The organism is Rhodanobacter sp. B04 (genome assembly GCF_002001125.1).
In the GTDB taxonomy this organism is placed as follows: Bacteria; Pseudomonadota; Gammaproteobacteria; order Xanthomonadales; family Rhodanobacteraceae; genus Rhodanobacter.
The window spans coordinates 344819-402489 of sequence record NZ_MUNV01000006.1; the positions used below are offsets into that span (position 1 = coordinate 344819).

The following is a 57671-nucleotide window of genomic DNA, read 5'->3' on the forward strand; positions in this document are numbered from 1 at the left end:
GCCTGGCGCGGCCGCTGCTGGTGGCGGCGCTCGCGCTGTTCTATATCGGCGCGGCGTTTGCGTATTTCCTGGTGCTGCCGGCCGCGTTCCGCTTCCTCGTCGCGGTGACGCCGCAGGGCGTGGAGATGATGACCGACATCACCCAGTACCTCGACTTCGTGATGTTGATGTTCTTCGCGTTCGGACTGTGTTTCGAGGTGCCGGTGGCGGTGGTGATCCTCGCCGCGATCGGTGTGGTCGATCTGGAAAAGCTGCGCAGCGGCCGGCGCTACGCGATCGTCGGCGCGTTCGCGATTGCCGCGCTGATCACGCCGCCGGACATCACCTCGATGATGATGTTGGGCATTCCGATGTGCCTGCTCTACGAGCTGGGCGTGCTGGCGGTGCGCTGGCTGGTGAAACCGGGTTCGCTGAAGCCAGACGCGAGCTGATACGCCAGCGTCCGGCCGTGCGGCGGCCGGCGATCAGTACAGATCGATCGGATCGACGTCCAGCGACCAGCGCACCCGGCGCGCCGACGACAGCGCGGCCAGCGCCAACTGCCATGTACGCAGCATCCCATGCAGCGTGCTGCGGCTGCTGGCTTCGAGCAGCAACTGACCGCGATGACGGCCAGCGCGCAGCGGCATCGGTGCCGGCATCGGGCCGGCGATCTGCAACTGGCCATGGATGGGTAAGGCGGCGTTTGCGTCGGCGAGAAAAGCGTCGACATGCTCGCGCAGCGGTGCCTCGGCGCGCAGCAATACCTGATGGCTGTAAGGCGGCAGCTGGATCTGCCGGCGTTCCGCCAGCAGCTCGCGGGCGGCAGCGGCGTAACCCTGCGCCAGCAGACTGCGCAGCAACGGGTGTTCCGGCTGGTGCGTCTGCAGCAGCACGCGTCCCGGCTTGCGCGCGCGGCCGGCGCGGCCGGCCACTTGCACCACCAGTTGCGCCAGCCGTTCGCCGGCGCGGTAATCCACGCTGTGCAGGCCCTCGTCCACGCCCACGATCGCGACCAGGGTGAGGTTGGGCAGGTCGTGGCCCTTGGCCAGCATCTGGGTGCCGACCAGGATCGCCGGCTGGTCGTCCTTGAGCGTGGCCAGCAACTGCTCGAACGCATCGCGGCGGCGGGTGGTCTCGCGATCGACGCGCAGCACCGGCACCTGCGGGAACTGTGCGATCAGTGCCTCTTCCAGTCGCTCGGTACCCTGGCCCTGCGGTTTCAGCTCGCCGGCACCGCAGGTCGGGCAGGCGGCGGGCATGCGTGTCCGGTAATCGCAGTGATGGCAGATCAGTTGGCGACGTCCGGCATGCAGGGTCAATGGACGGTCGCAGCGTGGGCATTCGGCATGCCAGCCGCAGCTGTGGCATAGCAGCACCGGTGCGTAGCCGCGGCGATTGCGGAATACCAGCGCCTGCTCACCCCGCGCGACGGTGTCGGCAATCGCCGTCAGCAACGCCGGCGACATGCCGTGCTCCAGCCGCTGCGCGCGCATGTCGATGATCTGCACCTGCGGCGGCCGGATCGCGCCGGGACGGGCGCGCAGATGCAGGGTGCGGTAACGGCCCGCGGCGGCATTCGCCAGCGATTCCAGCGACGGCGTGCCCGAACCCAGCAGCACTGGCACACCCAGCGCGCGTGCGCGCACCAAGGCCAGGTCGCGGGCGTGATAACGGAAGCCTTCCTGCTGCTTGTAGGCGCTGTCGTGTTCCTCGTCGACGATGATCAGCCCACCCTGCGGCAGCGGGGTGAACACCGCCGAGCGGGTGCCCAGGATCACCCGCGCGCTGCCGTTGCGCGCACGCAGCCAGGCGCGCGCGCGATCGCCTTCGGACAGATTGGAGTGCAGCACCTCGACGATCACCCCGAGCCGTTCGCGCAGACGACGCACGGTCTGCGGCGCCAGGCCGATTTCCGGTACCAGCAGCAAGGCCTGCTTGCCCTGCGCCAGCACCTGCTCGATCAGCGCCAGATACACCTCGGTCTTGCCGCTGCCGGTGACGCCATCGAGCAGGAATGGCTGGTACTGGCCGAGGCTCGTGCTGACCGTGGCGACGGCCAATTGCTGCTCGTCGTTCAGTTGCGGTGCGAGCGACGCGGGCACCGGCCGGTCCAGCGGCGGCTGTTCGCTGCGTTCGAGCAACCCCGCGCCGGCCAGCCGACGGGCCGCCTCGCGCCAGCCGGGCAGGCGCTCGCTCAGCTCCTGCGCGCTCAGCGAGCCGGCGGCCAGCAAGGCCAGCAGCGCCTTGCTGCCGCCGCGACGGCTGCCGGCGTCGTGGGCGCTGCGACCGGCGCTGCTCAGCGACCAGTACTCATCGCCCAGTGCCGGCAGCGGCTTCGTTTCGCGCAGTGCCAACGGCAGCGCATTCGCATAGGCCTCGCCCGGCGCGCCGAGCCAGTAGTCGGCGGCCCAGGCCAGCGTCTGCATCAGTTCGCCGTCGAGCAGCGGCGCTTCGTCGAGCAGCCGGATCACCTGTTTCAGTCGATGGCCGCCGAGCGCGGTTTCGACCTCGACCGCTACCACCACGCCGACCTGCTTGCCACGGCCGAACGGCACCAGCACCCGGCAACCCACGCGCGCCGCCCCAGCCGTGGGCGGCAGGTAGTCGAACAGGGTCGGCAGGGGAACGGGCAGGGCAACGCGAAGGACGGCGGGCATGGCTACCTCATGACGGATCAGTGTACCTGCGCTAGCCGCGCTCCCTGGCATGCGCAGGCGAAAAGGTCGTCGCGGACCTGTCGTGGGGGGTTTGCGCGCACTTTCTGCTCGATGGTCGAGAAATCGAAGGTAAGTAGCTCACCGGAGAAGGTTTTAGTGCTTATCCACAAGTGCTGTGGATAAGTCTGTGGATGCAGCGGGGAGTGGGTGCCTCAAAGCGCGTCGCAGCGCCTTTTCCGACACGCTGGCCAAAATTTCGACATGCAAAAATGCACTTTGTTTTCAATGGCTTGAAAATATACGTCAGCGAATGTTCATACAACTGACAAATGTCGTCAGCTTGCCTTGACAGGTTGATGACGCTGTGCAAAACCCGCTGTGCGGCTTGCCGGAACGGGACTCAATGAGCCATGCCTAATGCTGCCGCGACGAACAGTGCGATCGCCAACAGCCACAGATAGCCCCAGCCGATGCACCAGAATTTCAGCACCGTCATCGTCCAGCCTTGCCGATAGATGCGTTTCTGCATGACCAGCAGGTAGGTGGGGATCCACAGGATCAGCGCAGTCTGCAACAGGCCCAGCGCATAGCCGGTCCAGGCGGCATGGGGGCGCAACCAGGTCGACAGCATGCCGGTCACGGTGATCAGCAGCAGGCCGAGGAACAGGAAGGCATGGCTGTGCAGGGCGACGATCAGGTGCTCCATGTACAGCCGCCGGCGGAAGACGTAGAACAGCTTGAGCAGGGTCGCGAACACCGGAATCAGCACGAACATGGTCGGCGGCAGTACGCCGAAGATGCCGTTGATCATCCGTTGCTTCGCTTCAGCGCTGGCCACGGGATCGCCATGCATGAAGGTTTGCCAGTTTCTGTGGATCTGCTGGCCAATCTCGGTCAGACGGGCATTGGCCACGTCCGGCAACCATGTGATCTGGACGGGGCGCGGTGCTTGTTCGGCGACCGGGGGGCGTAGCCTGCCCGGCGCGGCGTCGCTGGTTTTCGCCGGGCCGTGATACTGCACTGGCATGGCAGAAAGCGGCGCGGCGATGGAGGCAGCCGACATCGGGGCTGCACCGAGTTCGACTAGGCGCCGACTGGCTTTTCGGCGCAGCTGCAGCGTGTCGGCATGGATCTGGTCCACTATGTTCTGCGGCAGCACACCCGCGGCGCTGGTTCGAGGCAGGCCATCCAGTTCGTCCTGCAGCGCCTCGCGCACTTCGGCCGGGGTGGTGGCGTCCTCGATCGATCCGGTGTTCACCGTTATCAATGGATGGCCATTCGCGGGAATCTTGTCGGCGATCTGGTCGATCGCCAGATGGAACACGAAGAACGACAGCAGACACAGCACGAACATCAGCCGGAACGGTGCGATGTAGCGCACGCGCCGGCCACTGAAGTACTCCAGCGTGAGGAAACCGGGCTTCAGCAGTAGCGGTGGCAACGTATGCACAATGCGGCCATCGATGTGCAGTACGGTCTCCAGCGTCTCCTCGGCCATTGCGTGCACCGGCTTGAGCACGCTGTGAATCGACTGGCCACACGCGTGACAGAACTCGCCCTGCACGGCTGTGCCGCAGTTGGCGCAGTGCAACCCTTCGTAAGTGGTCAGCTGCTTCATCGTGGTCCCCGTCCGGTGCAGCGGGCGATCTTCGCACACCGACGTGCCGGTGCGGTCGTGACCGATGGCTCAGGTAGAATGCCCGGCCCTGGAGTCTGCTGTGTCGATGAAACCTTTCCGCCCCGAGCGCACCCGCCTGTTGCATGAGGCACGCGCGACCGTGCGCCTGGCGTTGCCCCTGATCTGCGCCCAGCTGGCGGCGATCGGCAGCAACGTGATCGATACGGTGCTGGCCGGACATGTCAGCGCACATGTGCTGGGTGCGGTGGCGGTGGGCGCGAACATCTGGTCGCTGGCAATCGTCAGCGGCATCGGCATGATGATGGCGTTGCCGCCATCGGTGGCGCAGCTGGACGGTGCCGGCCGCCGGCACGAGGTCGGCACGGTGTTCCACCAGGCGCTGTGGCTGGCGCTGGGGATGGGCGTGCTGTTGTGGTTTGCCGTGCGCCATGCGGCCCCGCTGATCGAGCTTATCGGGGTGGCGCCGGGCCTGCGCGATGGCGTGCAGAGCTTCCTGCTGGCGATCAGCTGGGGCGCGCCGGCGCTGACCTGCTATTTCGCGCTGCGTGGGCTGTCCGAGGGACTGTCGCTGACCCGGCCTTCGATGTACTTCAGCCTCGGTGGGCTGGTGCTGCTGGTGCCGCTCGGTTACGTGCTGATGTTCGGCAAGCTGGGCATCCGGCCGCAGGGTGCGCATGGCTGCGGCATCGCCACCGCCACGGTGCTGTGGCTGGAACTGCTGGCGTTCGGCACCTATGTGATGTGTCGTAGCAACTATCGCGGATTGGGCTTGTTTGATCGCTTCGAGTGGCCGGATCTGCGCCGGATCGGCGAGCTGGTGCATATCGGCCTGCCGATGGCGGTGACCTTGCTGGCCGAGGCGGGTCTGTTCGTGGCCACCGCGCTGATCATCGCCACCTTGGGCGAGGATGTGATCGCCAGCCACCAGGTGGCGATCAACATCGCCTCGCTGTTCTTCATGATCCCGCTGGGGCTGGCGATGGCGATCACGGTGCGGGTCGGCAACGCAGTGGGCCGCGGCGACGAGCGTGGCGTGCGCTACGCCGGCTTCTGCGGCATCGGCCTGACCCTGGTTACCCAGTTGTTCTCGGCCGGCTTCATGCTGGGCCTGCCGCATTTCATCGCCACGCTGTACACGCAGGACCCGAAGGTGATCGCGCTGGCCGCGCGGCTGATCATGCTGGCCGGACTGTTCCAGTTCTCCGACGGCATCCAGGTGGCCGCCAACGGCGCCCTGCGCGGTCTCAAGGATACCCGCGTGCCGATGGCGATCACCCTGTTCGCGTACTGGGTCATCGGCATGCCGGTGGGCTGGTGGCTGGCGTTTCATCACGGCATGGGCGCCCGCGGCATGTGGATGGGCCTGATCGCCGGCCTCACCGTGGCGGCCGCGCTGTTGTTCACCCGCTTCTGGCGCAGTGCATGGAGGCAGCGCTGGCGCCGTGCCGCCAACGCTATGTCGGCAACCACCTGAGCGGCTACGCTAGCCGCTGTTCCTTTGGAAGATCACGCATGACCCCACCGCTCCCGCCGCCCCGCCGCCACGGTTTCTGGGCTTTCCTGTGCACGCTTGGGCGCGGCATCAACGTGGTCAGGCTGCTGATCATCAACGTGGTGTTTTTCAGCCTGCTGGGCGTGTTGCTGCTGTTGCTGACCGCCGGCGTGGCCGGCAGCCGGATGGAGCGCACGCTGCAGGACGACAGCGTGCTGGTGATCAGGCCGCAAGGCCAACTGGTCGAGCAGTACAGCATCGATCCGCTGCAGCGTGCGTTGAGCGGCCTGTCGGGCGACGCGCCGAAACAGGTGCAGTTGCGCGATCTGGTCGGCGCAATCGACGCGGCGGCGAAGGACAAGCGCATCAGCCGCATCTTGCTGCTGCCGGATGAGCTGCAGGGTGGCGGTTTTGCCGCCTTGCACGAGGTCGGCGCGGCGCTCGATCGCTTCCGTGCCGCGGGCAAGCCGGTGATTGCATGGGCGGCCAACCTGGATCAGGGGCAGTATTACCTGGCGGCGCATGCCGACCGGCTGCTGGTCGATCCGCAGGGCGGCGTGATGATCACCGGGCTGGCGAACTACCGCCTGTTCTACAAGGATCTGCTCGACAAGCTGGGTGTCGATGTGCACCTGTTCCGTGTCGGCGAGTTCAAGAGCGCGGCCGAGCCGTACATTCTCGAGCACGCCTCGCCGGCGGCCAAACAGGCCGACAGCTACTGGATGGGCGGCCTGTGGGACAGCTATATCGGCGAGGTGGCCACGCTGCGGAAACTCGATCCGGCGGCATTGCGCGCCGACATCGACAACCTGCCGCAGACCATCGCCAGTACCCAGGGCGACCTGGCCCAGCTGGCCTTGAACGAACATCTGGTCGATGGCCTGGCCACCCGCGCCGATCTCATCGCGATGCTGCGCAAGCAGGGTGTGCCTGCCGACGACAAAGGCCACAGTTTCCGCCAGGTGGATCTGGCCCGTTATGCCGCAGGTATCCCCAATGACGGCAAATTGTTCGCGCCGGGCGTTGCGATCGTGGTGGCCGAAGGCGAGATCGCCGGCGGCAAACAGTCGCCCGGCTCGATCGGTGGTGAATCCACCGCGGCGCTGATCCGCGCCGCGCGCGAGGACCGCAAGACCAAGGCGTTGGTGTTGCGGGTCAACTCCCCCGGTGGCGAAGTGTATGCGGCCGAGCAGATCCGTCGCGAGGTGGCGCTGACCCGCGAGGCCGGTATTCCGGTGGTGGTATCGATGGGCGACGTGGCGGCCAGCGGCGGCTACTGGATCTCGATGAACGCCGACCGCATTTTTGCCGAACCGAACACCATCACCGGCTCGATCGGCATCTTCGGCATGTACTACTCGGTGCCGACCACGCTGGCCAAGCTCGGCATCCAGAGCGACGGCGTGGCTACCGGGCCGATGGCGGGCGCGTTCGATATCAGTCGCCCGCTGGATCCGAAGGTGGGTGCGGTGATCCAGGCGATCATCAACAAGGGCTATCACGACTTCGTCGGCAACGTGGCCAAGGCGCGTGGCAAGAGCTACGAGGCGATCGACGCGATCGCGCAGGGCCGGGTGTGGACCGGGCAGCAGGCACTCGATCGCGGTCTGGTCGACCAGCTTGGTGGCTTGCGCGACGCGGTCGCCGATGCGGCTGGCCTGGCCAAGCTGGGCAAGGACTATCCGGTGCGTTACCAGGAGGCTCCGTTGGGTGGCTTCGAGCGCTTCCTGATCGGCCTCAACCAGAGTGCCAGCGTGCGCGTGATGCAGTCCTGGGGCATCCGCATGCCGAACTGGGTCGCCCAGTTGCCCGCGCTGGCGCCGGAACTGCAGCTGCTGCGCAACGCGAAGGCCGGCACGCCCAACATTTATGCGGATTGCCTGTGCCGTCCGCGTTGAGCGGCTGACTTTTCCTTCCGGGCTGCGTTCGGGCGATGCGGCCTGGGTGGGTCAGTGGTCCTGGGCGTCGATCTGCTTGCGCTGCTCCTCGGCCTGCTTGTCGACGACTTTCTGCACGTCCTTGGCGCGCTGCTCGTCCGCCTTCATGGCGTCCCATGGAGTGGCGACCTGGGCTGGTTTGGCCTGGGGTTCCGGTGGCTTGCTGGAGCAGGCGCCGAGAGCCAGTGCGCAGAACAGGAGCGGCAGCGTTTTCATGAGTGTTCCTGTGCGTGGCTGAGGTGCCCAGTGTCACGCCGGACGCAGGTACAGGCAAGGATCGCCCGGACCTCCCTAGGCGCGCCGGAACCGACGTTTTAAGCTGCACGGATGAATAGCCGCATCGATGCCTGGCAACTGCAAGGCCATACCGCCCTGATCACCGGCGCCAGCAAGGGCATCGGTTACGCCACTGCACGCGAACTGGCCGGTCTGGGCGCCGACCTGCTGCTGGTGGCGCGCGACGAGGATTATCTCGAACAAGTGCGCGTCGATCTGGCGGACGAGTTTTCCGGGGTCGAGGTATTGGCTTTCGGCGCAGACCTGACCGAGGCGGAGGAACGCCTGGCGGTGTTCGACTGGATCGCCGATCTGGGCGCGCCGCTGTCGCTGCTGGTCAACAATGCCGGCGGCAACCTGCCGAAGGCCACGCTGGACTATCGCGACGACGAATACCGCAAGGTGTTCGAGCAGAACCTGTTCTCGGCGTTCGAGATGTGCCGGCTGGCGCATCCGCAGCTGGTGCAGCATGCCAATGCCGCGATCGTGAACGTGGGCTCCGTCTCCGGCATCACCCACGTGCGCACCGGTTCGCCGTACGGCATGAGCAAGGCGGCCTTGCACCAGCTCACCCGGAACCTGGCGACGGAATGGGCGGTGGACGGCATCCGCGTCAATGCGGTGGCGCCGTGGTACATCCGCACCCAGCGTTCGGAACCGGCGCTGGCCGATGCCGACTACCTGGACGAGGTGCTCGATCACACGCCGCTGCGGCGGATCGGCGAACCCGAGGAAGTGGCGGCCGCGATAGCCTTCTTGTGCCTGCCGGCCGCCAGCTACATCACCGGCCAGGTGCTGGCGGTGGATGGCGGGTTCCTTCAATACGGGTTCTGACGGGGCGCAGCTCCTGAAAGGTTCGCGGCCAGCCGCGATGCCACCCTGGCAAGCCTGCCACCAGCCGTTGCTGGCGATGGCAGGCAACAACAGTGACCACCGGAACCCATCAGAATTCGGCGACGTGTTCCTCGGCGGCAAAGCCCAGCGTCACCGCGCCTTCGCCCACATTGACCATGCCGGTGATGCTCATCGGCGCCTCCATCAACTCGACGCCGGCTTCCGCACAGGCCGCGCGCAGTTCGGCATAGCCGGGCAGGTTCGAAAGCACCGCCAAGTCGCCGCCATAGCTGACGCATACCACCGGCACCAGCAGGCCGGCGCGTACCCGTTGCGTGGCGTAGCCGAACAGCACTTCGGCGCCATGGTCAAAACCGCGGACCTTGCCGACCGGGCCGGTTTCGCCGCGATAGCAGCGCAGCAGCGGCTTGATGTCCAGGGCGGTGCCTACCATCGCGCTGAACAGGCTGACGCTGCGATCGCCACGCTTCTTGATGCGGTTGCGCAGGTGGATCAGGTCGCGCGGCAGCATGTAGCCGTAACTGTTGTTGGCGATATGGGTGAGGCGCTCGCGGATCGTCGCTGGCGGCTCATCGGCGGCGATCAGGCGTGCCGCCTCGTAAATGGCCGGCACGGTCCCGGCAAAGACATTGCGGGTGTCGACGACACGCATCATGAACGGGCCCGGGATGCCGGCCTGTTCGCGCACCTGCCGATAGTTCTTCAGAATCGCGAAGCTGGCACGGTTCACATGCTCGTTGATCGGGCTGCGCGTGGCGGTGATGGTCAGGCAGAACACACAGTCCTGCTCCAGCACCAGCTTTTCGAGGAACATCTTCTGCACCTCTTCCACCGGGCACGGTTCGGTTTCCGCCGAATGGCTGCGGCTGCCGAGCCGGCGGTCGATGAAGCGCTGCAGCTCTTCCGGCCGGCGATCATCCATGAAGGTCTCGCGATCCACCTTCACGGTGATCGGCATGATCGCGACGTTGTATTTCTGCAGGAACGCCTGCGACAGGTCGCAGGAAGCATCAATGGCCAAGCCCATCCGCATCACGTGTCCCCCCGTCATGAATGGCAAACCGAACATAGCACGCAACATGGGACTGCGGCGTCAACCGAAAGTTGCCCGGAGCGGGCCGTTTTGCCGGTCAAGCGGCCACCCCGGAGCGCGCGAACAGCCTTTAAGATGGATCGACTGTCTCTGGCACCTTGCCGGCGTGGCGTCGCCGGTAACGCATCACGAGTACCACTCACATATGAAAAGCAAGCAGGAAATCGTCACCAACTGGCTGCCGCGTTACACCGGCACGGCACTGGAAAACTTCGGTGAGCACATCCTCCTGACCAATTTCGGTCACTACGTGGAGCTGTTCGCGCAATGGCACGGGGTCGAGGTGCGGGGGCGCGACCGGCCCATGCCGAACGCCACCGCCGACGGCATCACCCTGATCAACTTCGGCATGGGCAGCCCCAACGCGGCCACCGTGATGGATCTGCTCAGCGCGATCGGGCCCAGGGCCGCGCTATTCCTGGGCAAGTGTGGCGGCCTCAAGAAGAAGAACCGCCTCGGTGACCTGGTGCTGCCGATTGCCGCGATCCGCGGCGAGGGCACCAGCAACGACTACCTGCCGCCGGAAGTGCCGGCCCTTCCGGCGTTCCAGCTGCAGCGCGGCGTGTCCACCATGATCCGCGACCTCGGCCACGACTACTGGACGGGCACGGTCTACACCACCAACCGACGGGTGTGGGAGCACGACGATACCTTCAAGGACTACCTGCGGCGTACCCGCTGCATGGCGGTGGACATGGAAACCGCCACCATCTTTGCCGCCGGCTTCGCCAACAAGATCCCCTGCGGCGCGCTGCTGCTGGTCTCCGACCAGCCGATGATTCCGGAAGGAGTGAAGACCGAGGCCAGCGACCGCAGCGTCACCAGCCAGTACGTCGAGGCGCACATCAAGATCGGCATCGAGGCGCTGAAACTGGTACGCCGCAAGGGGCGCAGCGTGAAGCACCTGCGCTTCGAAGAGGATTCAGAGTCGGAGTGATCCGGTGCGGAGTTGCTGAAATGGGGGGCGGGTCACGGCATTCTTAGCTTTTGATGCTGAGTGCGTTGATCCACTCGGCATCATCATGGGCGGTACCAGTGACTCGCTCATTTGATGGAAATTGGCTGGAAAAACTGCTGAAGGCGGGTAATTTGGGTTTTGCACTACGTCATCGAATGTCGCAAGTTATTGCTTTGGCGGCAAAAATGTGGGCGAGTTCCATCCGAGCAATAACCATAAAGTATTGTTTTTGTTCGATTTAGATTCAACTAACATACTGCGGCAGGGGTTGGATGGATTGCTCCTGATCGTGCAAGTTATTGCGGGTACAAATTTTGTTGGCAAAACGTAAAGCAGACGTGATAAAAAGTCGTTCCATATGAACCTAGGTGCCCGCTTGGGCGGTTATTTGGAAAAGCTAGCGTCATGCTAAGGGCGTCTCAGGCACATGGTTGAGGCGCAATTTGCCTGTCGATGACGGTATGTGGCGTTCGTTATTTGCTCACTAGCTAGGCAAAACTGGGAGTTCGTGAGTCTGCAGTTCGTCGGCTTGGGAGATCTGGCCAGGTTGCAGTTTTTTGGGGCAGAGCGTGTCTGGCCCATGGTAATAATTAATCGGAGGGTGTCTTCATGAAACTTGGGGTCAAGAAACTTTCTTCGGCAGTCCGTCTGGCGCTTTCGCTGGGTGCTGTCATCGCGGTTGGCGCATCGGGCACGGTATTTGCCCAGGATACAAGCGGCCAGCAGTCCACGTCGGACCAGTCCACTCAGAACCAGCCGAGTCAGCAGAAGGCTTCCACGCTGCAGACCGTCGTAGTCACCGGCTCGAACATCCGTCGTGTCGACCTGGAAACCTCCAATCCGGTGGTTACCATCAACGCCGACCAAATCAAGGCGACCGGCAAGCTAACCCTTGGTGACATCGTGCAGGAACTGCCGGCAGTGACCGGTGGCAACGTCAACCCGCAGGTCAACAATGGCGGCGGCACCGGCGGCTCGTCGATCGGTCTGCGCGGCTTGGGTAGCCAGCGCACGTTGGTCCTGATCGATGGCAAGCGCATCATCAACGAGGATCCGAACTCGATCCCGGCCGACATGATCGAGCGCATCGAGGTGCTGACCGACGGCGCTTCCTCCGTGTACGGCTCCGACGCCGTCGCCGGCGTAGTCAACTTCATCATGAAGAAGGACTACCAGGGCGCGCAGATTTCGCTGAACTACGGCGAGTCTGACCATAATGATGGCGCCACCACCGGCTACAGCTTCGTGTTCGGTCAGACGACCGACAAGGGCAGCCTGATGGGCGGCGTCGACTACAACAAGACCGACGGCGTGGAAGCCGCGAACCGCAAGTTCTCCAGGAACTCGGTGTCGATCACCGGCAGCGCTGCGACGCCGCCGTACAGCTATGTCGGCGGCTCCAGCTTCCCGGCGCACGGCAACATCCAGCTGCCTCCCGGCCTGGCAGCCCAGTACGGTTGCTCGCGAGTGGCGGCCAATGCCGGTGCAAGCGGCCAGAACGTCAATACCGACTACCACTGCTTCACCAACAGCGACAAGTACAACTACGCGACCGTCAACCTGATCCAGACGCCGCAGGAGCGTACGAGCCTGTGGATCAAGGGCACCTACAACATCGGTGACCATGTCCAGGCCTACCTGGATGCGTACCATAACAAGACCAGTGCGAGCTTCCAGCTTGCGCCGGCGCTGCTGGGCACGCTCTATGGCGCAGTGATCTCGAAGGATTCTTACTACAACCCGTTCGGCGTTGACTTTGCTCCGGTGACTGCCGCTGACCCGACAGCGGAAGATTTCCGCGCGCGCCTGGTTTCGGCTGGCAATCGCAGTGCTGACTCCGCGATCACCAACGACCAGATCCAGACCGGTTTCAAGGGTGACTTCAACCTGTTCGACCAGAGCTGGAACTGGGATCTCGGTCTGGACTACGGTCACACCTCGCAGGTGCTGATCACCAAGGGTCTGCCGAACGTCAACACGATCAATGCAGATCTGGGCCCGTCCTTCCTCAACCCGACCACTGGCGTCGTGACCTGCGGCACCGCCGCGGCCCCGATCACCAGCGGTTGCACGCCGTTCAACCCGTTCAACCTGTTCGATCCGAACTCGGTGAAGGCCCTGCAGGCTGCTGCCGTGCCGGCGATCAGCTCGAACTTCGCGATCGAGAAGATCTACTCGTTGGACTTCAACGGCGGTCTGTTCGACCTGCCGGCAGGTACGGTCCAGTTGGCAGGCGGCGCTTCCTATCGCACCGAGTATGTCAACTCCCAGATCGATCCCTTGCTGACGATCGACCCGACCACCGGCAACTGCACACTGGGCAGCCAGTGCAGCTCGCCGCTGAGCGGTGGCTACAACGTGAAGGAAGGCTACGCGGAACTGTTCATCCCGATCCTGAAGGACATCCCGGGCATCGAGGCGCTGAATGCCACCGTCGGCAGCCGTTACTCCAAGTACAGCACCTTTGGCAGCACGAACAACTTCAAGTTCGCGCTGGAATACCGTCCGATTTCCGACCTGCTGCTGCGCGGTACCGTGTCGGACGTGTTCCGTGCACCGACCGTGAGCAACGTGTACGGTTCGCCGATCAGTGATGCACCGCGTCTCGGCAGCGATCCCTGCGATGGCATCACGGTGGCTAATCCGGCCTGCGTCAACGTGCCGCTCAATGGTACGTTCGTGAACACGGACGTGGCTCTGGGTCAGCAGATCAAGGCCGTGTCCTCGGGTTCGCAGTACGCTGGTTTCCCGCTTGGACCGGAGACGGGCAAGTCGTTCGACTTCGGTGCGGTTTACTCGCCGAGCTACGTGCCGGGCCTGTCGTTGAGCGTCGATGTGTGGCGCCTGTATCTGCTGAACACGATCAGCAATATCGGTGCGCAGACCGTTCTCAACCTTTGCTACAACGGTGTGTCGGCTTACTGCCCGCTGATTTCGCGTGATCCCACTGGCCAGATCATCCAGATCGTGGAACCGACCGGTAACCTGGGCCGTACCGATACCAGCGGTGTGGATTTCTCGGGACGCTACAAGCTGCCGCAGTTCTCGTTCGGCAACTTCACCCTGGGTGTGGACGCGACGTACCTGAAGCGTTATGACCAGGAAACGGCACCGGGCCAGCCGGGCAACGCGATCTATCACGATGCCGGTCATTTCGAGTACTACGGTTCGGCTGAGGCTGCGTCCTGCCCGAGCGGTGGCGGCGTCTGCCTGTTCCCGCGCTGGCGCGCACAGGGTTTCCTGAACTGGAACCTGGGTAACTGGGATGCTTCGTGGCGCATGCGCATGGTCGGTGGATTCTCCATGGGTACGGCGGCACCGGGCGAAACCACCAGCCCGATCCCGAGCCTTCCCGGCGCCGTGTTCAAGTATGGTGCGACGATCTACAACGACGTGTCGATCGGCTACAACATCGAGCCGTACAACACCCGCGTGGACTTCGGTGTGAACAACCTGGCCGACAAGCAGCCGCCGTTCCTGTATGCCAACAACACGCTCAATGCCAACACGGATCCGAGCGACTTCGACCTGCAGGGCCGCTACTTCTGGGCTCGCGTGACGGTGAAGTTCTGATCGTTCAAGCCAGTCTGACTGGTTAGTACGGATGAGCCGCGCGGGTTACCCCGCGCGGCTCTTTTTTTGATGACGACTACTTTGAATCACATTCCGAATATCCTTGCAGCGCTGCAGGCCGGCCGACTGGCCGACGCCGAGCAGCTTTGCCATATGGCGCTGCTGGAGTCGCCGCATGATGCTGATGTGCTGCTCCTGCTGGCGATTTCGCTGCATCACCAGCAGCGGCTGGATGAAGCGATCGCCATTCATTCCCGCTTGACCGGCCTGCTACCCGAGAGTGGCCTGCATTGGGGCAATTACGCGACGGCATTGCGCGAAGCGGCCCAGTTGGCTGAGGCAGAGCAGGCTTGTTCCATTGCACTGCGGCTGGCGCCGGACAATGCCGAGCAGTGGATCAACCGCGGGCTGCTGCAACTGCAGCAGCAGAACTACAGTACCGCGCGCGACAGCTTGCTGAGGGCCGTCCAGCTCGACCCGACGTCTCCCGCGGCATGCATCTATGCTGCGCGCGCCTGTACGATCTGCCGCGATTATCGTGCGGATGGGCTGATCCGGCCTTGGCGCACATGGTTGCCGCTGGACGATGCCCTGCAGCTTGAGCTGGCCGATCTGCACCTGGTGCTCGGCGAGGCCAATACCGCGCTGCTGTTGCTGGAGGATCTGCATGCCCGTACGCCTGCGCAGCTATCTGTAAGGCTCTTGCTCGCGGCGGTGTACGAACGGGTCAATCGCCTCGATGCGGCGCAGTTGCTGTTGGACGAGATGGCCCAGGATATCTCCGTGCTCACTGACGCGAATCGGCAGGAAATTTCGCACCAGTACAGCATGCTGGCCTTGCGCCGCGGCAAGCTTGAGCTTGCCCGCGAGATGCTGGAACAGGTGGGCCCACGCAACGACAAAGACTACGCGCATTACTTCACGCTGGCCGAGATATGCGACAAGCTTGGCGAGCATCCTGCAGCGTTGCAGGCGTTGGAGACGGCGCATGCGCGTCAGGTCGCCGAGCTGAAGATCGCCGTGCCATACCGGTTTGAACCGGGGGCGCCGATCTTGCCGGCTGCCGTGCAGCGGGTATCCAAGCAGGAATACCGCGACTGGCCTTTGCTACGAACCCCTGATGCGGCAAGCTCACCGATCTTCATCGTCGGCTTTCCGCGTTCAGGGACCACCTTGCTCGAGCAGATGCTGGATGCCCATCCGGCGTTGCAGTCGATGGACGAGCGGCCATTTTTCAATATCCTGGCCGACCAACTGGATGACTACGGACTATCGGTTCCGGCCGATCTGCACAAGCTCGACCAATATGCATGTGACGAACTGCGCAAGGGTTATCTGGATCTGGTTTGCTCGAAGATATCCCGCCGCTGGGATACGCAGTTGGTCGACAAGAACCCATTGAACATGCTGTGGCTGCCGATGATCCACCGGCTGTTTCCCGGGGCGAAGTTCATTCTTGCGTTGCGGCATCCCTGCGATGTGCTGGTCAGCAACTATATGCAGAACTTCCATGCCAGCGTGCTGGCATCGGCCTGTTCCTCGTTCGAGCGGTTGGCGACAGCCTACGTGACGGCGATGGAGAGCTGGCTGCATCACGTGCAGGTATTTCAGCCGAGCCTGCTGATCTCGCGTTATGAGGACCTGGTGGCCGACCCCGAGGCGCAGACCAGGCGGATCGCCGAATTCATCGGCGTGGCCGATGCGACGCCGATGCTGCATTTCGATCGGCATGCGCGCGACAAGGGTTTCATCGCCACACCCAGCTATACGCAGGTGATCCAGCCGGTCAACCGCAAGGGACTCAACCGCTGGTTGCGCTATCGCGATGCGCTGGCGCCGGCGTTGCCGATCTTGCAGCCGATGCTCGATCACTGGGGTTATTCCGTCGACTCGGATGGCTGAGCCGGCGGCAGGCTAGTCTTCCGGAAGCTGGAGCAGCTCGGGTACGTACGGTACGTAGTGCCGCCAGCGTTGTACCGAACGGGTGTGGACCGGCTGGCGTGCCTGCCACAGGCTGGCGGTGCTGATCGGGCGTTCACTCCCTTGGGTGCCGAACAAGCTGTGGGCGGGAAGTTGCAGCCACTCCGACAGGTTGGTCAGGCAGCCCTCGGGATCGCTGGCGAGCTGCTCGTAGCGCACGCTCAGGACGGATGCCGGGAAGCGCTCCGTCCAGTGCTTCATCAGCCGGCGCGAACCGCGGATGACCGTGCCGATATCCGTGAAGTCATAGGAGAAATCCTGCGTACCAGTCTGGAAGGATTTCATCCACAGTGACAGCGCATTGTCGCGCGCGTTGCGCTGGCAATGGATGATCCGCGCGTTTGGAAACATCGCGAGGATCAAGTCGACGTGCATGAAATTGTGCGGTTGCTTGTCGATGAACCAGCGCGCCGCGGAATCGTCCTGACGCACTTGCGCGGCATACGTCGACGCGGCCCGCTCGAGGCGTCCACGGTAGTCGCCGTGGGCATCGAGGACTTGTCCCGCCAGGGTGGGCAGCCACGCTACTTCACCTCGATGGCAGACCTGTGGATTACGGCCCAGCAGCTCGGCCAGCAGGGTGGTGCCGGAACGCGGAGCGCCGACGATGAAGATAGGGGTCCAGTCCGTCGGGGCGTCGAGCTGCCCGGGAGGCAATCGGCGACCGAGCCGTGCCTCGATGCTTCGCCTCCACAGCTTTCCCGACCAACTGATGTTCGCGTGCACAAGCGCATTGGCCTCGCGCAGATAACCGGATGCCTGTGCGAAGTCGCCGATGTCATCGTGAGCCTTGCCCAGGGCGAAAAGCAGCGAGGAACGTGCCTGCCAAGCCAGCGGTGCATGCTGCAGATAGTCGTGGAACCGTGCGAAATCCGGGTGGCTGATATCGTGGTAGCGCTGCAGGTCGGCAAGACCAAGCGGCATGTGCCAGTCGAGCGCTTGCGCGCTGCTGGCGAGCACGAACTCATGCCTGGTCCGGGCCAGTTCGAACTGACCGAGCTGGGCCAGCAGCATGCCGGCATAGGCATGCAGGCGCGGATCGGTACTGCCGGCAGCAATTTCGTGCTCGCAGAGCGCAGCGGCATCCTCCTTGCGCCCACAATCATCGAGCAGCTCGACTGCCCGTATCACCAGTTCGGGGTCATGCCGCGGGTGTCGGAACAGCGCGCGCACCACGGTTGCTGCGGCATGCATGCGCCCCTGTTCCTTGAGAATGCGTGCCAGCAGGAGAGTTGCGGCGGCGTGATCCGGAGCCATCGCAAGTACATCGCGCAGCAGTGACTCTGCTTGCACGGAATCGCCGTTCTGCAGCAGAGCGCCAGCCAACGCCAGCCGCAGTTCGGCAGATCCGGGGTGTTCGGCCAGAGCGCCGCCCAGCACGACAGCGCTTGCGGCCGGATCCTTGCGCAGCATCAGTGCCTGGGCACATTCCAGCCAGATCGGCTCGGCCTGCCCAGCCAGTCCGTCGAGCAGGCTGCGATGCGAGCGGTCACCGCGCAGTCGTTGTGCATCATGGGCGGCCAGCGCGCGGTCGCCCGGGAGCCGCTGGTCATCCGGCCGGTGTGTCATGAGTGCTCGACGCCCGCGACTACAGGCATGCTGGCTAGTCCTGCCATGGAGGCATGCCCAGCGCGGATCGCAATGGATCGAGCAGGGCGCCATAGCGCTGCGCGCGCGCCGTGTCCGCGCGCAGAGGTTGGCGAACCTGGGTCGCGCTGGGGGAGCGTACTTCTCGCTGGTTCTCGTGAAAGTTCAAGCAGGCCTCCTCGAATGGTAGGCCGCAGAACTCCAGCAATTTGCGGATGCGGGCTTCCGGGGCCGCCAGCATCGCCTCGTAATCATGTTCAAGCACACGCTCGGGATAGTGCGCTTGCCAAAGCCGGATGCTGCGATCGTAGTCACGCCAGAAACTGGCAAGATCCTCGAAGTCACGTGTGTATTCGTTGTTGTCCAGCCGTTGGCGGTAGCAGGAGAAGCAGGTTTCCAGCGGATCGCGTCGGCAGCCGATGATGCGCGCCGATGGCAACATGGCGTGGATGGCGCCGGCATAGACCCAGTTGTTGGGCAGCTTGTCGGTGAAGAGCGGGCGTTCACGCCGCCAGTGCGCGGTACGTTCCAGGTAGCGTTGGCCAAGCCGCTGCCAGTCGGCAGACGACATCGAGGCTACCCATTGCGGAAACGGCTGGCCACGTCGACGTGATTCCTCGGCAAGCACCTGCGGCAGGTCGGGCAGTTCGCCGGCGCCTTCCACGGACGAGTGCGAGGCGAGGATCTGCTCGACCAAGGTCGAGCCTGAGCGTGGCAGCCCGACGATGAAAATCACTTCGCTGCCCAGACCGGCGGGTGCTCCGACAGGCGCCGGATCGAACGCGGCATGGACGGCTGAAATGCCGGCGGAAAATCCGTTGCGGTTCCACTGCTGCCGGCGGCGCGCGATCGCATTGGCCTGTGCCAAGGCAGCAAGTGAATCGGCGTAGTTCCCGTTGTCTTCGAAGGCTTTGGCCAGAGCGAAGCCCATCGCGATCAGGTCGTCGTCGCTTGCTGCAGGATGTTGCAAGGCCGCCTGCAGGCGAGCGATGTCGTCGGTGCTGAAACGCGCGATCCGGATGTCCGCCAGCCCCCACCAGGCCATACCGGCCCAGGGCTGCTCGGCGAGGCTTCGGCGATACTCGACGGCGGCCTCGCCGACACGGCCACGCATGCGCAGCATGTCAGCCAGCAGGGCACGGGCCAGCATGTGATCCGGCGCCAGCTCCACGGCGCGGCGCAAGGCTGTAACCGCTTCCTCGTTGCGTACGCTGCGGGTCAGCATCACGCCGAGGTTGTACCAGGCGATCGCCATGTCTGGTTGCAGTTCGCAGGTGCGGCGCAACGATTGAATGGCTTCATCGTATGCCCCGGACTGCCCGAGCAGGGTGCCCAGTGTATTGTGATAGACGGGGTCAGCGGGGCGCTGCGCCAGTGCGCGGCGCATGCTGCGGACGGCATCCTGGTGTTGGCCGCGCATGCCCTGTAGGCCGGCCAGCATGCGCAGGACTTCGGGATGTTCCGGAAAAGTGGCCGCGACGCCGGCGAGATGGCGGCTGGCCTCGTCCACCCTGCCCGCATCCAGCGCCTGCGCCGCCGCCATGACGCCTTGCGCGGCAGCCTGGGTCAATCCATCCAGTCGCGACGTCATCTGCTTTCGTTACTCCCGACGATTTAATGATCCGCTCAAGTCGCGCCTGCGCAATGGTGCGGCATCGGCGGCGCTGTGGCGCGAGCGGGTATTATGCCCGCTTGGCCACACCCATACCCGTCACTGTCGGTGCGGGAAGCTCACCGCCACGAGGATGCTACATGTCGCTGAACAACCCGTATCCCGAGAGTCCTGCCGGGCAACGTGCTACGGCGAGGGAACATCTGCGCCGCGGTGACCTGGGTCGGGCCGAGCAGTCGTATGCGCGCCTGCTCGGGGTGGCGCCTGACGACATCGAGGCGCGGCAGTTTCTCGCTGGTCGTCATTATTCCCGTGGCGAGCATGCGCAGGCAATCGAGTTGTTGCTTGTGGCCGACAAGTTCAAGAAGAACGATCCGAGCATCCTGTGTCAGCTCGGCGCCGCACAGCTGGGGACCGGAGATTTCAGCGCAGCATCCACCAACCTGCAACGGGGTTTGCAGCTGGCACCGGAGATGTTCGTGGCGCGTCTGCAACTGGGTATCGCACTCGAGCAGCTTGGCCATGTGCACGATGCGCTGGTGGCGTACTTCGTGGCGATCCGTAGCGCCCAAACGAAGGGACGCTGGCTCAGTGACGAGACCACTGCGGTGGATTTGCGTGAGGTCGTGAAATATGCCATGCGTTACGTCAATACCGGCCGCCACGATTTGTTTCATGGTGCGCTTGAGCCGTTGCGCAAGCGTTACGGCAATTCCGAACTGGTGCGTGTCGAGCACAGTCTGGCGATTTATTTCGGTGAACAACCGGCAAACATTCCCGATTCGCGCCAGCAGCCGAAGTTCTTGTATTTCCCGGACATCCCGAGCCAGCCATTTTATCCACGCGAGCGTTTCCCATGGCTGGATGCACTGGAGGAAGCCACCGCGAAGGTTCGGGCGGAACTGGATGGCGTGTTGCCGCAGGAGCGCGAGATGGAGGCTTTCCTCGGGCCCCAGTCGCCACTGGATATGCAGGAGATGCTGCGCTCATCGGGCAGCCAGCAGGCTGCATGGGACGCGTATTTCTTCTACCGTCATGGCGAGCGCTACGATGCACACTGCGCAAGCTGCCCTCAAACGACGGCACTGCTCGATACGCTTCCGCTGGTGCGCATTCGCGACCACGCGCCGGAGACACTGTTCTCAGTACTGCGCCCAGGCACGCACATCCTGCCGCACCGCGGCGTTACCAACACCCGAGTGGTGACGCATCTACCGTTGATCATTCCTGAGGACTGCGCGTTGCGCGTGGGCGGTGAAACCCATGTCTGGCAAACCGGGCGCTGCGTGACCTTCGACGATACCTTCGAGCACGAGGCATGGAACCGCAGCAACGAGACGCGGGTAGTACTGATCTTCGACAACTGGAACCCGGATCTCAGCGAGGCGGAGCGCGCCGCGGTGACCGACCTGGTCGAGGCGATTGGTGATTTCAATCAGTCCTGTGAGCTGCCTGCGGCGCAAGTCTGAGACGGGTCGTCATGACGCGCGACGGCTGATCGCCGATATGCGGATATCAGCCGCCAATCTGGCAGGCGGAGCGGTTCAGTAGCGTGGCACGCTTGAGTCGATCTCGGCAGCCCACGCGTCCATGCCGCCTTCCACGTTGTGCACGTTGCTGAAGCCGTGCGCGGCGAAGCGTTCCGCCGTCGCGCGGCTGGAGATGCCGTGGTGGCAGATGAAGGCCAGTGCGGTGTCTTTCGGCAGTGCGGCGAGGCTCTCGAAGCCCTCTTCCTCGAGCACCCGCGCCTGCGCCAGCGGCGCAGCCTGGGCTCGACCGTGAGCGGGGCGCACGTCGATCAGGGTGATGCTGCCGGCAGCCAGGTGTCGCTGCAGCTCGTGCACGCTGAGTGACTTGATCTCCTGCGCACCGGGAAACTTCAGGCTGAGGCCTTCGCCCTGCACGGTGGAGACCCAGTCAATCACGATGCCCTTGGCGCGCTGTGCGCTTGCCGGATCGAAGTGAACTTCGAGGCCATTGGCATGCGCCACGATGTCGTGCTCGCCGGCCGGCGCGAGCTGGAAGCCGGCGCTGTGGTCGGGGCCGATCTCCAGGTGCAGCGCCAGTCCTTCAGCGTTGGCCGTGCCCTGCCGGATCGCCTCGGCGGCCGCGTCGGTGATGGTGATCTGCGGCGGCGTGCGGTCCGGTGCGGCCACGCCGAACAGGGTATGCAGCTCACCGTTGCCGTACATCTGCCGGATGATGTCGGCGCCGCCGACCAGCTCACCTTCCACGTACAGCTGCGGGATCGTCGGCCAGTCGCCGTAGGCCTTGATGCCCTCACGGATTTCCGGATCCTCCAGCACGTTGACCGTGTGGTAGTCCGACAGCAGCTCGTTCAGCGTGTTGGTGGCCGCGGCGGAGAAGCCGCACATCGGTTGCTGGCGGTTGCCCTTCATGAACAGCACCACGCGGTGGTCCTTGAGCAGGGTTTCGATACGTTCGCGGGTAGTGCTGTCGAGGGACATGGGAGGCTCCGGCAAAGAGGATCAATGATACGCCGCCCGATATGCGGCGGTCGTGCCGGTCTTGCAAGGCCGGCGCGGTTCAGGCCGCCCGGCGCAGTCCGCTGAGGTCGCGCGGGCAGACGCCGAGCGGTGCCATCGCCAGGGCCGCGGCGGGCGACGGCCATACCAGTTCGCGGCTGGCCCGGCCCAGTGCGGCAGGCTGCTCGCTCCAGTGGATCAGCTCCATCGCGCCGGTGTGATCCTCGATCAGGGCGGTGCAGTGCTCGACCCAGTCGCCGTCGTTGAGATACAGCACGCCGTCCAGCTCTTGCACATGGCCGAAGTGGATGTGCCCGCAGATATGGCCGTCGAAGCCGCGTTCACGGGCATCGCTGGCCACGCGCTGCTCGTAGGCGCGGATATAGGCCAAGGCCTTGCCGATATGCGATTTGATGATGATCGACAGCGGCAGGTAGGGCAGTTCCAGCCGCTGCCGCATCGCGTGCAGGCGGCGGTTGCTCCAGCAGATCAGGCGGTGCATCGCCTCGCCGAAGTGCTGCATCCAGCCGCGGCCGATCTGTTCGGGGTCGAACTCGTCGCCGTGGCTGACCCGGTAGCGGCGACCGTCGGCGCCGACATGCACGGCGTCCAGTTCGATCCGCACGCCGCCCAGGTTCTGGCCATGCAGGCCACGCATCGGCGCATCGTGGTTGCCCGGGATGTAGAGCACCTCGACCCCGCGTTGCGCCAGGTCGAGTATTTCGGCGATCACGGCACTGTGCTCCACGGGCCACCATGGCCGTCGGGCCAGCGCCTCCATGTCGACGATGTCGCCGACCAGGTAGAGCTTTTCGCAGCGCAGCTTGCGCAGGAAATCGAGCAGGTAACCGGCTTTGCAGTCAGGGGTGCCCAGATGCACATCGGAGATGAAGGCGCTGCGGCAGCGGAGGCTTGTCATGGCGCGTACTCCCGGTGGATACCGGGGCGCCAGTGTGCAAGGGCAAGGTCACCGAGCGATGGCGAACAGGTTGCAGGCTCGTTGCGGTGGAGCAGGCACCGATCAGCGCGATGGGCCTAGGGCTGCCCGTACTGCCGGCGCGATGCGATCGACCCACAGCCTGTACTGCGCCGCCGAGGGATGCAGGCCATCGTCGGCGACGAGCCCGGGGTGTTCGCGCGAAATGCCGGTGATGTCCACGAAATGCGCGCCGGCGCGCGATGTCTCGCCGCGGGCGATCGCGTTGTAGACATCCAGCTCGCTGGCGATGACGGCGCGATCGCGGCCCTGTTCATGCGCGAAACGGGTGACGCCCCAATCCGGAATCGATGCCACCACCACCCGCGTGGGGCGGTTACCGGTCAAGGCGACCGCACGCGCCAGCAGGCTGGCGAACTGGCTGCGATATTCATCGGCCGGGCGGCCACGGTACTGGTCGTTGACGCCGATCTGCAGGGTGACGAGGTCGTACGGCGGGATCGGCGATGCCGCATCCATGCCTCGCGCCAGCTCGTCCGTGGTCCAGCCGGTGACGGCAATGATGTGCGGATCATCAATCACTACCCCGGCCTGGCGCAGTTGCTGTACCAATACGGCGGGCCAGCGTTGATCCGCGGCCACCGCTTCGCCGATGGTGTAGGAGTCGCCGAGGGCGAGATAGTGCAGGGGCGGGGTGGCCGGCATCATCTGGGTCAGTCAGAACCTGGTTCAGGCCACCGCAACGGCGGAATGCGGCGACTGTTCCCGTGCCATCCGCGTCAGCACCCGCTCGATCCGCACGAATACCTCGCGCAACTGGGCCGGCGGCGGCAGCAGGGTCAGCCGGAAGTGGCGGCTGCGCGGCACGTTGAAGCTGCTGCCGGGCACTACCAGGACGGATTCTTCCTCCAGCAGGCGCAGCGCGAAGGCCTCGTCGTCGAAGGTGGGGAAGCGGTCGGCGCGGACCTGCGGAAACGCATACAGCGCCCCTTCCGGGACGACCAGTTCCAGGTACCTGCTGGCGGCGACGCCCTGCTGCACGACCCGGCGTGCCTCGTGCAGGCGACCGCCGGCGGCGGTCAGCGCGCCGATCGTCGGTGCATCCTGCAGGGCCGGCAGCACGGCCCATTGCGCGGTGACGTTGGCGCACAGCCGCAGGGCGGCGAGCAGTTGCAGGGCATCGCGATAGGCGGCACTGCGGGTATGGTCGCCGGACAGGCTCATCCAGCCGACCCGGTAGCCGCAGGCGCGATGCACCTTGGACAGGCCGCCGAAGCTCAGGCAGGGCAGTTCGCCGGCCACGTCGGCCAGTGGCTGGAAGCTGGCGTCGTCGTAGAGGATTTCGTCGTAGATCTCGTCGGCGAGCAGCAGCAGCCGGTGCCGCGCCGCGATGGCGACCAGTCGTTCCAGCAGGGCGCGCGGATACACCGCACCGGTGGGATTGTTCGGGTTGATCAGCACCAGCGCGCGCGTACGCGGCGTGATCAGCGCCTCGACCTCATCCGGATCAGGCAGGTGGTCGTGCCGGGCGAGGCAGTGGTAGTAGCGCGGCTGGCCGCCGTTGAGAATGGTCGCGGCGCTCCACAAAGGGTAGTCCGGGCTGGGCAGCAGCACTTCGTCGCCGGGCTGCAGCAGGGCGCGCAGGCTGAGGTCGATCAGTTCGCTGACGCCGTTGCCGATGAAGATGCGGTCCGCGTCGACGCCGCGTGCGCCGCGTGCGCGCTGCTGCGCGGCGATCGCCTCGCGGGCGAGTTCCAGCCCTTGCTCGTGGCCATAGGCCTCGCTTTCATGCAGATGGCCGGCGATCGCCTCGCGCAGGTGCGCCGGCGCCTCGAAGCCGTAACGGCCGGGGTTGCCGATGTTGAGCTTGATGATGTCGAGGCCGGCGGCCTCCAGTTCGCGCGCGCGTCGGGTCAGCGCGCCGCGGATTTCATAGCGCACGTCCGCCAGGTGCGCACTGGGTGTGATCGAGGTCAACGCCGGCATCCTTCGAAGTCTGGGAGCACAGTCCAAGCGCCGGCACCATCGCCGGCAGGTCGATGCTAGCAGCGTGATGCAGTGCAGCGCGAGCGCTCTTCGGGGCGAATCGCGGTTCATCGTCTGGCCATGCCCGGGCAGGGCATAATCGCCAGATCGTGCCGACCGACTTCCCCGAATGAGTGATGCTGAAACGATCGAACGCCTGCGACGCATCGGCTGGCGTGGTGAAGTGCTGCCTGCCGTCGGCCTGCGGCTGGCGCGGGTCGTGGCCCAGCATCGAGCCGGTTACGAGTTGCATGACGGCGAGACCCTGTTCGGGGCACAGCCGGACGGGCGCTTCCTCAAGCGCGGCATCGACCCGGCCGAGCGGCCCGTGGTGGGGGATTTCGTCGAGGTGGAAGACGGCACGCCGCCGCATATCGTCACGGTGGCGCCGCGGCGCACGGTGATGTCGCGCGCGGCGGCGGGCGAACGCTACGAGCGCCAGCTGATCGCCACCAATATCGACTACGTGCTGGTGCTCACCGGGCTGGACGGCGACTTCAATCCGGCACGGATCGAGCGCTACCTGTCGCTGACCGAGGATTCCGGTGCGCAGCCGGTGGTGCTGCTGAGCAAACTCGATACGCGTGAGGATGCGGCCGCGCAGATCGAGGCATTGCGCGCCCGCCTGCCCGGCAGCACGCCGATCCACGCCCTCAACGGCAAGGATCCGGCCAGCGTGGCGCAGCTGGCGCCGTATCTGCAGCCTGGCGACAGCGCGGTACTGGTGGGCTCGTCCGGTGCCGGCAAATCCACGCTGACCAACACCCTGCTGGGCACGGCGACGATGGCTACCGCCGAAGTGCGCAGCCATGACAGCCGCGGCCGCCACACCACCACCCATCGCGCGCTGCTGCAGTTGCCCAGCGGCGGTTGCCTGATCGATACGCCGGGGATGCGCGAACTGAAGCTCACCGGCGAGGAAAACCTCGATCTGTTCGCCGATATCGAGGCGCTGGCCGAGCGCTGCCGCTTTGCCGATTGCGGCCACGGCAGCGAGCCCGGCTGTGCCGTGCAGGTGGCGCTGGATACGGGTGAACTGGCGCCCGGTCGCTGGCGCAACTACCTCAAGCTGCACGATGAGCGCGAGGAGCAGGCGGCCACCTTGGAGGCGCGCCTGCGCCGCCAGCGCGGCGGGCGTCCCAGCGAGCGGCCGCATGGGCATCGCGGAAAGCGCGAACGGGAATGATCGGAAGCGGCGTGCTGTTCTAGTATCGCCACACCACCGTCCGGGAGTGCAGGCATGCGCCGGTTGTCGTCGTCCACCACGTTCTTCTACAAGCGCGTTTTCCCGCTGCTGTGGATCGGGTTCCTGCTGGCCGTCTTCGGCCTGCAGTTCTGGCTGGCGAGCCATGCCCGCGCGAACGAACAGTCGCCGCCACTGTTTCCGCTGCTGCTGATGCCACTGTTTATGGGCGGCATCATGTTCCTCATCTACCGCACGCTGCTGCAGGACCTGATGGACGAGGTCTGGCTGGATGGCGACTGGCTGGTGGTGAAGAGCCGCGGCCAGCAGATCCGCGTCGCGCTGCGCGACGTGATGAACATCAACGCCAGCACCATGACCAACCCGCGCCGCATCACCGTGATGCTGCGCACCGACTCGCGCTTCGGGCGCAATCTCACCTTCATACCGGCCAGCCCGCGCGGCTTCATGGCGGCATTCAAGCCGGATCCGGTCGCCACCGAACTGATCGAGCGCGTCGATGCGCTGCGCGGAGCCTCGCGATGAATACGCCGGCCAGCGCGATTGCGCCCGAACTACAGCGCTACGCCGAACTCGACCAGCGCCTGCTGGCCGCGGTGCGCGGCATCCATATCCTGCCGACGGTGGCGTGGCCGGCCTCGCTGGAAAGTCGCATGATCGAGGCTTACGGCAAGGGCCAGCTCACCTTGCCGGAAGTTGGCTACACGCGGCCTGATCTGGCCGCGGCGCGCGCCGAACTGGCTGCGATCGAGGCTGCCGCGGGCGGCCGCGACGCGCAGGACATCGATCCGCTGGGCGACTACCTGCGGCGCACCGCCGAGTCATGGCGCATCGCCGCGGAGATGCTGGAGGCGGTGGGCACGGCGGCCGTCACCGCGCCATCGATCGCCTTGTACGGCAAGCCGGGCGACCTGATTCCCGGCAGCCAGCGCAGCAACCTCGACGCGGCGCGCTACTTCGTCGAACTGTCCGACGAGCTGGGCGCGGATCTGCTGGCCGATGACGTCAACGAGAACATTCCGGCATCCACCTTGCGCGACGAGCTGGCCAGGACGCTCGACGAGTTCTTCGGCGCCGGCATGATAAAGGTGGAGGTGGATGCCGAACTGACCGCGAAGGCGGCAGCGGGCGCCACCCGCATCCGCCTGCGCGACGGCACCCGTTTCAGCGAGTACGACCGCCACCAGTTGCTGGCGCATGAGGCCTTCGTGCACTCGCTGACCGCGCTGAACGGCCGCCAGCAGCCACTGCTGACCTCGCTGGCGCGTACCTCGCCGCGGGTCACCGCGACGCAGGAAGGGCTGGCGGTATTCGCCGAGCTGATGTCCGGCGCGATCGACATCGCCCGGCTCAAGCGCATCAGCCTGCGCATCCTGGCGATCGACATGGCGCTGAACGGTGCCGATTTCGTCGAGGTCTACCGCTACTTCAGCGCCTGCGGGCAAAGCGTGGCGGACAGCTTCCATTCGGCACAGCGGGTGTTTCGCGGTGTGCCGCTGGACGGTGGCGCGGCGTTCGCCAAGGACAATGTATACCTGTCCGGCCTGCTCACCGTGCACACCTTCTTCCGCTGGGCGTTCAGGCAGCAGCGGATGGATCTGCTGCGCAACCTGTTTGCCGGCAAGCTGACCCTGCATGACGTGATCGCGCTGCAGCCGCATTTCGCGTCCGGCGCGATTCTGCCGCCGCGCTGGCTGCCGCCGTGGATGCAGCATGTGCACGGGTTGGCCGGCAAGCTGGCGTTCTCGGTCTTCATCAACGGCATCCACATGAACCGGGTGCACGGCGACGAGTTGCTGCAGAGCGTCTAGCGGGGTGCTCGCGACCCGGTTCGGGTCGCCCCGGTGCTAACATCACAGGCGGTCAGCCGCCTGTTGCGGGCACCGCCCCTCCCCCAATAAAAACGCACCCATGGCCCTCCCCGAAGATCTGCGCCACGCCGCTCTCGAATATCACCGTCATCCGCGCCCCGGCAAAATCAAGGTCACGCCGACGACCTCGCTGCTGACCCAGCGTGATCTGTCGCTGGCCTATTCGCCCGGCGTGGCGTATGCCTGCGAAGCGATCGTGGCGGACCCCAATGCGGCCAGCGAGATGACCGCGCGCGGCAACCTGGTGGCGGTGATCACCAACGGCACCGCCGTGCTGGGCCTGGGCGACATCGGCCCGCTTGCCGGTAAACCGGTCATGGAAGGCAAGGGCGTGCTGTTCCAGAAGTTCGCCGGCATCGACGTGTTCGACATCGAATTGAACGAGCGCGATCCGGACAAGCTGGTCGACATCATCGCCTCGATGGAGCCCACCTTCGGCGGCATCAACCTGGAAGACATCAAGGCACCGGAGTGCTTCATCGTCGAGCGCAAGCTGCGCGAGCGGATGAAGATCCCGGTGTTCCACGACGATCAGCACGGCACCGCGATCATCGTCGGCGCAGCGGTATTGAATGCGCTGGAAGTGGTCGGCAAGCGGATCGGCGACGTGAAGCTGGCCACCGCCGGCGCCGGCGCCGCCGGCATCGCCTGCCTCGACATGCTGGTGGCGTTGGGCCTGAAGCCCGAGCATATCCTCGCCTACGACCGCGAGGGCGTGCTGTATACCGGTCGCGACAAGATGGATCCGGACAAGCAGCGCTACGCGCGCGACACCGACAAGCGCAGCCTGGCCGAGATCGTGGCCGGCTGCGACATCTTCCTCGGCCTGTCGGCGGGCGGCGTGCTGAAGCCGGAGATGGTCGCCACGATGGCGGACAAGCCGATCATCCTGGCGCTGGCCAACCCGAATCCCGAGATTTCGCCGGAAGACGCGAAACAAGTGCGCCCCGACTGCATCATCGCCACCGGCCGCTCGGACTATCCGAACCAGGTCAACAACGCGCTGTGCTTCCCGTACATCTTCCGCGGGGCGCTGGACGTGGGCGCCACCGGCATCAACGAGGCGATGAAGCTCGCCTGCGTGCGCGCGATCGCCGAACTGGCGCGGATGGAGGCAGGCGACCTGGCCGGCGCCTACGGTGGCGAGGTGCCTACGTTCGGCACCGAATATCTAATACCGCGCCCGTTCGATCCGCGCCTGCTGGTGATGCTGGCGCCGGCGGTGGCGCAGGCGGCGATGGATTCCGGGGTGGCCACGCGGCCGATCACCGACATGGAGGCGTACAAGGAGAAACTCGGCCAGTTCATCTACCGCACCGGTCTGCTGATGAAGCCGGTCTACGAACGCGCCCGCGCCGACCGCAAGCGCGTGGTCTACGCCGAAGGCGAGGAAGAGACCGTATTGCGCGCGGTGCAGACGGTGATCGACGAGAAGCTGGCGTTCCCGATCCTGGTCGGCCGTCCGGACGTGATCGAGACGCGCATCCAGCGGCTTGGCCTGCGCATGCGCGCCGGCGTCGACTTCGAGCTGACCAATATCAACGACGACCCGCGCTTCAGCGAATACTGGCAGCAGTATCACGCGCTGACCGAGCGTCGCGGCGTGTCGCCGGCGGCGGCGAAGAACCTGTTGCGCTCGCGCCCCACGCTGATTTCCGCGCTGATGGTCGAGCGTGGCGAGGCCGATGCGTTGATCTCCGGCCTGGTCGGTCGCTTCCACAAGAAACTCGGCTACCTGCGCAGCGTGTTCGGCCTCGATCCGGGCGTGCAGTGCACGTCGGCGATGACCGGCGTGATCAACGACAAGGGCGCCTGGTTCTTCGTCGACACCCACGTGCAGTGCGATCCCAGCGCCGAGCAGATCGCCGAAGCGACGCTGCAGGCTTCGTATCGGCTCAAGCTGTTCGGCGTCGAGCCGAAGGTGGCGCTGCTGTCGCACTCCAACTACGGCAGCCACGACAACCCCAGCGCGGCGAAGATGCGCCAGGTGTGGCAGATCCTGAAAACACGCGCGCCGAAACTGGAAATGGACGGCGAGATGCAGGCCGACACCGCGTGGGACGAGGCGCTGCGCCATCGGATGTTCCCCAGCACCACCCTGAGCGGGCGCGCCAACCTGTTCGTGCTGCCGAACCTCGATGCGGCCAATATCACCTACAACATGGTGCGGGTGATGACCGATGGCGTGGCGATCGGGCCGATCCTGATGGGTCTGGACAAGCCCGCGCACATCCTTACGCCGGCCTCCAGCGCGCGTCGCGTGGTCAATATGACCGCCATCGCCGCCGTGGATGCGCAGATCCGCGCTGCACAGGGCGAACGGCGTAGCTGATGGATGGCAGCCGTGCCCTGTCGGTCGGGCACGACGTTCATTCCGTGCGCGGGCGCATGGACATCCATTTGGTGCTCGTGCGCGGCGGCGGCTAAACTCATGTGTTGACCCGCCGTATCCCCGACGGCGGGAATCCCCTCAAGCCTGGCGCCGCAATGACGCCGCGGAGAATCTTCATGGATCAGCTCGACGATATCCTCAACCAGGACATCGACCCCACCGAAACCCGTGAGTGGATGGATTCCCTCGATGCGGTGATCCAGCACGACGGCACCGAGCGCGCGCACTTCCTGCTGGAACGGATGGTGGATACCACGCGTCGTTCCGGCGGCTACCTGCCGTTCGACCCGACCACCGAATACGTCAACACCATCGCGCCCGGCAACGAGGCGAAGATGTCCGGCGATGCGGCGATGGAATGGCGCATCCGCACGCTGATCCGCTGGAACGCGATGGCGATGGTGGTGCGCGCGAACCGCAAGCCGGGCGAGCTCGGCGGCCATATCGCCAGCTTCGCCTCGAGCGCCACGCTGTACGACGTCGGCTTCAACCATTTCTGGCGCGCGCCGAGCGCGGACCATCCGGGCGACCTGGTGTTCCACCAGGGCCATTCCAGCCCGGGCATCTATGCGCGTTCGTTCCTCGAAGGCCGCCTGGCCGAGGACCAGCTCGACCTGTTCCGCATGGAAGTGGTCGGCAAGGGCCGCGCATTGTCGTCGTATCCGCATCCGTGGCTGATGCCGGACTACTGGCAGGTGCCGACGGTGTCGATGGGCCTGGGCCCGATCCAGGCGATCTACCAGGCGCAGTTCTTCAAGTATCTGGAACATCGCGGCCTCGTGCCGAAGAGCGACCGCAAGATCTGGTGCTTCCTCGGCGACGGCGAGACCGACGAGCCGGAGTCGCTCGGCGCGATCTCGCTGGCCGGCCGCGAAGGCCTGGACAACCTGATCTTCGTGATCAACTGCAACCTGCAGCGCCTCGACGGCCCGGTACGCGGCAACGGCAAGATCATCCAGGAACTGGAAGGCGTGTTCCGCGGCGCCGGCTGGAATGCGCTGAAGCTGGTCTGGGGCAGCTACTGGGATCCGCTCCTCGCACGCGACACCAAGGGCGTGCTGCGCAAGCTGATGATGGAAACCGTCGACGGCGAATACCAGGCGTGCAAGGCGTTCGGCGGTGCGTACACGCGCGAGCATTTCTTCGGCAAGTATCCGGAGACGCGCGAGATGGTCGCCAACCTCAGCGACGACGACATCTGGCGGCTGAACCGCGGCGGCCATGATCCGCACAAGGTCTACGCGGCCTACCACGCGGCCTCGAACACCAAGGGCATGCCCACGGTGATCCTGGCCAAGACGGTGAAGGGTTACGGCATGGGCGCGGCCGGCGAGTCGCAGAACCCGACCCACCAGCAGAAGAAGCTGGACGAGGAGGCGGTGCGCCATTTCCGCGACCGCTTCCAGATCCCGATCAGCGACGACAAGCTCAAGGACGTGCCGTACTACCACCCGGGCAAGGACTCGCCGGAAGTGCAGTACATGCTGGAGCGCCGCCAGGCGCTCGGCGGCTTCCTGCCGCAGCGCCGGCGCAAGGCCGAGGCGAAGCTGAAGGCGCCGGAGCTGGCCGCGTTCGAGCAGATCACCAAGGGCACCGGCGAGCGCGAGATCTCCACCACGATGGCGCTGGTGCGCGGCATCAACCTGCTGCTGCGCGACAAGCAACTGGGCGAGCGCGTGGTGCCGATCGTCGCCGACGAGGCGCGCACGTTCGGCATGGAAGGCATGTTCCGCCAGATCGGCATCTATGCGCCGTTCGGCCAGAAGTACAAGCCGCAGGATTCCGACCAGCTGCTGTACTACCGCGAAGACCAGAAGGGCCAGGTGCTGCAGCAGGGCATCAGCGAGGCCGGCGGCATGGCGTCGTGGATGGCCGCGGCGACCAGCTATTCGATCAGCAACCAGGCGATGCTGCCGTTCTTCATCTACTACTCGATGTTCGGCTTCCAGCGCATCGGCGACCTGTGCTGGGCCGCCGGCGACATGCGCTCGCGCGGCTTCCTGATCGGCGGCACCGCCGGCCGCACCACGCTCAACGGCGAGGGCCTGCAGCACGAGGACGGCCATTCGCACCTGATGTCCGGCACGATCCCGAACGTGAAGTCGTATGACCCCACGTTCTCGTACGAGGTCGCGGTGATCCTGCAGGACGGTACGCGCCGAATGATGCAGGAGCAGGAGGACATCTACTACTACATCACCGTGATGAACGAGAACTACAGCCATCCCGACCTGCCCGTGGGCAGCGAGGAAGGCATCATCAAGGGCATGTACCTGTTCAAGGACGGCGGCAAGCCGAAGAAGGGCGAGCCGCGGGTGCAGCTGCTCGGCTCCGGCACGATCCTGCGCGAGGTGATTGCGGCGGCCGAACTGCTGGAGAAGGACTTCGGCGTGAAGTCCGACATCTGGTCGTGCCCCAGCTTCATCGAGCTGCGTCGCGACGGCTTCGATGCCGAGCGCTGGAACCGCCTGCATCCGGAAGCCGAACAGCGTGTGCCGCACATCACGGGACTGCTGGATGGTCGGCAGGGCCCGGCGATCGCCGCCACCGATTACGTACGCGAATTCGCCGACCAGGTCCGCGCGTTCATGCCCGACGGCATGCGCTATACGGTACTGGGCACCGATGGCTACGGCCGCTCGGACACCCGTGCGCACCTGCGCGAGTTCTTCGAGGTCGATCGTTACTGGATCGCGCATGCCGCGTTGGCCGCACTGGCGAAGGACGGCATGGTCAACGCCAAGGACGTCAGCCGCGCGATCAAGGAATACAGGCTCGATCCGGACAAGCCGAATCCGCAGACGGTCTGAAGTAAACGAGCCGTCGCCCGGTGCATGCTGGGTCGCTTCAAGAAACCGCCGCAATGGCGGTTTTTTGATGGCGCTATTCGGCAAGCGCCTCCTGGATCGCCTCCAGTCCATGGCCGCGTGTCTCGATGCCACTTCGCGCGAGCATCCAGCCTGCCACGGTCATCGGCACCGCAATCAACACGGCCGACAGCATGAAGTGGCCGAACAGGCCAAGCACGCCCAGCGCGGCGCCGAGGATGCCGCCGAACTTCGAGCAGCCGGCCACCAGGCCGGCGCCGGTGCTGCGCAAATGCACCGGATAGATTTCCGCCGCGTACGGAATCAGCGTGGCGATCACGCCGCTGATGCTGAGCAGCAGGGCCACTGTTCCAGCCGTCGTGGCAGCGGCGGAGCGCATATCGATCAAATCGATGCCGAAGAAGAACAGCAATGCCAGCGCGGTCAATCCGATGAACAGCACCAGGGTGCGGATGCTGCTCCAGCGCTGGTACAACCCCACGACCACGCCGATACCGGGCAGTGCGAGGATGGCCGAGCGTGCCAGCAGGGCGCTGCTGCCCTGGGCATCGATGCCCAGCTTGACGAGGTTGCCGGGCAGCCACAGCAGGAAGCCGAAGTTCACCAGTCCCCAGGCCACCGCGCACATCGCCAGTCCCCAGGTGATCGGTGCATGTCGTCCACGCAGCAGTTGGCCGAACCCTGCCACGGTGGGCGGGTGCGCCTGGGTAGATGTGGCCAGTGCGCGGACATCCGCCAATGTGGATACGGCGCCGGCGGAAAACCGCTGCAGCACGGCACGTGCCTGATCCTCCAGGCCGGCCAGGGCCAGAAAGCGTGGCGACTCGGGAATATAGCGATTGAGAAAGATGATCAGCGCGCCGGTCGGCAGATTGAGCAGCCACAGCGCGCGCCAGCTGTAAGCCGGCTCGAACAATGTCGCCGCACCCGAGGCCAGCAGGTAGCCGGCCGAGGTACCGATGCCGCCCAGCGCCACCAGCAACCAGCCGCGGTGCGCGGTCGGAATGGTCTCGGCCATCAGGGTGAAGGTGATCGGCAGCATGCCGCCGGCGGCGGCACCCATCATGAAACACATCAGCAGATTCCAGCCGAATGCGGGCATGGCACCGCAGATCGAGGTACCCATGAACATCAGCGCCGAGAGCAGGATGGTCGAGCGACGGCCAAACAGATCGCCCAGGCGGCCCCATAGGATCGAACCGACGGTCGTGCCCGTCAGTGCCGATAGTGCGAGCAGGCCACCGGTCGAGGCACTGATCGCGTATTCGGCCGACATGCCCGGCATCACGAAACCGATCGTCGCCGGCTTCATCACATCCACCGCCAACGCGATGGTCAGTACCGTCACCAGTTTCCAGTGCTCGCGGTTGAGCGGTACGCCGTCGGCCATATGGAACGGCAGCGGACTGCGCTCGGTATGCAAGGTCCGCCGCATCTGCTCGATGCGCGGCATCAGTCCGTAGGCCGCCAACAGCACGCCGAGCGGCACCAACGCCATGCCGATGCGCATCATGTTGTCCATCGGCATGCCGGCCAGGTGGTAATGCATCGGTGCGGCCATCGCCAACATCGGCAGATGTGACAGCACGCCGGCGATCACGGTGGCACAGCCCAGCCAGAACGCCACCGGATGATGGAACGTGATGTCTCTCGACGGCATGGGGCCAACCTGATGGATACGCCAAAATTCAGCTTAGCAGCGGTCGCAGCGAGACGCGTCGCACCCAGGCGCTACGGTTTCGGAAACCTTCCCCCAACGGGCTTTCCGGGGAGTTAGCTGCCCGTCATGAGGGCCGTGGCATCGTTGCAGATGGCGTCAGCACGGCGATGCCCGAATGCCACCTTCGCGCCCATGGCATGGGAAGGGGCTGCGGCTGCATCCATGGCTGCCACCAAAGTTTCCTACAGGGCATCCGAGCACTTGGAGGACGGTGACTATGAACAAGACGATCCGTATGGGCGCGATCATGGCGGCTGGCACGGCGGCACTGTTGCTGGCCGGCTGCCAATGTCCGGGCATGGTGGCCAGGCCGATGATGGTGATGCCGGCGCCGCCGCCGGCGCCGGTGCCACCGATGGTCGAGAGCAGGCACGAGCGCCTGTCGGCGGATGCGTTGTTCGCCTTCGGCAGGTCCGATATCGACAGCCTGACCAACCGCGGGCGCAATCAGCTGGACCGGCTGGTCGAAGAACTGCGCGATACCGGCAGGATCCGTTCAGTGAGCCTGGTCGGCTACACCGACCGCATCGGCAGCCGGGCCGGCAACGACGATCTTTCGCTCAAGCGCGCCAACGCGGTGCGCGACTACCTGGTCAGCCATGGCGTGGACGCCAGCCTGATCAGCACCGAAGGTCGCGGCGATGCCGACCCGGTGGCGCTGTGCCGGCAGCTTGCAGGTGAAAGGCTGCGCGACTGCCTCGCCCCCAATCGTCGCGTGGAAGTGAACATCGAGGCGGTCAGGTAAGCCGGCATTGCCGTGGTGTCATGCAGGGCCGGATACATGTGTCCGGCCCTGCCGCATCTTCAGGCAACGATCGCGCGGCTCATTCGTCGTCGCGGCTGCGGAACACGTGGCGAAGCAACAGGAACGCGCCGATCGTGCCGGCGACAATCGCCACACTGGCCGTCGGATGGCGCGTGACCTGACGACGCAGGCGGCGATAGTGATAATTCGCCTCGTCGGCGAAATCTTCGGCCGCGTTGGTCAGCCGCTGGCTGTAATGGTTGCCGCGCTTGCCGAAACGTTCGCCAAGGCTGCGGCCACGGTCAAACAGATTCTGTGCGCTGCTGGCAGCGCCATCGGCATAGCGACGCACACGTTCGCCGGCTTGCTCGCCCGCGTCGCGGATCTGGCGCTCGATATCACGGTTACGCATCACTTTTCTCCTTGGCATCCGAGACACAGGCTGCCAGCGAGGTCGTGAGCGGTGCGTGGACAACGGCAGCGGGCACGGCTGTCCGTTCAGTTAGGGACGAGGGAATCAGCTCCCGAGGCGGTATTCGCCACCGTTCTGCAACGCGCGCTGGTAGGCCGGCCGCGCGTGGATGCGCTGCAGGAAAGTCGACAACCGCGGGTAACCCGCGTCCAGCCCGCCGCGTGCCGCGAAGGCTTCCAGCGGAAAGCTCAGCTGGATATCGGCCACGCTGAAAGCGTTGCCGGCAAACCACTCGCTCTGGCCCAGCTCGCCTTCCAGATAGTCCAGATGCAATTTCAATTGCGGATCGACGAAGCTGCTCAATACCTTGTGCGCGATGCCCCTGGCGATCGGCTTCACGAAGAACGGCGCGGGCGCGCTCTCGACTTTGCGGAACACCAGCTTCAGCAGCAGCGGCGGCATCGCCGAACCTTCGGCGTAATGCAGCCAGTAATTGCAGCGCAGCCGTGCGGTTGTGCCGTGTGCGGGAATCAGCGTGCCGGCGCCGTAGCGGTCGGCGAGGTACTCGGTGATCGCGCCGGATTCGGCCAGGGTGAGCTCCCCATCCGTGATCACCGGCGACTTGCCCAGCGGATGCACCGCGCGTAGCTCGGGCGGCGCCAGCATGGTTTTCGGATCGCGCTGGTAGCGCTTGATTTCGTAAGGCACGCCGAGCTCTTCCAGCAGCCACAGGATGCGTTGCGAGCGTGAATTGTTCAGATGATGGACGACGATCATGCAGCGCTCCGCGATTTCAGGGCGATCACCGGTATGGAATCGCTGCCGGGGTGTGATGCTCAGTAGATTTCGCCGACGCAGCAGCGCAGGCTGCCGCCGGCTTTTTCGATCTCGCTCAGATCCACGGCGCCGACGGCAAAACCGTAATCGGCGAGCGTCTCGCGCTGTTCGTCGGTCAGCGCGTTGGCGGCGCAAGCGCTCATCCATACACGTTGGTCGGACAAAGCGATCGCGTTGGCGGCGAATGCCTGCTTCTGCGCCGGAGTCAGCCAGATCGCGCGATTGCCGTGGGCCTTGGCGATGGCCTGCGGTACGGCCGGATCGCGGAAACCGTCGGCGGCGATGATCGCGGCGCGGCTGGCCAGCAGGGCCAGCACCACGTTGGTGTGGTATTCCGATTCGGCCAGCTCGAAGCAGAATGTCAGGCGCAGCTCGAACGCCTGGTGCATCGCGTGTGCGCCGGCCAGGTCGCAGCGCTCGCTGAGGCCGCAATAGCCGACCCCGCGGGCACGGTCGATGATCAACGAGCCGGTGAGTTCGGCGACCAAGTCGTCGCAGCCGGACAGGTCGATCTCGTCGTAACCCAGTACCTCGCCGAAGAAGCCGCGGATGTCGTGTCGCTCGGCCTCGCGCTGGCGCACCGCATGACGCATGCGACCGATGATCAACCGGCCCGGCGCGGTGGCGAACACGTTGTTCGGAAATACCGCATCGGGCGTGGCGGGATTGCCGGGAAACGTGATCACCGGAAGATCCGCGCGCAAGGCCTGCGCCAGCACGCCATGCTGGGCCAGTGCTGTCAGCGGATCGACGGCGATGCTCAGGTCCATGTAACGGTTGTCGCGTGCCGATTCCGCCGCCAGCGAGAATTCGGCCGGGGCGACCAGATACGCCGCCCGCGCGGTGGCTGCGGCATCCGGCAACGGCGCCAGCGTGGCAAAGGCTTCGAGGAATTCGGTTGGCGACGTGGTGATCATGGCGGCTCCATCACGCTCAGGTTCGGTGCAGACCACGCCGATGGGTGTCTGTCTGCGCCGGGATCAGTGTCAAAGAGTATCTGTTGCCGCCGCTTCCGGTGCAGGGGTTTCGGCATGCAGCCGTTGGCGCCGGCGCAAGCCCGGGAACATCGCCATCCACAGCCCGACCACCAGCAGCGTGCCGATGCCGCCGAGCACGGTGGCGTTCACCGCACCCAGCCAGGCCGCCAGCATGCCCGACTCGAACTCGCCGAGCTGGTTGGAGGTATTGATGAAGATCGCATTCACCGCGCTGACCCGGCCACGCATGTCGTCGGGCGTGTCCAGTTGCACCAGGGCGCCGCGGATCACCATGCTGACCATGTCGAACGCGCCCAGCGCGAACAGCGCGAGCAGCGACAGCCACAGCGTGGTCGATACGGCGAATACCAGGGTGGCCATGCCGAAACCGGCGACCGCGGCAAACATGATCGCGCCGACCTGCCGCTGCATGCTGTGCCGCGCCAGCCATACCGACATCAGCAGCGCGCCCACCGCCGGCGCGGCGCGCAGCAGGCCGAGACCCCACGGACCGGTGTGCAGGATGTCCTTCGCGAAGATCGGCAGCAGCGCGGTGGCGCCGCCGAGCAACACGGCGAACAGATCCAGCGAGATCACGCCCAGCACATCCTTGCGTGCGCGGATGAAATGCACGCCGGCGAACAGCGTCTTCAGCGTGGCCGGTTCGCGCCTGGGCGGCGCCTGCTCGTAGCGCAGCCGGCTCATCAGCGTGGCAGAGATCAGGTACAGCACGGCGGCCACCAGGTAGACCACGCCCGGTCCGGCCACGTAGAGCAAACCGCCCAGCGCCGGGCCCATGATCATCGCCGCCTGGCCGGCCGAGGCATTCACCGCCATCGCGCGTGGCAGGATCGACGCGGGCACCAGCGCCGGCAGCATCGACTGCAATGCCGGAAACTCGAAAGCCTTGGCCACGCCGATCACGAGCACCAGCAGCAGGATGCCGAGCTCATGGATGCCGTGGACCAGACTGAGCACGGCCAACAGGGCAATCGCGAGCCATTCCACGATCTGCCCGAGCAACACGATCCGGCGCCGCTCGAACTGGTCGGCGACATGTCCGGCCGGCAACGCCAGCAGCACGGATGGCACGAACTGCACCAGTCCGATCAGGCCGAGGTCGAACGCGCGGCCGGTGATCGCATAGATCTGCCAGCCCACCGCCACCGACAGCATCTGGAAGCCGAAACTGGAGGTGATCCGGGCAAACCAGAACGCGACAAACGCGCGGTGCAGCAACAGCGAGTCCGCTGGCGGCGTGTTGGGAGATGGCATCGGGTGTCCTTGCGGGGCGCCCATTATCGGGTCGCCGTCGACACAGGCAAAGTGCCGCAGCCCGGCCCTTCGTTCAGCTGGCAGACGGGCGAATTGACGGGTTCTTGCCGTTTTGCCGGCTAGCGTCCGGAGCCTAGGGCCATGCGAGGCGAGTCTCATGGGCAAGCGCGCAGAGCGTGTGTACACGGATCGCGCCAGCATCCGGCAGCTTGAGTCGCTGATCGGCCAACTGCCGGCCCATGGGCATGTCGTGCTGGTCATGAAGGACGGCAGCAGCTGTGACGGGGTGGTCAGCGCGCAACCGCGCGTGCAGGTTTTTCGCGATGCCCACGAACGGGAAGGCATCAATGCCCGGGTGCAATTGCAGCGGCCGGACGTGCCGGAATGGAGCCGGCGCGTCTGGCTCGATCAGGTGGTTCGGGTCGAACACCTGGATTTGAGCATGGTGGGCGAGAGCTGAGTTCAGCCGAGGTCGTCAGCCAGCCGCGCTGGCGCAGCGGGCAACCCGGGCCGCGCGTGGGATGCCTCCAGCCCGAACAGCGGCCGCAGCCAGTTCACGCGACGGATCACGCACTCATGCAGCAAGGCACAGCCGCCGATGGTGCCGAGCAGGATCAACGCCGGTTCGAATACCGGGCCGAGTCCCAGCGGCATCAGCCGCCACGCGAAGAACAGCAGCAGGCTCTGGTGCAGCACATACCACGGGTACACCGCCTCGCGCGCATACGGCAGCCAGCGGAACGGGCGGTTGAGCAACGCCTGGCCCCAGCCAAGCACGGCAGCGATCGCGATCCACGTATAGCTGTAGCGCAGCCAGACCGCGAGAAGCTTGGCGGTGATCAGTGCGGTTCGGCCATGGATGAACTGCCCGGCGAACCGATCCAGGCACAGGTATGCCGCGAAGCAGGCCAGTGCCAGTGGCAGCGCGGCGCGACGCAGGCGCAATAGTTCAGCCCACAGGCCGTTGTCGGTGCCGAGCAGGTAGCCGTAGAAAAACATGGTGGCGTAGAGCGCCAGTGCATACCAGTCGCCGACCAGCGCATGTGATTCCGGGTAGCGCCAGGACAGCAGCACGCCATACGCGAACAGGGGCAGCACGGGATGTACCAGCAGGCTTGCGCCGCGCAGGGTCAGGCAACGGGCGCGCATTCGCTGGCCGAGCCGTGACTCCAGCAGCGGCATCAACAGCAACAAAAGCATCGTGTAGACCCACAGGTAGGGCAGGTACCACAGGTGGTTCCAGGTAAGCCCGTAGTCGCGGTAGCCATGCGTCCAGTAATGCAGCAGGAAAGGCCCGAAGCCTGCCGTGAGTTGTCCGTCCGCCAATCCCTGCACGTAGGGCTGGATCGGGATCACCACCAGCATGCCGAACGTCAGCGGCAGCAACAGCCGCACCGTGCGCTTCCATGCCAGTCCGGGCAGGCCGGTCTTGCCGCGCATGAAATGCATGGCCAGCCCCGAGATCAGGAACAGCAGTTCCATCCGCCAGCGGTTGAGGAACAACATCGGATATTGCAGCCACTCGGCCAGGTGGCTGCTCTTGAGATGGAATCCCCAGTCGCAAACCGGGGCCACATACAGCATGCCGGCGTGATAGAGGATCAGCAGGCTGAAGGCGAGGACGCGCAGGGCGTCGATATCATGACGGCGGTTCATGCGAGAGCTCCGGTAGAAAGTGCCGTGATCTTCATGCGCCGCCGCCCCGCCGGCCCGCGCCAAGTGACTGATGGACGGGTGCTAGTGACGAACGGTGCGCAGCCGGGGACGAAGTCCGGAGCAATCGGCAGCGTTGCCCGTAGAATCGCCGCATGACGAATCACGCGACTTTCGATTACCGGGACTTCCAGCGCTGGCAGCGACCGTTCGAGGTCGGTTTCTGGGTGGTGATGTATGTGTTGAACGCGACGTTCAACAGCGTGACCTCGGCGATCGATCATGCCGGACAGCCGGCGTGGCAGCCGTGGTCGTGGGAATGGAGCAGCGCGCTGGTATTGCTGGCCCTGTTGCCGGCGGTGATCGCCGTCGAGCGACGCTGGCCATTCCGCTTCGATACCTGGCGGCGCAGCCTGCCGTTGCACTTGCTGGCCAGCGTGCCGTTCAGCTTGATCCACGTCGGCGGCATGATCGTGCTGCGCAAGCTGGCCTATGCCATGGCAGGGCAGCATTACGATTTCGGCCCGTGGTGGGCCAATGCCGGCTATGAATATCTCAAGGACGTGCGTACCTACTTCTCTATCATCGCCATGCTGGCGTTGTATCGACTATGGCTGCTGCGCCTGCAGGGCGAGGCGCGACTGCTGGTGGCGCCCGAGGAAGGGCCGCCGGTCGAGCCGGTCGAGCGGCCGGAGCGGTTCCTGGTGCGCAAGCTGGGCCGGGAATTCCTGATCAATGCCAGTGAGATCGAATGGCTGCAGGCATCAGGCAATTACGTGAACCTGCATGTGCGCGGCCGCGACTATCCCTTGCGCGCAACGATGGCCGGGATCGAGGAGCGGCTCGATCCGGCCCGCTTCGTGCGCGTGCACCGCAGCTATTTCGTGAATCTGGACTACCTCGCCGAGATCGAGCCGCTGGAAAGCGGCGACGCGCGCCTGCAGCTGCGCGATGGCATGAAGATTCCATGCAGTCGACGTTATCGCATGCAGTTGCGCGAACGTTTCGGCGAGATGGCCGCCAGCGCAGCGTGAAACGCGCACGGTTGCGCGATGCTGCCGGCTCGTTCCACTCTAGGCTCCTGTTCTCCCATGGATGCCCTGCCGATGAAACCGTCATTCCATCGCCCCTGCGTGGCCCTGCTATGCGCCAGCTGGCTGCTCGCCGGATGCTCGCCCCAAGGCGGTCAGCCGGCCGCTTCGACAGCGCAGGTGCAACAACAGGCGCAGGAGGCCGATGCGGCGAGGAAACTCGATACCTATCAGCAATTGCTGCGCATCAAGAATGACGAAATGGCCGTGACGATGGGGCATGACATTCTCGATCACTATCCCGGCACTGCAGCGGCGAAGCAGGTGCAGCAGAGCCTGCCCTCGATCGAGCAGCGCTGGAAGGAGAACAGCGAGAAAAACCGGCTGGCGGCGCTGTGGTTGTACCAGGTGTCGCCGATGGCTGGCGGTACGCAATCCACCGCCACCATCGTCAGCAGCCAGCCAGCCGGTGGGGATCGCGTGCAACTGGTGCTGCGCCGGCACACCAGCTGGGGTTTGAGCGTGTTCCTGTACGGCAGCAAGCCCGGGTTCGTCTGCCACGGCAATTGCACGCTGGCCGCCACGGTGGATGGCAAGCCGGAGCATATCAAGGTGTTCGCACCGCCGACCGGCGAGCCGGCGCTGATGATGGTCGACGACAAGGGCTTCATCGCCATGCTGCAGAAGGCGAAGAAGATCAGCCTGGAGGTGACCTTCGCCGACGGCGAGAAGAAGCGCACCCTGGTCTACGAAGTCGGTGGCTTCGATCCGGCCAGGTGGGCCAGTCTCGACAAGGGAAAAAAGAAGTAACCGGTGTATGCCTGTGGTCTAGTGCTGCGTTATCAACCTTATCCTTGATCGAGGGTATCGCCATGAAATCCATGCATCTAGTGTCCGGGCTGCTCATCGCCGTGCTGCTCGCCGGTTGCTCCAGCGTGCCTTATGCCCAGCGGCAGAGCCAGCGCCTGGCGGAGTACGCGGCGGCGGCCGGCGCCCCCGTGCGCAGTTTTCACTTCTTCAGCCCGATGTATTCGTGGGAATCGCTGAGCGACCAGCAGCTGGCCGTCTATACCCGGCCCAACCAGGCCTGGCTGCTGGATGTGGACAGTTGCCCGAACCTGACGTTTGCGAACGTGATCGGCCTGACGTCCAGTGTGCATGAGGTATCGGCGCGCTTCGACCGCGTGCTGATGGGGCGGAACAACTTCCCTTGCACCATCGTGCAGATCCGTCCGATCGACGTGAGTCGTTTGCGCGCCGCGCAGCAGGCCCAGCGCAAGATCGACGAAAAGCCGCGCGAGGCGGCTGCCGGCGCACAATGATGCGCTTGCCTGCGCGGGCTGCATGAGCGTGGACGCGGTGTCGGCAGGTCTCGTCTTACGGAGGGTGTGATCATGCGCAGGCCGTATCTTGCATCGCTCGCTGCCGCAGCGGCCGGGCTGCTTGCGGCCTGTGCCGGCACGCCGGCTGCGCAGGATCTGCAGCAACGGCAAGCCGCCTATGTCGCGGTGGCCGGTGCGCCGGTGCGCAGTTTTCGGCTGGTGTCCGGGGCGTCGGTCTATTCGTGGGAGCCGCTCAGCGATACCCAACTGGTGGTCTATACCAGGCCTGCGCGTGCGTTCCTGCTCGACACCTGGCCGTGCAGCGGCCTGACCGTCGCCAACAGTGTCGGGTTCACCTCCTTTGCCGGTGAGGTATCGGCAGGCTTCGACAAGATACTGACGATGCGCGGCTATCTCCCCTGCGCGATCAAGCAGATTCGGCCGCTGGACCTGGCGCGCTTCGAGTTCGGCAAGGAAGCGCAACGCCACGTCGACGTCATGGCTCGCGACGACACGGCTCTGACGCCAGCACCGGCCGGCAGTCACTGAAACGCGGCCAGGCGCGGAGGACGTCGATCGATAGGCTCAATGCAGGAACAGCTTGCCGGTGATCCGCGCCAGCGGCTTTTCCAGCGCATTCTGCAACGGGGTCGGCAGATCCAGCGGCTTGAGCAGCATCTTCACCGTCATCGCGGCCGGGATGTGCCGGCGCAGCAACCCCTGCGCGCGATCGCTGATCCGGCGAAACTCCGTCTCGTTGCCCTGGTGTTGCGGATAGCACTGGTTGAACACGTGGCGCAGCGCGATGCTGCTGTCCTCGCCCTTGATCTCGTTGACCCGGCGCAGGATCGCGCGGAACACCTTGTAGCGGCCGAAGCCCTCGCGCTCCCGGTACAACCGGTAATGCTGGTAGAAGTGCTTGTAGTGGCGCACTTCATCGCTCTTGATGTGGTTGGTCAGCTGTTTCAGCACCGGTTCGTCGGTGAGCTCGTGCAGGGCGCGGTACAGGCTGGCGGTGCCGGTTTCCACCACGCAGCGGGCGGCCAGTTCCAGCCCGCGGCAGGATTCGAGCTGCTCGGCGGTGCACACCGCACCGTATTCGTTCCAGAACGCCTTGAAGCCGCGCTCCCAGTCGAACTCTGGCCAGACCTGGCGGACATAGGCGGTCAGCGCACGGCCGTGCTGGAGTTCTTCATGCTCCCAGTGCTGGCGCAGCCAGGTCTGCAGCTCCTGGTCGCCGGCAAAATGATCGATCAGGTTCTGCGTGTACAGATCCGAGCCGCTCTCGACGAACGACGAGCTGCACAGCAGGAAGAACAGATCCTCATCGTGGCGTACGCGCGCGACATCGATACGGCTGAGGTCCAGACTGTCCAGAGTCCAGGGCAGGGCGTGGGAATAACTCAAGCGGTCGTCCTGTGTGGTTTCGGGTGGACGGCGGTCACGAAGGCCGCTGTCGCATGACGAGGAATGCCCACAGGATACGGCTTCACGCCGGTGGTGGATTAACCTGCGCCGACTTGCGGATGCGCGAATGCGCCAGCATGCCTCAGCGCACCACCGTCACCGGTACGTGGGCGCGTGCCAGAACATTGTTGGACACCGAGCCGAGCAGCCAGCGTGCGAGGGCGCCACGCTCGGTGTGGCCGATCACGATGTGGTCGACGCCATGCAGCGCGATCTGGCCCAGCAGCACATCGCCGGGGCTGCCATAGGTCAGTTCGACATCGACCAGGCTGGCGGCATCGGGCACGATCGCGGTCAATTCCTCCAGCAGCTCCTTGACGCGCTGTGTGCCGGAGTCGGCGATCATCAGGGTCGACGCATCGGCGCCGCCTTCCGTGACCTGCAGCACCGACACCACGCGCACGCGGCCACCGCTGCAGCGAGCCAGATCGATCGCGAACTGAAACGCGCGCCGGGAGGCGTCGGAGCCGTCGTAACCCACCAATGCATACTTGACCATGGTTTTCCTTCGCTGCGCTCCGGCTTCGGAGTCATCTCGAGTCTAGGCAGTGTTCTGACTTCGTCACAAGCCTCGGCCGGGTTTCACGCCATGTCCGGCAGTCTGCGCGGGCAGCTGTTATCGAATCATCAAGGCTGAAAACCTGAATGGACAGTCATGCTCGTGCACATCGCTGTCACGTCGCGGTGCACACGCTGTCTCCACCACGCAGCGGCGTGCTGCCCTTTGGGGAGCATGTTCGATCCTGTGCTGGCCGAACTCATTCAAGGAGATGATCATGATCAAACATACTTTCGGAATGGCCGCCCTGGTGCTGGCTTGTGCGACGGCGACCACGGTGCTGCCGGTTTCCAGTGCGCACGCGGACGAGGCCGCGGTGAAGTGCCATCTCAGGTTCAACCTTGCCGGCTGGTCGCTGATCTACAAGCACGCCGAGGGCAATGGCACGATCCGCTGCGACAATGGGCAGAGCGCCAACGTCAAGATCAGCGTGGTCGGCGGCGGAATTACCGCCGGCAAATACCGCATCAACGACGGCAAGGGCGAGATCAGCAATGTGCATGGCATCCGCGAGGTCTTCGGCGACTATGCGCAGGCCGGCGCCGAAGCTGGCGTGGTCAGGAGTTCCCAGGCGCAGGTATTGACCAAGGGCACCACGTCGCTGGCGCTGGCCGGTACCGGTGAGGGCGTCAACCTGGGTGTCTCGGTAGGCAAGTTCACCATCGAGCCGCGTTGAGGGCTGAAGCTGGTCGGGCAAGCCTGATGTGACAACGAAGGGCGCCGCATGGCGCCCTTCCCTTTTGGGCGCGTAAACTGCGGCGGCTGTATTTCCTCCTCCTTGCCATGCTGGAGATCCCGTGATGCGCCGTGTTTCCTGTCTGCTGGTATTGACCCTGCTGTGTGCCCTGGTGGCGCCGGCTTTCGCCGCCACGCCACAGGTGGGCGATGCCGCGCCGACCTTTCGACTGCAGGATCAGCACGGCCACTGGCATGCGCCTGCCGATTTCCACGGTCACTGGCTGGTGCTGTATTTCTATCCGAAGGACTTCACGCCCGGTTGCACCACCGAGGTGTGCACCTTCCGCGACGACATCGCCAAGCTGCGCAAGGCCGGCGCCGAAGTGGCGGGCATCAGCCTCGACGACGTGAAATCGCATGCCGGGTTCGCCGCGAAATACCACGTGCCGTTTCCGCTGTTGGCCGATGCCGATCGCAGCGTGGCTACCGAGTACGGAGTACTTACCGAACACCTCGGCATGCATTACGCCAAGCGCACCACCTTCCTGATCGACCCGCAGGGCAAGATCGCCAAGGTCTATGTGGACGTCGATCCCGAGAAGAATTCCGCCCAGGTGATGAACGACCTGGCTGCCTTGAAGGCGGCAGGCTGATGCCGGTGGTTATCCGCGACCGGCCCGAGCAGCCGCCCGGGCTGGCCATTTGGCGCGTGCTGGTCTGGGCGATGCTGCTGCTCGCCGCGCTTGGCTGCGTGCAGTATGTGCGCCACGCACAGCAGGTCTGGAAGCAACTGCGGACGCTGGCACCGGCGGAGCCTCACGTGGTCACGACCTTGCACGACATGCTCGGCTGGGACATGGCCTACCTGTTGGCCGCGTTAGCGCTGATCGTGATCTGCGCCGGCTGCATCCTGCGCCAGGCCTGGGCACGGCCGTGCATGCGCGTGGCGGCCTTGCTGCTGGCGGTCGGCTTGGTGTTCAGCGCCACGTTGCTGCTGTTCAAGGGAGTCGCCGTGCCACTGCTGCTCTGGCTGAGCTGGCGGCTGGGGCAGCCGGCAGTATTGGCGCAATTTCGGCTGCATCGCTGACGTTCAGACGACGGGTTGTCGAATGGCTGCTTGCATCGGTGCTGGGCGCTAGACTGCTCGCCAGACTTACCAATAGGGGGCAGGGATGAAACGCTTATTGCTGGGGTTGTTTTGCGTATTGTTGTCGGGCGCGACGCTGGCTGCGGGACCCAATGCGGTGCGCAAGCGGGCACAGGCAAGCATGTTGGTTACCGGTTCGGTCGAAGTGGCGCCGGACGGCAGCGTCCGCGGATATGCCATTGATCAACCAGACCAGCTCCCGCCTGTCGTCGTCGATCTTATCCGCAAGAATGTTCCAACCTGGACATTCGTGCCTGTTCTCGTTGATGGTCGGCCCGTGGCTGCAAAAGCGAAAATGAGCTTGCGCATGGTCGCCAAACGGATCGACGATCAGCATGAATCGATCGGTATCACCGGTGCCCAGTTTGGTCAGAAGGATGCCGACGCCGCAGAAGATATCAGCTACAAAAACCACCCTTCGCCACAGTATCCGGGTCTTTCATTGAGAGCACATGTTTCCGGCACCGTATACGTATTGGCGCGTGTTGACCGGCAGGGGCAAGTGACAGATGTGGCGGCTGAGCAGGTCAACCTCGGGGTCTACGCCAGTGACAACGACATGGCCGCGTTCCGCAAGGATCTCGCCAAGGCTTCCCTGGCGGCGGTCAAACAGTGGACGTTCAATATACCCACTCGCGGTAAGGAGGCAGCACGCGATTTCTGGGTGGCGCGGATACCGATCAACTACAGTGTGGACGGTTACACTCCTGTCGCGAAATACGGTCAATGGCAAGCCTATATACCTGGTCCAACCGAGTTCGTGCCATGGGCGCATAAAGATCAGCTGCTCGCGGGGAGTGCCGATGCCACCCCTGACGGGTCGATCCAGCAGATCGGACAGGGCCTGCATCTGACGACGCAACTCGGTGGCACCTGATGTTGGAGTCAATGGACTAAAACAGCCGCGTACCTGCAGAGATGCTGTTGGCCGGTTTGCCGCATTCAGCATGTGTTGCTGAACGCCAAGGTATCGCTTGGCTGACATCTCTCGGGAGTTCATTCGATGCGCATGCCTTGCGTGATTGCCGTCCTCGGCGCTGGACTGGCTATGTCGGCGCCATCTCCTCATGGACAGGAGTTGGCAACCACCTGCCATGCCAGCAGCAGTTACGACGTCACGTTGAAAGCGGACAGCCTGTTGTTCGATCGTCCGTCGCCGGCGCCGTTCCACGTCGAGCTGCAGCAGGGCGCATTGCGTACTGATGGCGCCGCTGTGGCCTTGAATGCGGAAGATCAGGATCGGCTGGCGTTGTTCGAACGGGAACTGCGTGCGCTGGCGCCGCGGGTGCGCGCCGTCGCGCGGAATGGGGTGGATATGGCGGTGCATGCGGTTCGCGCCGAGACCGCCGGCCTGGGCCTGAGCGACGATACGCGCGCCGAATTCGACCGCCGACTCGATGCCCACGCCAGCGAACTCAAGCAGCGTATCGCGGACAGCCGCAGCACCCACGACTGGCAGGGCGATGCGGCCAACCAGACCATGAACCAGATGGCGACCGACCTGGTGCCGCTGCTGGCGGCGGATCTTGGCCAGCAGGCGATCAACGCGGCACTGAATGGCGACTTGCAAGCCGCCGCCAGTCTGCGTGATCGCGCCACGACGATTGCCGCCGACCTGCAGCCACGCCTGCAACAGCGGCTGCAGGCGGCATTGCGCCCGCAAGTTGCGGCATTGTGCCCGTCGATCCAGCGGCTGGCCGAGTTGCAGCAGGGCGTACGCGGCAGCAATGGCCGCCCACTGAACCTGTTGCAGATCGATCCCTGAGCAGGCCGCCGGGCCCGGCACAGCCCGCTGCCGGCCGACTGCCATCGGGCGAGTTGCCCCGGATTAATCTCCCGCTAAGTCACCGAGGACGACGATGGCGCCGTGATCCATCCTTCGTCCAGCCAGGAGGCGGCCGTGCCGCCACGTTCCCCCCAAGCCATCTGCCATGACCTGGTCCGGCGCAGCATCGATCTGCAGCGGCTGTATCGGCATGCGGCGGCTGCCTGCGAACCGGGCTTGCGGATGGTGCTGGGCGAGAATGCACACACGTTGGGCGTGTTGATCGCCGACCTGCAGCGTGCCAACGACAGCATGTTGCAGCAGCGCGGCAGTTGGCGTGGTACGGTGCATCGGCATGTCGCTGGATGCCTGGTGCGCACTGCCGCGCGTCGCGACCATGCCTGGATCCGCGTGCTGGCACACCACGAGAGTGCGCTGCTGCAGGCGTTCGAACGGGCGATTGCCGTGGTGCCGGCGGAGTCTGCCCGGGTCCTGCATCGCCAGCTGCCCCGCTTGCGCGGCATTCACCTGGATATGCACAACCTGGTCGGCAGCGCCCGTTACTGACGGCACGATGATGTCCACAACTGCACGGGATGTGCTTGATTTCTGGTTTGCCGAAGCGAACATGGAGCACTGGTTCGATGCCGACACGGCATTCGATGAGAAGGTTCGCGGGCGCCTTGGCCATGCGTTAGATCCTGCGGCCGCCGGGCAGCTGGATGACTGGGCGGTCACACCAGCGGGTTGGCTGGCGTTGCTGATCCTGCTCGATCAGTGTCCGCGCGACCTGTACCGCGGCGAGCCGCGTGCCTGGGCGCAGGACGTCAAGGCTCAGCGCTTGGTGCTGTCGGGTCTGCTCCGTGGTGACGATCGGCGGTTGCCGCCACTGCAGCGCGTATTCGCCTACATGCCGCTGGAACACGCTGAAAACATGGAGCTGCAGCAGCGCTCGGTGGAACAGTTCGAGGCGTTGTGCGCCGAGGTTCCGCTGGAGCAGCGCGAACGCTTCGACGGGTTTCTCGATTATGCTCGACGGCATCGCGAGGTGATCGCGCGCTTCGGCCGCTTTCCGCATCGCAATGCCGCCTTGGGTCGTGGCAGCACGCCGGAAGAAGTGCTCTACCTGGCCCAGCCGGACGCCGGTTTTTGAAACGCATTCATCGTACGAAGGAGAGTGCCATGCGTCGTCTGTTGTTGATACCGTTGCTGGCTTTGAGTCTGAGTGTCTGCGCGAGCGAGACCCTGCGTGTCGGCCAGCGCGTGCTGGCGGTGGGGGATACCGCGGCGCGCACGCTCGATCTGCTGGGCACGCCGGCCTACAAGGAGCCGGTAGAGAACGAGTTCGGCGCGTTTCTCGGTGAGCGCTGGCAATTCAGCCGCGAGGACGGTCACGTGATCACGGTGACGATCATCGCCGGCAAGGTTTCCGCGATCGAGGACCGCCTCGATGAGCGTCAGGGCTGAACCGGTGCCATCGCCGCGGTAAGGATTGCCGGATCTCATCGGGCGGATTTCATCAGGATTCCATCGGACCAGGGAGCAGGTCATGCACATTCGTCTCGTCGTTGCCTTGTTCGTGTTCAGCGCCGCCGTACAGGCATCCAGCACCTTGCGCGTAGGTAGCCAGGTGCTCGCCGCCGGTGACAGCCGCGAACGTGTCACTGAGCTGTTGGGCAAGCCATCGTCAAAATCGCACAAGCGCAGTTCGCCTGGTCGCAGCAGTCGTGGCGGCGGTCGCGGCGGTGTTCGCGTGGTGAGCAAGGACAAGGGTGGCGAGCAATGGCGTTACCGTCGCGACGGCCATGTCACCGTGGTGACCTTCGCCGATGGGCGGGTCAGCGATATCCAGGATGAGCGGCTCTGACCTGATCGCGTGACCGTGGCCGGGCCGTCATGCGATAAAGGCGAAAATCCGCCGGAGGTCGCCGCGTGAGCCTTTCCTCGTCAGCCGATCCTGGCCGCCCGATGCGACGTGGCTTGCTGCGCACGCGCCACGCCGGTGGCCACAGCCAGGTCACCAATATCGAGCTGTTCTTCGATCTGGTGTTCGTCTACGCGGTGACCCAGCTGTCACACACGTTGCTGCATGGCCTGAATACGACGGGTGCGCTGCAGGTGCTGCTGCTGTTCCTGGCGGTTTGGTGGGTCTGGGTGTTCACCAGTTGGGTCACCAACTGGCTGGATCCGGAACGCCCGCTGGTGCGGCTGTTGCTGCTGGCGCTGATGCTGGCCGGACTGCTGCTGTCGATCGCGCTGCCCGAAGCGTTCGGCGCACGCGGCTTGCTGTTCGCCGGCGCCTACGTGTTCATGCAGGTGGGGCGCACGCTGTTCATGCTGTGGGCGCTGGGCGACGCCGCGCCGGCGAACACGCGCAACTTCCAGCGCATCACGGTCTGGCTCGCCATATCCGGTGCGTTGTGGCTGGCGGGCGGATGGCTGGACGGCCAGTGGCGCTGGAGGTTGTGGATGGCCGCCTTGATGCTGGAATACCTCGGGCCGGCGCTGGCCTTCCCGGTGCCGGGCCTGGGAAGGTCGAGCACGACCGACTGGGATATCGACGGCGGCCACCTGGCCGAGCGCTGCAGCCAGTTCGTGATCATCGCGCTGGGCGAGTCGGTGCTGGTGACCGGCTCGAGCTTTGCCGACACCTTGGCGCAACCGCATGCGCTGCTCGCGTTCGTCAGCGCCTTCGTCGGCAGTGTGGCGATGTGGTGGATCTATTTCGATCTGGGGGCCGAGCGTGGCAGCCGGGCGATCCGCCAATCGGCCGACCCGGGACGCACGGCGCGGGTCGCCTATACCTACCTGCATCTGCTGATCGTCGCCGGCATCATCGTCAGCGCGGTGGCGGACGAACTGACCCTGCGCGATGCATCGCAACGCGTCGACACGATCGGCGGCGCCGTGCTGCTGGGTGGCCCGGCGCTGTACCTGTGCGGCAACGCGTGGTTCAAGAAGACGGCGAACAGCACCAACCTGCCGCTGTCGCATCTGATCGGCCTCGGCTTGCTGGCGATCCTGGCGTCGACCCTTGCGCACTGGTCGGTGGCATCGCTGGGCATGGCGACGACGGCCGTGCTGGTGCTGGTGGCGCTGTGGGAGGTGTGTTCATTGCGCTCGGTGCGCCAGGCGCTGCGTGGGCCGGCCACGCACTGATCCAAGCGCGGCTCCGCCGCTGAATTCTTCATGGCAGGTTTGCTAGGCTGGCGCCGGTTTTTCTGCGAGCCGCCAACCATGCACGATTTTCTGGAACGCCTACTCGGCCACGATCTTGCCGAAGCCGCCATCACGAACGGACTGCACCTGCTGGAAGCCATGCTGATTCTTTTGCTGGGCATCTGGCTGGCCGCACGGCTGGCCAATGTCATGCAGCGGGCACTGCAGCGCGCGCGAGTGGACACCACGCTGAGCGGCTTTCTGCGCAACCTGATCTATGGCGTGCTGGTGGCGGTGCTGATCGTGATGGCATTGACCCAGGCCGGCATACCTTCAGCGCCCCTCGTCGCCGCCCTCGGTACGGCCGGGCTGGCGGTCGGGCTGGCGCTGCAGGGCTCGCTGAGCAATCTGGCCTGGGGCGTGCTGCTCGTCGTGTTCCAGCCTTTCCGTGTCGGTGACTACGTGATCGTCGGTGGCATCGAGGGCACGGTGCAGACCATCAACCTGATGCATACGCTGCTGATCCTTCCGGACAACCGCGAGGCGATCGTGCCGAACGCGAAAATCGGCGGTGACGCCATCCTCAATTTCAATCGCCGCGGCACGCGACGCTTCGAGTTGAAGTTCGGCGTCAGCCATCGCGACGACATCGACAAGGTGATGGCCGCCATCACGCGGCTGTTCGAAGCCGATGCGCGGATCTTGAAGGACCCGCCGCCGGGCGTATCGATCGCCAGCCTGGCCGGCGAGACGGTGAACCTGGCGGTGCGCGGCTGGACGCGCGTCAGCGACAGCACGGGAGCCCAGGCCGACCTGCTGCGCGCGATCAAGCAACGGATCGATGCGCAGGAGATCGGCATACCGACCCCGCCGCTGGATATCCGCCTGGTCCAGGGCGTGGTTCCGCCTGTACCGAAACCGGACTGAGCTGCCGCTACTGCAACGTCACCGGTCGCCGGTTGTCGCTGGAGACGCGGTCGATCAGTTCGTTGTACGGATCGATGCCGGCGTCGAACGGCTTGCCGTCGACGGTCACGGTGATCGTGCTGTCGCCGTTCGCCACCATCTGCTTCTTCAGGTACAGCGGCTTGCCGTCCTTGCCGTCGGCTGGTGCAGCGAACACGCCGATATCGATCGGGATGTCCGGCACGGCATCGGTTTCCTTGCCGGTGCCGTCGACATAGACCTTGCCCGCGTGCACCTTCATGGTCACTTCGTACTTGCCGTCCGGCAGCTTCTTCGCGGTCGCCTCGGTCATGCGGTTGTCGAACAGGGTGATCTTCCAGAAGAAGTCATCCAGCAGGGGTTGCCACTTCGGGCCGGCGGCCTTGGCCAGGGCATCCATGAACTCCTGCGAGGTGGTGTAGGGCGGTTGCTGGAAACCCTTGTCGATCAGGAACTGCTTGAGCATCGCGTCCAGCGTGTTTTCGCCGATGTAATCCTGCAGCGCGTAGAACACCAGCGAGCCTTTGCGATAGTGGATGTATTGCTGGTTCTCCACCTTCGCCAGCGGTTCCTCGGCCAGCTTCTCGGTGGCGCGACCCACCAGATAATTGTCCAGTTCGTACTTCAGGAACTTGTGCATCTGGTCGGCGCCGTACTTCTGCTTCATCACCATCAGCGCGGAGTACTGCGCCAGCGACTCGCTGAGCATGGTCGAGCCCTGCATGTTCGCGCCGATCACCCGGTGCGCCCACCACTGGTGCGCTACTTCGTGGGCGGTGACGTAGTAGACGTAGTCGATCTTCGACTTGTCGCGCAGGTCGGCGATGAAGCCGATCGATTCGGAGAACGGGATCGTGTTCGCGAACGACTGCGCGAAGGCGGCGTAGTTCGGGAATTCCAGGATGCGCAGCTGGTGGAACTGGTATGGCGTGTAGTTGGCGTCGTAATAATCCAGCGCATCCTTGGCGCCCTGGATCATCCGGTCCACGTTCCAGGCGTGCGCCGGGTTGTAGTACACCGACACATCCACGCCCTTCCACGTCTCGTGCTTCACCGCATAGCGCGCCGACAGATACGCGAAGAACGGCAGCATCGGCTGGTCCATGCCGTCCTGGGTCATCGTGTAGTGGAAATAGCGCCGTCCGTTCGCGGTCCACTCCTTCTGCAGATAGCCTGGCGCCACCGCAATCTGGTCCGCGGCGGTGGAGACGGTGGTGTCGAAGCTGATCCAGTCCGCGTCGTTGCTGAGGTAGGTGTTGGCACGCGCCTTCTCGTCGTCGAGTTTGGGCATCCGCGCTGCCTCGCCCTTCAGGCCGTACTTGCGGCGGTCGTTGCGGTCGGTGATCTGCGCCTGCGTCTGGTAGCCGAACTGCGGCAGCACACCGCTGTTGAAGAAAGTGCCGTTGTAGGCGAGGAAGGTTCCATCCGGGCTGTTGGTGAAGCCCTTCGGGGCGTATTCCAGGTCGAAGCCGAAGTCCATCGACGCGCCCGGCGCCAGCGGCGTCTTCAGCTTGTAGATGGTGTAACCGAGATCCTTGTCCGCATCCACCGTGTCGTGCGGCGCGAAATCCAGCGACTTCAGCCTGAAGCCGTCGGTGTAGTTCACGTGCAGCTCGCTGATCGCGGTGTCGTGCTTGTTGACCAGCGTGTAGTGCCCGTGGATCTCCAGCCTGCGCTGGTAGGGATAGATGTCGACATCCGCCTTCACCGCCGTGATGCGCGGCTGCGGCAGATCCTTGTACTTCGCGTATTTCTTTTCGTAGTCGGCGCGTTGTTTCAGCTTGTCGCCGCTGCTCAGGTAATGATTGAGCACGTTGGTGTTGTAGTAGATCCACGCGCCGCTGCCGACGAAGGCAAGCAGGCCGAGTGCCATGGCGATCTTTGCCGGTGCATGCAGTCGTGCCCGTGCCTCGCGTAGTCGTTCATCCCATGCCTGGCCGGTGCCGCGCACCCAGAACAGCGCGGCCAGCACCAGCAGGACCACGGCACAACTTGCCCAGTAGAAATCGAACCACAGCGCGGCCTTGAGGAAATGACCGAAGCCGTTCATGTCCGAGTACGGCGTGGAAGGCACGCTGCCGTAGTTGTACAGATTCTGTTCCCAGTGCAGCAGGCCGAAGCCGATCTGGCAGACGAACCAGACGATGGTCAGCAGGTAGCCGAGGAACTTGTTGTTCGACAACACCTGCAGGAACAGCGCCAGCGCGGCCAGCAGTGCGAACGGGACCGTATCCAGCGCCAGCGTCTCCAGATAAAGGCCGAGCTCCAGATGGGTGTAGCCATGCGCAAGCTGCCAGCCGATGCCGACCAGCGAGCCGGCCAGTTGAAACACCATGATCACCGCCAGCAGGGCACCGAGCTTGGCAGTCGGCGGAATCCAGTCCGGCAGCGGAAATGCATCGGTGACCTCGGCCGAGCGTTGACTGCGCTCGCGCCACACCAGTTCGCCGGCATAGAAAGTGATGATGATGAACAGCAGCCACTGGAAGCTGCCGCGTATACCTTCCAGCACCTGATGCGTGACGGGCCAGGTCGCGGTGCCATAGATCTGTCCCGACAGCATCAGCGCGCCGAACAGGTTCGCCAGCCCCAGCGCCAGCATGATCAGAAACGGTACGCCGCGAAGCACGCCCAACGTGTCGAAGCCGAACTGGGTGCGCAGCTGCAGCAGGTGCGCGCGCAGATTGTCGGCCAGATGCACCTTGGGCAGGGTCAGCGCGGCATGGCCGGCCTGCGGGCGCAGCATCGGCGGTTCCGCGCGTTTCTTGCGTCGCGGCAGCTGCAGGCCTTCACGGTTTGGTCGGAACAGCGCGAACGTGGCGACGAACATGGCCAGGCTGACGCCGATCCACAGCAAACGATTGAACAGCAGCACGCCGGTCAGTGCTGGCAGTTCATGATTGGACTGGTACGCCGACCAGTAGCGGGTGACCAGCCCCACCGTGCGGCCGCCGAACGGGTCGAGCATGGCGGCAACGAACAGATTGTTGACGTCCTTGGTCAGCTGGCCAACGATGCCTTGCAGCACGAAGTAGACGATCACCCCGATATAGGTGGCCAACAGCGAACGCGTGGTGCTGGCCAGCAGGAACAGCAGTGCCGCGATGAACAGCATGTCCGGCACCACCATCACGCCGAATGCCCACGCATAGCCGTGCCAGCTGGACGGGCCCAGTCGTGCGGCGTCGATCCACGGCATCAGGCCGCCGGAGGCAATGCCCAGCGCGCAGGCCAGCATGATCGCCAGCGAGGCCAGGTAGCCGGCGGCGAAGCGTCCGCCGAGATAGGCGCCACGGCTCATCGGCGTGGTGAAGAACAGCTCGGCGGTGCGCTGGTCGAAGTCGCGCAGGGCGGCGCCGGCGACGAATACGGTCACCAGGAACATGCTGAGTATGGTGAGCACGCTGAGCAGGCGGACGATCACCAGCGGTGCATTGCGCAGCACGTTGCCGCTGGAGCCGCCGATGATCACCGCGTCGGTCGTCACCAGGGTGAAGGCGAGCGCGCCGAACACTGCCGCAATGATCCAGAACAGCGGCGCCTTCAGCTGCTGGCGCAATTCGAATCGCAGTATCTCGAAGAACATCGGTATTCCCGTCCCTGTAATGGAAGACTGCCGTCGATGCGGCGGGTGTCAGGCGGCTCGGGCGGTGGCCTGTTCGCGCAAGCGGCCGAAGTAGACGTCTTCCAGATCGGGCGCGACGGCCTCGAAACCTTCTTCCGGCCGGGTATCGGCCAGCACGTGCAGCAGGGTGCGGCCGCCGGCGAGGCGGGTGGACAGGATGTTCATGCGGGCGCGGTAGCCGTCCAGCTCGGCCTTGTCGATCGTGCGTCGCCACACGCGGCCGTCGAGCGAGCGGATCGCCTCGACCGGCTCGCCGCTCAGCAACACCTGGCCCTGGCCGATGATCGCCATGCGCGAGCACAGGTCGGTGACGTCCTCGACGATATGCGTCGACAGGATCACCACCACCCGCTCGCCGATCTCGGCCAGCAGGTTGAGGAAGCGGTTGCGTTCCTCCGGGTCGAGGCCGGCGGTGGGCTCGTCCACGATCACCAGCCGCGGGTCGCCGATCAGCGCCTGGGCGATGCCGAAGCGCTGGCGCATGCCACCGGAGTAAGTACCCAGCTTGCGCTTGCGCACGTCCCACAGGTTGACCTGGCGCAGCAGCGCCTCGACCAGTTCGCGCCGCTCGCTCTTCACGGTGACGCCCTTGAGCACGGCGAAATGCTCCAGCATCGCCTCGGCGGAGACCTTCGGATACACGCCAAATTCCTGCGGCAGGTAGCCGAGCAGACGGCGGGTGGCCTGCTTGTCGGCCATCAGGTCCATCTCGTCGAGCTTGATCGTGCCTTCGTCCGGATCCTGCAGGGTGGCGATCGTGCGCATCAGTGACGATTTGCCCGCGCCGTTGGGGCCGAGCAGGCCGAACATGCCGTTGGGAATATCCAGCGACACGCCGCGCAGCGCCCGCACTCCGTTGGCGTAGGTTTTCGACAGGTCACGGATCGTCAGCATGGTTTGCTTCCCTGTACGCCCGGGCGGCGTTGGCTGAGCTCCAGAGTAGGGCATGAGTTGGGCGCGCGCGTGCGCT

At 64.9% G+C, this 57671-nt stretch carries 50 protein-coding genes (1 of these 50 cut by a window edge); 30 read left to right on the plus strand and 20 right to left on the minus strand.

Translation table 11 applies throughout. The features are described from left to right. Positions 1–431, plus strand: partial view of a twin-arginine translocase subunit TatC gene (gene tatC, locus B0E46_RS04235; RefSeq protein ID WP_077554451.1) — the 3' portion only. The gene continues 340 nt to the left of window position 1, outside the view; only the last 431 of its 771 coding nucleotides appear in the window; its start codon lies beyond the left edge, outside the window; the stop codon is at positions 429–431. Between the two features lie 33 nt (positions 432–464). On the opposite strand, the gene B0E46_RS04240 is transcribed toward tatC, so the two are convergent. Continuing rightward, complete coding sequence (locus B0E46_RS04240) at positions 465–2639, minus strand: primosomal protein N' (protein WP_077554452.1); 2175 nt, start codon at positions 2637–2639, stop codon at positions 465–467. A 400-nt stretch (positions 2640–3039) separates the two neighbouring features. Then, positions 3040–4257 carry a DUF3667 domain-containing protein gene (locus B0E46_RS04245; RefSeq protein ID WP_077554453.1) on the minus strand — a complete coding sequence of 406 codons (1218 nt, stop codon included), beginning with the start codon at positions 4255–4257 and terminating at the stop codon, positions 3040–3042. 106 nt (positions 4258–4363) lie between these two features. On the opposite strand from B0E46_RS04245, the gene B0E46_RS04250 reads away from it, so the two are divergent. Then, complete coding sequence (locus tag B0E46_RS04250; protein ID WP_077554454.1) at positions 4364–5752, plus strand: MATE family efflux transporter; 1389 nt, start codon at positions 4364–4366, stop codon at positions 5750–5752. A 38-nt stretch (positions 5753–5790) separates the two neighbouring features. Further along, positions 5791–7668: a signal peptide peptidase SppA gene (gene sppA / locus B0E46_RS04255; RefSeq protein ID WP_077554455.1), complete on the plus strand. Its 1878-nt coding sequence runs from the start codon at positions 5791–5793 to the stop codon at positions 7666–7668. A gap of 51 nt (positions 7669–7719) precedes the next feature. Here the strand turns inward: sppA and B0E46_RS04260 are convergent, their stop codons facing one another. Next, on the minus strand, positions 7720–7923 hold the full coding sequence (locus B0E46_RS04260) for a hypothetical protein (protein ID WP_077554456.1): 204 nt from the start codon (positions 7921–7923) through the stop codon (positions 7720–7722). Positions 7924–8034: 111 nt separating this feature from the next. Between B0E46_RS04260 and B0E46_RS04265 the strand changes: the two genes are divergently transcribed. Continuing rightward, positions 8035–8817: an SDR family oxidoreductase gene (locus B0E46_RS04265; protein ID WP_077554457.1), complete on the plus strand. Its 783-nt coding sequence runs from the start codon at positions 8035–8037 to the stop codon at positions 8815–8817. A gap of 109 nt (positions 8818–8926) precedes the next feature. Here B0E46_RS04265 and B0E46_RS04270 read toward each other — a convergent pair whose 3' ends face one another. Beyond that, positions 8927–9865, minus strand: a complete 939-nt coding sequence (locus tag B0E46_RS04270; protein WP_077554458.1) for a DegV family protein — start codon at positions 9863–9865, stop codon at positions 8927–8929. 211 nt (positions 9866–10076) lie between these two features. Here B0E46_RS04270 and B0E46_RS04275 point away from each other — a divergent pair, with 211 nt between their 5' ends. The 3 genes from B0E46_RS04275 to B0E46_RS04285 all read left to right on the plus strand — a co-directional run bounded on the left by B0E46_RS04275 (position 10077) and on the right by B0E46_RS04285 (position 16364). After that, positions 10077–10868, plus strand: coding sequence for an AMP nucleosidase (locus tag B0E46_RS04275; RefSeq protein ID WP_077554459.1), 792 nt, complete (start codon positions 10077–10079; stop codon positions 10866–10868). A 630-nt stretch (positions 10869–11498) separates the two neighbouring features. Continuing rightward, positions 11499–14462, plus strand: coding sequence for a TonB-dependent receptor plug domain-containing protein (locus tag B0E46_RS04280; RefSeq protein WP_077554460.1), 2964 nt, complete (start codon positions 11499–11501; stop codon positions 14460–14462). A 69-nt stretch (positions 14463–14531) separates the two neighbouring features. Next, the gene (locus B0E46_RS04285) at positions 14532–16364 is read left to right on the plus strand and encodes a tetratricopeptide repeat-containing sulfotransferase family protein (RefSeq protein WP_077554461.1); all 1833 of its coding nucleotides are present in this window, start codon (positions 14532–14534) and stop codon (positions 16362–16364) included. A gap of 12 nt (positions 16365–16376) precedes the next feature. Here B0E46_RS04285 and B0E46_RS04290 read toward each other — a convergent pair whose 3' ends face one another. Next, the gene (locus tag B0E46_RS04290) at positions 16377–18011 is read right to left on the minus strand and encodes a sulfotransferase family protein (protein WP_077554462.1); all 1635 of its coding nucleotides are present in this window, start codon (positions 18009–18011) and stop codon (positions 16377–16379) included. A gap of 34 nt (positions 18012–18045) precedes the next feature. Further along, positions 18046–19620 (minus strand): sulfotransferase, encoded by a 1575-nt coding sequence (locus tag B0E46_RS04295; protein ID WP_077554463.1) that lies wholly within the window; start codon positions 19618–19620, stop codon positions 18046–18048. Positions 19621–19781: 161 nt separating this feature from the next. On the opposite strand from B0E46_RS04295, the gene B0E46_RS04300 reads away from it, so the two are divergent. Then, on the plus strand, positions 19782–21110 hold the full coding sequence (locus B0E46_RS04300) for an aspartyl/asparaginyl beta-hydroxylase domain-containing protein (RefSeq protein WP_077554464.1): 1329 nt from the start codon (positions 19782–19784) through the stop codon (positions 21108–21110). A 75-nt stretch (positions 21111–21185) separates the two neighbouring features. Here B0E46_RS04300 and grxD read toward each other — a convergent pair whose 3' ends face one another. The 4 genes from grxD to B0E46_RS04320 form a co-directional block, all read right to left on the minus strand. Further along, positions 21186–22109, minus strand: a complete 924-nt coding sequence (gene grxD / locus B0E46_RS04305) for a Grx4 family monothiol glutaredoxin (protein WP_077554465.1) — start codon at positions 22107–22109, stop codon at positions 21186–21188. A gap of 79 nt (positions 22110–22188) precedes the next feature. Beyond that, positions 22189–23046 carry a UDP-2,3-diacylglucosamine diphosphatase gene (locus tag B0E46_RS04310; RefSeq protein WP_077554466.1) on the minus strand — a complete coding sequence of 286 codons (858 nt, stop codon included), beginning with the start codon at positions 23044–23046 and terminating at the stop codon, positions 22189–22191. 102 nt (positions 23047–23148) lie between these two features. Then, positions 23149–23769 (minus strand): SGNH/GDSL hydrolase family protein, encoded by a 621-nt coding sequence (locus tag B0E46_RS04315; RefSeq protein WP_077554603.1) that lies wholly within the window; start codon positions 23767–23769, stop codon positions 23149–23151. 24 nt (positions 23770–23793) lie between these two features. Beyond that, a complete protein-coding gene (locus B0E46_RS04320) occupies positions 23794–25041 on the minus strand; it encodes an aminotransferase class I/II-fold pyridoxal phosphate-dependent enzyme (RefSeq protein WP_139350412.1) in 1248 nt (415 codons plus the stop codon). 178 nt (positions 25042–25219) lie between these two features. Here B0E46_RS04320 and rsgA point away from each other — a divergent pair, with 178 nt between their 5' ends. From rsgA to aceE, 5 genes are all read left to right on the plus strand, one after another. Further along, positions 25220–26275: a ribosome small subunit-dependent GTPase A gene (gene rsgA / locus B0E46_RS04325; RefSeq protein ID WP_077554470.1), complete on the plus strand. Its 1056-nt coding sequence runs from the start codon at positions 25220–25222 to the stop codon at positions 26273–26275. 54 nt (positions 26276–26329) lie between these two features. Then, positions 26330–26818, plus strand: a complete 489-nt coding sequence (locus B0E46_RS04330; protein ID WP_077554471.1) for a hypothetical protein — start codon at positions 26330–26332, stop codon at positions 26816–26818. After that, entirely contained in the window at positions 26815–28104 is a 1290-nt protein-coding gene (locus B0E46_RS04335; RefSeq protein ID WP_077554473.1) for a flavohemoglobin expression-modulating QEGLA motif protein, read from the plus strand. Before B0E46_RS04330 ends, B0E46_RS04335 begins: the two co-directional genes overlap by 4 nt. A gap of 100 nt (positions 28105–28204) precedes the next feature. Beyond that, positions 28205–30496 (plus strand): NADP-dependent malic enzyme, encoded by a 2292-nt coding sequence (locus B0E46_RS04340; RefSeq protein ID WP_077554474.1) that lies wholly within the window; start codon positions 28205–28207, stop codon positions 30494–30496. 176 nt (positions 30497–30672) lie between these two features. After that, positions 30673–33366 (plus strand): pyruvate dehydrogenase (acetyl-transferring), homodimeric type, encoded by a 2694-nt coding sequence (aceE, locus tag B0E46_RS04345; RefSeq protein ID WP_077554476.1) that lies wholly within the window; start codon positions 30673–30675, stop codon positions 33364–33366. A 73-nt stretch (positions 33367–33439) separates the two neighbouring features. Here the strand turns inward: aceE and B0E46_RS04350 are convergent, their stop codons facing one another. Beyond that, the gene (locus B0E46_RS04350; RefSeq protein ID WP_077554477.1) at positions 33440–35044 is read right to left on the minus strand and encodes an MFS transporter; all 1605 of its coding nucleotides are present in this window, start codon (positions 35042–35044) and stop codon (positions 33440–33442) included. 277 nt (positions 35045–35321) lie between these two features. Between B0E46_RS04350 and B0E46_RS04355 the strand changes: the two genes are divergently transcribed. Continuing rightward, positions 35322–35849: an OmpA family protein gene (locus B0E46_RS04355; RefSeq protein ID WP_168171125.1), complete on the plus strand. Its 528-nt coding sequence runs from the start codon at positions 35322–35324 to the stop codon at positions 35847–35849. A gap of 79 nt (positions 35850–35928) precedes the next feature. Here B0E46_RS04355 and B0E46_RS04360 read toward each other — a convergent pair whose 3' ends face one another. From B0E46_RS04360 to B0E46_RS04375, 4 genes are all read right to left on the minus strand, one after another. Further along, entirely contained in the window at positions 35929–36261 is a 333-nt protein-coding gene (locus B0E46_RS04360; protein ID WP_077554479.1) for a hypothetical protein, read from the minus strand. Between the two features lie 105 nt (positions 36262–36366). Further along, positions 36367–37038, minus strand: coding sequence for a glutathione S-transferase (locus tag B0E46_RS04365; RefSeq protein ID WP_077554481.1), 672 nt, complete (start codon positions 37036–37038; stop codon positions 36367–36369). 59 nt (positions 37039–37097) lie between these two features. After that, positions 37098–38015: an arginine deiminase-related protein gene (locus B0E46_RS04370; RefSeq protein ID WP_077554482.1), complete on the minus strand. Its 918-nt coding sequence runs from the start codon at positions 38013–38015 to the stop codon at positions 37098–37100. 69 nt (positions 38016–38084) lie between these two features. Then, a complete protein-coding gene (locus B0E46_RS04375; protein WP_077554484.1) occupies positions 38085–39350 on the minus strand; it encodes an MFS transporter in 1266 nt (421 codons plus the stop codon). 157 nt (positions 39351–39507) lie between these two features. On the opposite strand from B0E46_RS04375, the gene B0E46_RS04380 reads away from it, so the two are divergent. After that, positions 39508–39810 (plus strand): DUF3247 family protein, encoded by a 303-nt coding sequence (locus tag B0E46_RS04380; protein ID WP_077554486.1) that lies wholly within the window; start codon positions 39508–39510, stop codon positions 39808–39810. A 2-nt stretch (positions 39811–39812) separates the two neighbouring features. On the opposite strand, the gene B0E46_RS04385 is transcribed toward B0E46_RS04380, so the two are convergent. Continuing rightward, positions 39813–41006, minus strand: coding sequence for an acyltransferase family protein (locus B0E46_RS04385; RefSeq protein WP_077554488.1), 1194 nt, complete (start codon positions 41004–41006; stop codon positions 39813–39815). A gap of 152 nt (positions 41007–41158) precedes the next feature. Between B0E46_RS04385 and B0E46_RS04390 the strand changes: the two genes are divergently transcribed. The 4 genes from B0E46_RS04390 (at position 41159) to B0E46_RS04405 (ending at position 43905) form a co-directional block, all read left to right on the plus strand. Then, complete coding sequence (locus B0E46_RS04390) at positions 41159–42037, plus strand: LytTR family DNA-binding domain-containing protein (RefSeq protein ID WP_077554490.1); 879 nt, start codon at positions 41159–41161, stop codon at positions 42035–42037. Between the two features lie 72 nt (positions 42038–42109). After that, positions 42110–42844 carry a hypothetical protein gene (locus B0E46_RS04395; RefSeq protein ID WP_077554604.1) on the plus strand — a complete coding sequence of 245 codons (735 nt, stop codon included), beginning with the start codon at positions 42110–42112 and terminating at the stop codon, positions 42842–42844. A gap of 62 nt (positions 42845–42906) precedes the next feature. Beyond that, on the plus strand, positions 42907–43356 hold the full coding sequence (locus B0E46_RS04400) for a DUF6491 family protein (RefSeq protein WP_077554491.1): 450 nt from the start codon (positions 42907–42909) through the stop codon (positions 43354–43356). A 72-nt stretch (positions 43357–43428) separates the two neighbouring features. Beyond that, positions 43429–43905 carry a DUF6491 family protein gene (locus B0E46_RS04405; protein WP_077554606.1) on the plus strand — a complete coding sequence of 159 codons (477 nt, stop codon included), beginning with the start codon at positions 43429–43431 and terminating at the stop codon, positions 43903–43905. Positions 43906–43941: 36 nt separating this feature from the next. Here the strand turns inward: B0E46_RS04405 and B0E46_RS04410 are convergent, their stop codons facing one another. Together B0E46_RS04410 and B0E46_RS04415 are read right to left on the minus strand one after the other, a co-directional pair. Beyond that, a complete protein-coding gene (locus B0E46_RS04410; protein WP_077554492.1) occupies positions 43942–44763 on the minus strand; it encodes a ferritin-like domain-containing protein in 822 nt (273 codons plus the stop codon). A gap of 142 nt (positions 44764–44905) precedes the next feature. Next, on the minus strand, positions 44906–45322 hold the full coding sequence (locus B0E46_RS04415) for a universal stress protein (RefSeq protein WP_077554494.1): 417 nt from the start codon (positions 45320–45322) through the stop codon (positions 44906–44908). 277 nt (positions 45323–45599) lie between these two features. Between B0E46_RS04415 and B0E46_RS04420 the strand changes: the two genes are divergently transcribed. From B0E46_RS04420 to B0E46_RS04470, 11 genes are all read left to right on the plus strand, one after another. Then, positions 45600–46058 (plus strand): hypothetical protein, encoded by a 459-nt coding sequence (locus tag B0E46_RS04420; RefSeq protein WP_077554608.1) that lies wholly within the window; start codon positions 45600–45602, stop codon positions 46056–46058. A 124-nt stretch (positions 46059–46182) separates the two neighbouring features. After that, the gene (locus B0E46_RS04425; RefSeq protein ID WP_077554495.1) at positions 46183–46713 is read left to right on the plus strand and encodes a peroxiredoxin; all 531 of its coding nucleotides are present in this window, start codon (positions 46183–46185) and stop codon (positions 46711–46713) included. After that, on the plus strand, positions 46713–47147 hold the full coding sequence (locus B0E46_RS04430; protein WP_077554496.1) for a hypothetical protein: 435 nt from the start codon (positions 46713–46715) through the stop codon (positions 47145–47147). Before B0E46_RS04425 ends, B0E46_RS04430 begins: the two co-directional genes overlap by 1 nt. Before the next feature lie 85 nt (positions 47148–47232). Further along, on the plus strand, positions 47233–48084 hold the full coding sequence (locus B0E46_RS04435) for an energy transducer TonB (protein ID WP_077554499.1): 852 nt from the start codon (positions 47233–47235) through the stop codon (positions 48082–48084). A 171-nt stretch (positions 48085–48255) separates the two neighbouring features. Next, entirely contained in the window at positions 48256–48972 is a 717-nt protein-coding gene (locus tag B0E46_RS04440; protein WP_254425042.1) for a DUF2884 family protein, read from the plus strand. A gap of 135 nt (positions 48973–49107) precedes the next feature. Next, on the plus strand, positions 49108–49539 hold the full coding sequence (locus B0E46_RS04445; protein WP_077554609.1) for a hypothetical protein: 432 nt from the start codon (positions 49108–49110) through the stop codon (positions 49537–49539). Positions 49540–49549: 10 nt separating this feature from the next. Then, positions 49550–50125 (plus strand): DUF924 family protein, encoded by a 576-nt coding sequence (locus B0E46_RS04450; RefSeq protein ID WP_077554610.1) that lies wholly within the window; start codon positions 49550–49552, stop codon positions 50123–50125. Positions 50126–50154: 29 nt separating this feature from the next. Beyond that, positions 50155–50439 (plus strand): DUF2845 domain-containing protein, encoded by a 285-nt coding sequence (locus B0E46_RS04455; RefSeq protein WP_077554503.1) that lies wholly within the window; start codon positions 50155–50157, stop codon positions 50437–50439. 82 nt (positions 50440–50521) lie between these two features. Then, positions 50522–50839, plus strand: coding sequence for a DUF2845 domain-containing protein (locus B0E46_RS04460; RefSeq protein WP_077554505.1), 318 nt, complete (start codon positions 50522–50524; stop codon positions 50837–50839). Positions 50840–50904: 65 nt separating this feature from the next. After that, on the plus strand, positions 50905–52131 hold the full coding sequence (locus tag B0E46_RS04465) for a low temperature requirement protein A (protein WP_254425034.1): 1227 nt from the start codon (positions 50905–50907) through the stop codon (positions 52129–52131). Between the two features lie 30 nt (positions 52132–52161). After that, a complete protein-coding gene (locus tag B0E46_RS04470) occupies positions 52162–53058 on the plus strand; it encodes a mechanosensitive ion channel domain-containing protein (protein ID WP_254425035.1) in 897 nt (298 codons plus the stop codon). Between the two features lie 7 nt (positions 53059–53065). Here B0E46_RS04470 and B0E46_RS04475 read toward each other — a convergent pair whose 3' ends face one another. Next, positions 53066–56662: a M1 family aminopeptidase gene (locus B0E46_RS04475; RefSeq protein ID WP_077554508.1), complete on the minus strand. Its 3597-nt coding sequence runs from the start codon at positions 56660–56662 to the stop codon at positions 53066–53068. Between the two features lie 48 nt (positions 56663–56710). Next, positions 56711–57595 (minus strand): ABC transporter ATP-binding protein, encoded by an 885-nt coding sequence (locus tag B0E46_RS04480; RefSeq protein WP_077554509.1) that lies wholly within the window; start codon positions 57593–57595, stop codon positions 56711–56713. Positions 57596–57671 lie beyond the last annotated feature (76 nt).

What these genes read in the sequence shown, in the direction of transcription:
- B0E46_RS04415 (WP_077554494.1), bottom strand. Translation starts at nt 45,322, where the DNA reads ATGGTCAAGTATGCATTGGTGGGTTACGACGGCTCCGACGCCTCCCGG.
- B0E46_RS04450 (WP_077554610.1), top strand. Translation starts at nt 49,550, where the DNA reads ATGTCCACAACTGCACGGGATGTGCTTGATTTCTGGTTTGCCGAAGCG.
- B0E46_RS04405 (WP_077554606.1), top strand. Translation starts at nt 43,429, where the DNA reads ATGCGCAGGCCGTATCTTGCATCGCTCGCTGCCGCAGCGGCCGGGCTG.
- B0E46_RS04385 (WP_077554488.1), bottom strand. Translation starts at nt 41,006, where the DNA reads ATGAACCGCCGTCATGATATCGACGCCCTGCGCGTCCTCGCCTTCAGC.
- B0E46_RS04310 (WP_077554466.1), bottom strand. Translation starts at nt 23,046, where the DNA reads ATGACAAGCCTCCGCTGCCGCAGCGCCTTCATCTCCGATGTGCATCTG.
- B0E46_RS04455 (WP_077554503.1), top strand. Translation starts at nt 50,155, where the DNA reads ATGCGTCGTCTGTTGTTGATACCGTTGCTGGCTTTGAGTCTGAGTGTC.
- B0E46_RS04460 (WP_077554505.1), top strand. Translation starts at nt 50,522, where the DNA reads ATGCACATTCGTCTCGTCGTTGCCTTGTTCGTGTTCAGCGCCGCCGTA.
- B0E46_RS04245 (WP_077554453.1), bottom strand. Translation starts at nt 4,257, where the DNA reads ATGAAGCAGCTGACCACTTACGAAGGGTTGCACTGCGCCAACTGCGGC.
- sppA (WP_077554455.1), top strand. Translation starts at nt 5,791, where the DNA reads ATGACCCCACCGCTCCCGCCGCCCCGCCGCCACGGTTTCTGGGCTTTC.
- B0E46_RS04375 (WP_077554484.1), bottom strand. Translation starts at nt 39,350, where the DNA reads ATGCCATCTCCCAACACGCCGCCAGCGGACTCGCTGTTGCTGCACCGC.
- B0E46_RS04290 (WP_077554462.1), bottom strand. Translation starts at nt 18,011, where the DNA reads ATGACACACCGGCCGGATGACCAGCGGCTCCCGGGCGACCGCGCGCTG.
- B0E46_RS04330 (WP_077554471.1), top strand. Translation starts at nt 26,330, where the DNA reads ATGCGCCGGTTGTCGTCGTCCACCACGTTCTTCTACAAGCGCGTTTTC.
- B0E46_RS04395 (WP_077554604.1), top strand. Translation starts at nt 42,110, where the DNA reads ATGAAACCGTCATTCCATCGCCCCTGCGTGGCCCTGCTATGCGCCAGC.
- B0E46_RS04430 (WP_077554496.1), top strand. Translation starts at nt 46,713, where the DNA reads ATGCCGGTGGTTATCCGCGACCGGCCCGAGCAGCCGCCCGGGCTGGCC.
- B0E46_RS04420 (WP_077554608.1), top strand. Translation starts at nt 45,600, where the DNA reads ATGATCAAACATACTTTCGGAATGGCCGCCCTGGTGCTGGCTTGTGCG.
- B0E46_RS04380 (WP_077554486.1), top strand. Translation starts at nt 39,508, where the DNA reads ATGGGCAAGCGCGCAGAGCGTGTGTACACGGATCGCGCCAGCATCCGG.
- B0E46_RS04435 (WP_077554499.1), top strand. Translation starts at nt 47,233, where the DNA reads ATGAAACGCTTATTGCTGGGGTTGTTTTGCGTATTGTTGTCGGGCGCG.
- B0E46_RS04425 (WP_077554495.1), top strand. Translation starts at nt 46,183, where the DNA reads ATGCGCCGTGTTTCCTGTCTGCTGGTATTGACCCTGCTGTGTGCCCTG.
- aceE (WP_077554476.1), top strand. Translation starts at nt 30,673, where the DNA reads ATGGATCAGCTCGACGATATCCTCAACCAGGACATCGACCCCACCGAA.
- B0E46_RS04355 (WP_168171125.1), top strand. Translation starts at nt 35,322, where the DNA reads ATGAACAAGACGATCCGTATGGGCGCGATCATGGCGGCTGGCACGGCG.
- B0E46_RS04315 (WP_077554603.1), bottom strand. Translation starts at nt 23,769, where the DNA reads ATGCCGGCCACCCCGCCCCTGCACTATCTCGCCCTCGGCGACTCCTAC.
- B0E46_RS04270 (WP_077554458.1), bottom strand. Translation starts at nt 9,865, where the DNA reads ATGGGCTTGGCCATTGATGCTTCCTGCGACCTGTCGCAGGCGTTCCTG.
- B0E46_RS04360 (WP_077554479.1), bottom strand. Translation starts at nt 36,261, where the DNA reads ATGCGTAACCGTGATATCGAGCGCCAGATCCGCGACGCGGGCGAGCAA.
- B0E46_RS04250 (WP_077554454.1), top strand. Translation starts at nt 4,364, where the DNA reads ATGAAACCTTTCCGCCCCGAGCGCACCCGCCTGTTGCATGAGGCACGC.
- rsgA (WP_077554470.1), top strand. Translation starts at nt 25,220, where the DNA reads ATGAGTGATGCTGAAACGATCGAACGCCTGCGACGCATCGGCTGGCGT.
- B0E46_RS04475 (WP_077554508.1), bottom strand. Translation starts at nt 56,662, where the DNA reads ATGTTCTTCGAGATACTGCGATTCGAATTGCGCCAGCAGCTGAAGGCG.
- grxD (WP_077554465.1), bottom strand. Translation starts at nt 22,109, where the DNA reads ATGTCCCTCGACAGCACTACCCGCGAACGTATCGAAACCCTGCTCAAG.
- B0E46_RS04300 (WP_077554464.1), top strand. Translation starts at nt 19,782, where the DNA reads ATGTCGCTGAACAACCCGTATCCCGAGAGTCCTGCCGGGCAACGTGCT.
- B0E46_RS04400 (WP_077554491.1), top strand. Translation starts at nt 42,907, where the DNA reads ATGAAATCCATGCATCTAGTGTCCGGGCTGCTCATCGCCGTGCTGCTC.
- B0E46_RS04335 (WP_077554473.1), top strand. Translation starts at nt 26,815, where the DNA reads ATGAATACGCCGGCCAGCGCGATTGCGCCCGAACTACAGCGCTACGCC.
- B0E46_RS04260 (WP_077554456.1), bottom strand. Translation starts at nt 7,923, where the DNA reads ATGAAAACGCTGCCGCTCCTGTTCTGCGCACTGGCTCTCGGCGCCTGC.
- B0E46_RS04285 (WP_077554461.1), top strand. Translation starts at nt 14,532, where the DNA reads ATGACGACTACTTTGAATCACATTCCGAATATCCTTGCAGCGCTGCAG.
- B0E46_RS04295 (WP_077554463.1), bottom strand. Translation starts at nt 19,620, where the DNA reads ATGACGTCGCGACTGGATGGATTGACCCAGGCTGCCGCGCAAGGCGTC.
- B0E46_RS04275 (WP_077554459.1), top strand. Translation starts at nt 10,077, where the DNA reads ATGAAAAGCAAGCAGGAAATCGTCACCAACTGGCTGCCGCGTTACACC.
- B0E46_RS04350 (WP_077554477.1), bottom strand. Translation starts at nt 35,044, where the DNA reads ATGCCGTCGAGAGACATCACGTTCCATCATCCGGTGGCGTTCTGGCTG.
- B0E46_RS04440 (WP_254425042.1), top strand. Translation starts at nt 48,256, where the DNA reads ATGTCGGCGCCATCTCCTCATGGACAGGAGTTGGCAACCACCTGCCAT.
- B0E46_RS04280 (WP_077554460.1), top strand. Translation starts at nt 11,499, where the DNA reads ATGAAACTTGGGGTCAAGAAACTTTCTTCGGCAGTCCGTCTGGCGCTT.
- B0E46_RS04470 (WP_254425035.1), top strand. Translation starts at nt 52,162, where the DNA reads ATGGCAGGTTTGCTAGGCTGGCGCCGGTTTTTCTGCGAGCCGCCAACC.
- B0E46_RS04265 (WP_077554457.1), top strand. Translation starts at nt 8,035, where the DNA reads ATGAATAGCCGCATCGATGCCTGGCAACTGCAAGGCCATACCGCCCTG.
- B0E46_RS04340 (WP_077554474.1), top strand. Translation starts at nt 28,205, where the DNA reads ATGGCCCTCCCCGAAGATCTGCGCCACGCCGCTCTCGAATATCACCGT.
- B0E46_RS04370 (WP_077554482.1), bottom strand. Translation starts at nt 38,015, where the DNA reads ATGATCACCACGTCGCCAACCGAATTCCTCGAAGCCTTTGCCACGCTG.
- B0E46_RS04480 (WP_077554509.1), bottom strand. Translation starts at nt 57,595, where the DNA reads ATGCTGACGATCCGTGACCTGTCGAAAACCTACGCCAACGGAGTGCGG.
- B0E46_RS04240 (WP_077554452.1), bottom strand. Translation starts at nt 2,639, where the DNA reads ATGCCCGCCGTCCTTCGCGTTGCCCTGCCCGTTCCCCTGCCGACCCTG.
- B0E46_RS04365 (WP_077554481.1), bottom strand. Translation starts at nt 37,038, where the DNA reads ATGATCGTCGTCCATCATCTGAACAATTCACGCTCGCAACGCATCCTG.
- B0E46_RS04390 (WP_077554490.1), top strand. Translation starts at nt 41,159, where the DNA reads ATGACGAATCACGCGACTTTCGATTACCGGGACTTCCAGCGCTGGCAG.